The sequence below is a fragment of the Marinobacter sp. S6332 genome, assembly GCF_023016045.1.
GTDB lineage: Bacteria > Pseudomonadota > Gammaproteobacteria > Pseudomonadales > Oleiphilaceae > Marinobacter.
Map to the genome: position 1 here is coordinate 115,344 of NZ_JALKAP010000009.1, position 47,544 is coordinate 162,887.

A 47,544-nucleotide genomic window follows, 5' to 3' on the forward strand; every position below is an offset into this window, starting at 1 on the left:
CAGGACCCGGTGCGTCGCAGATTGTTGTTTGCTCTGAACATGGACAACGTGGTTACCCATGTAAACCGCTTCGTGAGCAAGCAGAACGTCGAGCGCCTGGAGGCATTGTTTGACGAGCACCAACCGATTGGCGCGACCTCACAAATGCGTCCATGGCTGACTACCAAACCCTGCCGGCCGACCGAGCGTTCACAGATCAGCCATGTAGTGTATGACAGTACCTGGGAAAAACCGGTAGCGGACATCTGTGAGAAGGATGAGTCGATTCAAACTTGGGCTAAAAATGACCATCTTGGCTTTAAAGTTCGATATCTCTGGAATGGCTCGTCCCGTAACTTTGTGCCCGACTATCTGATTCGACTTAAGAACGGACAGACTCTGGTTCTTGAAGTAAAGGGCCAGGATTCAGAGCAGAACCGGGCCAAGCGTGCAGCGATGGATACATGGATCAAGGCGGTTAACGAGCAGGGAGGGTTCGGTTCCTGGTGCTTTGATACCGTGTTCGATCCTAGCCAGATTCGGGATGTTATTGGTGCGCATGCGAGAAAGGGGGCGAAAAGTATTATGGCATCTAAGTAGATGGAAACGGGCACTCAATTTTGCCTGTATGAAAATAACAAAGGATAAGGAATCTTGTGTTGTGGCTGTAGTCTATCCTGATTTTGAAAATATCCAAAGATTGAAAGTTAAGCCGACTGATGGGGAATTAGCGCTCGTTAGTTTTTTAAAAGATAACCTAGACGATACTTATGAAGTGTTTTTTAACCCCTACCTAGATGGGGATCGTCCAGATGTAATTATCCTTAAAAAGGGTGTTGCTGTCTTTGTTGTAGAGATTAAGGATTGGGATCTTGATTCTTACAGTATCGATAAAAGTAACTCTTGGAAAGTTTTTGATGGAAAAAAATACAATAGGATAGGATCTCCGCATGCGCAAGCATTTAGGTACAAGAAAAACTTATATGATTTGCACATTCCCGTGGTTGGGCTCGCTTCTTTGAGGAATAAGAATTTTTTCAATCTAGTTGATTGTTTTGTATATTTTCATAAATCTAAAAATATTGATGTTGACCTGATTTACGATAAGGCGGAATCGGAAATAAACGAAGAAAAAGATATAAAAAACAGAGAGTTTTTAGAAAAAATAATAAGCTTTGAAGTTTATAGCAAGTCAAGAGATTTTCTCGATAGAAAGTCAAAGCAAATAAAGAGGGATAGGTTTATTTCTATAGGGTGTGACCAGTTGGAATCCCTCATCAAAAAGATAAAAAGTAAATCAACACATGTTCTTTTTGATGACGATGTCTACTTTGACTTTAAGAGAAGGCTTGCTCCGCCCAAGCACACCCTGAGTCAGGGTTTGAAAATAGATTTTGATAAAAATCAATATCCAATTACTCTTAGTGGACCTAGGATGGAGAAGGTTAAGGGCGTCGCAGGTTGTGGGAAAACAACTGTTATGGCTCAACGAGCGATAAATGCAGCTGAGCGGCATATTTCACCAGTGCTTCTTCTAACCTTTAATATAACTCTCAAAAATTACATAAAGGATAAAATAAGCGATTTAAAGGGGTGTCGGGATTTTGAATTTCTTGAAATTACAAACTACCATCAGTTCTTTAATTCTCAGATAAACAACACTGGCCAAGATATGGCGATGTTAATTGATGAGCATGGTTTAGCTGGTTTGTATTCTCAGGATGTTTTTTCGGGACTTTTAACCATTAAATATAAAACTATTGTCCTGGATGAGGTTCAGGACTACATGCCCGAGTGGGTTAAAATTATCAGGGACAATTTTCTGGAAGAAGACGGCGAAATGGTTCTTTTTGGGGATGAGGCCCAAGACATATATCATCGCCACTCTGACCGGGCTCGGGTTATTGCTCAGGGTTTTGGGAAATGGATTAAGTTGAATAGATCATACAGAATTGATTCCAATTCACCCCTGAATAGTTTGTTTAGAGATTTTCAATCTAAATTTTTAATAGAAAAATACGCTGACTCTGAGTTATACGACTCTGAAATGTCTCAAGTTGGGTTAAGTTACGGCCTTTTGAAATACGTTCCCATATCTAAGGAAGGTTGGTACGATGACGTGTTTGAGTCGGTTCAAAACTATATGTCTGAATATGATCTACACCCAAATGATGTTGTAATTTTGAGCTCCCATGTCCACGTCATTCGAGATCTTAATGATTACTGGGAGCGGCGTGAAAGAACGCATTGTATGTTTGAGGACTATGAAGAGCTTGAGTCAGCTGTAGATGTTCCGAAACAAAGGTTGAAGTCTATGGCAGAGTCTGATTTGGAAAAAATTATAAACGATAACAAGTCTAAAATTGAGCGGATAAGGCGTGTTAAGAAAAACTTTTTTTATTCTAACAGTGGTCTTATAAAGTTTTCTACTATTCATAGCTTTAAAGGACTGGAGTCGAAAGCTGTTTTTTACGTTATGTTGAAAGATGATGATCCGGAGGTTGTTTATACTTCGATAACTCGTTCCGCAGAAGATCTAGTTGTTTATGATGTTGGAAGAATGAATGCTTGTTCTGATTTCTTAGAGAAGGCTATGCTGTAAGGAGAGGGGTCAACTATAGAGTGATTCAGTCTAAATGGCCTTAGTATTCTAGTGGAGGAGCACTTCGGCCATGTAAGCTTATCTTTCTGAATCTATATTGAACCATGGCTGCCAGGTGCCAATTAAAAGGTCCTCTTGGAAAAAACGTTCTGCAACGTCGTTCTCTCCGAAATCAGTGCGGTAAGAGAATCCAACGGAATTCTCAATAATCTCTAGTGGCTCGTCCGTTTCTGGAAATATATGTTCGATGCCCCAGCGGACTTGGCAGGATGTTGTCTTGGGAGGTGTTTTGTGGTTCTCAGGATAGTAATCGTGCAGCCGCCCGCTACAGCCTCGTTTTAGGTGGAGTAAGAATCTTTTTCAGATGTTGGTGGTTTTTCCCACGTACAGGCAAGGATAGGCTAGCTCAGCCGGCCACCAGTCTCCGTAACTGACATTGACCAAACGTCCTCCTGGTCCTTTGAGTATGATGGATCGGTTTGAGCTCAGTAGCGTGTCGCGCTCCCCAATCCACCAAAAGGCATAGAGGCCAGCCTTATGTGGTAGGTCTATCTTGCGGCCAGAGCAAATGTCTTTGATCGACGGGATTTCAGTAATTGCCTTCATCGGGGAATATATGTGGGTGGGGTGTCTAACATGGCTTTCTAATTCTATCGTGCAGGGTACTTTGGGGCCCTGACAGGCAGCATCTCGCATTGAGAAGATGACTGCCAGGATGGGGGTAGCGCTGTTTAGCCGTCCCATCCACCATCGCTGGTTGTTGGGGGCAGAGGTGCCGTGTCACCTGGGCCGCCATCACTTGATGTTGGTCCTGGGAGCTCGCCGGGTTCAAGAGCATACACCGAAGGTGAAATAAGAAGTAGAGCAGCCATTATCAGTTTGATCATCGGGAGATCCTTTTTACACATTGTTATCATGCTCAATGCTAGCATGTGTGGCCCTGTCCGAGAAGAAATGACTTTAAATCAAAAAGATCAGGCGCACCGGGGCTGGGTTCTTGAGCCAGTGCTCACTCCTTGCGATTCAGAAATTGTGCCCATCCTCACATGATTCAGTTCTGAAGAGGATGGGCTTGAGAGTTAGTGAACGGTTCTGCCCACACCGCCCAGGAACTGCTGACTGCAAGAGTAGTCAACGGTTGCGTAGAACCTATTCGGCTCTTCAGAATTCTGGAAGAGATCGAGCGTAATCCAATCTTCTCCCCGTCGCATCTGGACGTTGAGATTGATCTCTTCGCAATTGAACTCTTTGGTGAGCGTGGCGGCCAGGTTCTGGGTCTTTTTCATGAAATCCATGTTGAATCCCTCCGCTCAGAACCATACGTTCTTTTTGATAGTGCCCAGCTGGTTCGCCGCCCTGGCGGTCGCTGGAGTCAGCTTTGACAGAGAGCTGTCACCGGTAGTGCCATCGCTGTAGTTCTGGAGATTGTCGCCGATCACAAGGCTGGTGCCGTCCGTGCACGACACCCGCACTTCTGCTTTGCTCAGCTCGAAGTTTTCGAGAGTCTCCGCCAGAGCGTTGGCCTGTTTGAGCAGGTCGGTAATCTGTTCAATCAAGTGTTTCATCATTTTGGAGTATCCTCTGCTTGCTCATTGAATTGGTCACGACATTCGAGACCTATTTCGACGTTACCCCATTTCGTCGTTCTAGCAAGCAAATAGATTTTTGCCGGACCGTGTGCTTGAATATCTGCCAAAACAGAGAGATATCGCCCCTATTGAAAAACGGCGGTCGCCAAGTCATAAAATTTATGTGGCTGGGGGTGAAAGGTTTTGGCTAAAAATTGATCGTTTTTGGGTTGAGGGGTAGGTTGGTGGGCTTGCTGTGTTTTTATCTTTAACTATTTGATTTTAATGATGTGGTGGTACCCCCGGCAGGACTCGAACCTGCTACCTTCCCCTTAGGAGGGGGACGCTCTATCCAGATGAGCTACGGAGGCGCTTCTTTTAGAAGGTCGGTATGATAACGGCCTGAAGCTTGTGGCTCAAGGTGTTGCCGTGTTTTCTGTTAGTTTGGGAGTGGCGTTTGTCTGAACTCTTTTCGTTAAGCGTCATAGTACCTGTCTGGATGGAGTCAGCCAGCATTGTGGCAACGCTTGAAGCGCTGCAGCCGTTACGTGCTGCTGGCCATGAGCTTATTGTTGTGGATGCTGGCAGCACCGATGGCACGGCCAAACTGGCCCAGCCTCTTGCGGATAGGGTGGTTCAATCGGAGAAAGGTAGGGCCGTTCAGATGAATGCTGGCGCGTCTGTTGTGAAGCCAGATGCGAAAAATAACGTGTTGTTGTTTTTGCACGCGGATACCCGGCTTCCCTCAAGTGCATTGAGCGAGCTGAGTAAGTTTGTTCACAGCGACAAAGCATGGGGGCGCTTTGATGTGCGCCTGAGCGGCCGGGGTGTGATGTTCCGTGTGATTGCCTGGTTTATGAACCAGCGTTCGCGGTTAACGGGCATTTGCACGGGCGATCAAGCGCTGTTTGTGCGCATAGAAGTGTTTGAGGCTTTGGGCGGGTTTGAGCCTTTGCCTATTATGGAAGATATTGAATTTACTCGTAAGCTCGGGTTGGTGTCCCGCCCCTTTTGCAGTCGAGAACCGGTTACAACGGATAGCCGCCGTTGGGAGCAGGGCGGCGTTTGGCGCACCATCTTTTTAATGTGGCGTTTGCGCTGGCGCTATTGGCGCGGTGAATCACCAGAAAAACTCGCCCACGCTTACCGTTCGGATATTCGCAATGGCAAAGATTAAAGCTGCTAATGCAGTGGTGATGCAATTCGCCAAATGGCCGGAAGCTGGTCGAGTAAAAACCCGCCTTATCCCTGCGCTTGGTGTTTCAGGCGCTCTGAATGCGCACGTGGCGCTCACGCTTGCAGTGCTGGAAAACTTGAACGATTCTGGTCTTACTGTGCAATTCTGGTGGGACAGAGAGTTGGAGCCCGTTCCGGAAGTTGCACAAGAGGTTGTGCAGGCCATTGAACAGCGAGACATAGAGCAACGAACTCAGGAAGGTGTGAATTTGGGTGATCGCATGCTCAATGCCCTTGCAGCTGGGTTGGAGTCACACCGTTTGGCACTGATTGTAGGCAGTGATTGCCCCTCCGTTGATCCGGGCTATGTTCTGCAGGCCGTGGTTTGTCTGGAAGACTATGATGTGGTGTTGGGCCCGTCAGACGACGGCGGTTATGTGCTCATCGGCGCTCGCCGGGTGGTTCCGCACATGCTCGATGGTGTTGCATGGGGTACCGATAGCGCTCTGGAACAAACCTGCGAGCAAATCAAAAAAATGGGGCTCAGCGTTGGTTTGCTGGAGCCCCGTTGGGATGTGGATGAGCCGCAGGATTGGGCGCGTTTTCAGCTTACCTTGCAGTAACGGGGGGCTGCTGGAGGATTAGGGCGCGAGCTTCATCAGCACTCAACCCATCGCCTCCGGTTACTACGCGCAGTGCTCTATCTCTGTTTAATACAGCGCCTTCAAAGGTGGTTTTTAGTTCTTCCAAACTGACGGCTTTAACAGCTTTTGCGAGTTGCTCGCGGGAATCAAAGTTATCAGAGCCACGGTCGATCTCGCGCCAGTAGCGCCCTGATATCTCGCCCAACTGGCGGTCTTGCTCCAAAATTTTGCTGATTACGGCCTGTTTTTCACGATTTAACCGTTTTTCGCCTAGGGTACTGAGGGTTTTATCGAAACCCTCTGAGAACTCGCGAACTGCTTGGTCAATGTCGCTCTGGCTTGCGGTCGGTGATTGAACTACAAAGCCCAATGCCGGAGTCTCCAGTACTTCAAACGGTGTGGCGTAAACAATGTAGCCAAGCTGGCGGGTGGTTCTGATTTCCTCGTAAAACGGGCTACTTATTATTTGGGCCAGTAGGCGGAAGCGGGCGCGCTCTTCAAAGCCGGTGTCTTTACCCTGAGTGTAAAGCGTGTAACCGGTATCCGGGTGCTCTACATCCAAGGATACCAGCGTCTCGTTGGCTGGTAGCTTCCGCATGCGGCTGCGTTCAACCTCTACAAGCTCACTCTTACCCAATACGATTGCGTCAACTTGTTGGGCAAGATTGAGGGCGTAAGCTTCTGTAATATTGCCGTGGGCCAACAGCACCGGGTCTACTTCTGAAAGCAGCGCATCCGCAAAAGACATAAGCTCATCGAAGGTCACTTCTTTGGCTGCTTGAAGCTTTTCTTCGGTACTCCAGGTGTCTTCCAACAAGGCCGACTGAATGAATTCCGAGGTCTGAGCCACTGGGCGATCTTTTGCTTTGTTTTGCAGGCTGTCTATAAGATTCTGCCGAGCAATATCAAACCGCTGCCGGGTAACCTCCGGCGTTGCTACCTGCATAAGAATACGGTTCATCAGTGTGTGGAGTTTGTCGCTGTATCCGCCTACACGCACGGTAATGCCACGCAGGTGTGGATAAATGCTGTAATCCAACCCCGCAAGGCGGGCGGAATAAGCCCATGCATTCAGGTTGTTGTTGATGTTATCCACCAGTAGACGTGTGAGCACGTGGCTGCGGGCAGAAACGCGGACGGCTGGGGTGCGCAGGCTGAAAAATACGTTGGCCTTGGGCGTGTTAAAGCGGGTATCCCGGGCAAACCAAATCGCAATGCCGTCTTGGTTGCCCAAGCGCTCGGGTTTGCTCATGGTTTTGCCTGAAACCATGGCAAGGTTTTCAGGTACAAACGGGTTTGGCAAGGGAAGCCGAAGCGCTTCACTCAATGCGCTGGGTGCATTGTTTTGGAGTAGCTCGGCGTTCAAGGGTTCAAGTTGCCAGGGCGTTTCATACCATTGAGTATATTCTGGATTTGTCAGTTCAGGCTGAGGCGCCAGCAAGTAGGCCATTAAATTATCCGGCGTTAACCGGGAAAGAATGGCCTTGTACTGTTCTGGCGCATAGCGCTCCATCAACCAAGGCGCGCTGAGAATATCGTCAGCAGGATAATCCTGAAGCTGGCTCGATAGTCGCATGGCCTCGTGCATGGGTTCACTTTGCTCACGAAAACGAAAGTCAATTTGCGCCAACTGCTGCATTTCTTTAAAGCGCTGTTGGCTGATGCCCTGTTCACGGATAATGTCGATGTATTGGAACACCAGAGGCAGGATCTCCTCATGCCTGTCGAGGCCCTCTGGGGTGAGCGCAATGCTGATGTCCAATGTGGCGTTTTCGCCGGTATCCATTCCAAGGCCTGCAGAGAGGCTATCAGCCAAACCGTTTCTTTTGAGCACATCGAATAGGCTTCCCGGCCCTTCATGACCAAGCAGGTTGGCAAGGTAGCTGGCAGGTTTCGTGCGGTAGTTTTCCTTTTGGGATGGAATGGGAAATGACAGTGACAAACTGCGAACATCTTTGATGGCTTCAGCCGTTACCTTTGCGGGCAGTTTATGGTCTTCAAGTAGGCTCGCGCTGTGAACCCTGGGTTTTAGGTTACGGTTCTCTATGGCCTCAAAGCGCGCGCGTACCATCGATTCAAGTGTGTTCAGCGGCTGGGGGCCATAAACGGCTAGCGTCATCAGGTTGGCGGAATAATGGGTTTTCCAGAACTCGATCAGGTCGGGCCGAAGTGGGTTCGCTTCGGTATTTTCCAGTGTCGTGAGGTTGCCTACAGCAAACTGATGAAATGCGTGTTCAGGGTTGCTGGTGGCTTTTTTGACTGAATAAAAACGACGGCCATCCTCTTTTTGTTTAGCACTGAACTCTGAATGAACAGCATTACGTTCCCGGTCTACCAGTTCGGCGGTAAACAGTGGTGCGGCAAACTGCTGGGCAAAGCGGTCCAGCGCTGCTTCGAGATAGTTAGCCTGAATATCAAAGAAGTAGTTAGTGTTTCGAAACGCTGTGAAGGCATTGTGGCTGCCGCCGTGGCTTTTGATGAACTGTTGGTACTCGCCGGGTTCAGGATACTTTTCAGTGCCCAAAAACAACATGTGTTCCAGAAAGTGCGAGATGCCTTCTCGCTCTTTCGGGTCATCACCACTGCCAACGGCCACATTCATGGAAGCCGCAGCTTTGTCCGCGCTTTTATCTGATACCAGAATAGCTCGCAAGCCATTGTCCAGTTCTATGAACCTGTATTCGTTGTTGTCGTTCGGGCTCTTGTCTGGTGTTTGTGCCGCCATGGAAAGAGTGCTGGCGAGGAACAATACCAGCAGCGCGAGCGCTTTTGCGGCTAGCGAATGCGTAAAAAGGTTCTTGGGCGAACTTATGGACATAGGGCCTCTCGTATCCGTTTGGGAGCCTGAAAAGTTAATGTGCGATACAGATTAATGCTCAGTGCATCTTTGAGTCGCGCGTGCTTTTCGGCTGTTGATCAAGGGTTTTACGGGCGAGATCTGACGCTTTTTCAGCATCCAGTTCGCCAGAGGCAATGCGCTCAAGTACAGACGCCATAATAGCGACAGACTGGCGGTAATCCGCAAACTCAGCCTGAAAGGCACTGTCTATGGCTTGATAAACCGCTTGAATTTTTTGCTCCCTGCTTCCGGAATCTGATGCTGTGTCGTTGATAGCTTTCAGGCAGGCGCGGGCAATGGTGATATAGCGATCAGTGTTCGGGTTATCTTTTTGCATTCTAGTTTTTCCGGGTATTGTTTGGTCTTGATGAAGTGTTGACGCCTGAATGGGCTACAAGTTCCGGATTATCGCATTGCTCGCAGGTTGTTTCATTGCTTTGCCGTAATTCACCGTTGGGGTGAGGCACGGGCGAATTACTGTGCTAGTCTAAATTGCGTTGTGTCGGGTAAAAATACAGTCGTCCAAAATAGTTTTAGAGTAATAGCTCTAACAAAAACAAAGGGTTGCAGAGTAAAAGCTCTAAATAATTCCGATACATGAAAGTTGCAATTAAGTACAATGCCGTCCTTTATGGGTTGCCGTAAGACTTTGGTCTAAGATGGTCGGCATGGATAGACAACAATAGAGCAACAAGCAGGGTGGATTATCAATGAATTATTTCCTGACCGGTGGTACTGGTTTTATTGGTCGTTTTCTAGTGGAAAAACTGTTGGCGCGTGGCGGTACCGTGCATCTGCTCGTAAGAGAGCAGTCTCAAGGTAAGCTTGATGCGCTAAGAGAAAGTTGGGGTGTCGATGAGTCTCGTGTAAAGGCTGTTGTTGGTGATCTCACGAGTAAGAATCTGGGTATTGATGCCAAAACGCTAAAAGCCTTGGCAGGAAAGGTAGATCACTTTTTCCATCTCGCGGCTGTCTACGACATGGGCGCCGATGAAGAAGCACAGCAGGCCACGAACATCGAAGGCACCCGGTCAGCAGTAAATGCTGCTGCAGCCATGAAGGCAAAGCACTTTCACCATGTTTCTTCTATCGCTGCAGCTGGCCTGTTCAAGGGTATTTTCCGCGAAGATATGTTTGAAGAAGCGGAGAAACTGGATCACCCCTACCTGATGACCAAGCATGAATCCGAGAAGGTCGTGCGTGAAGAATGCAAGGTGCCCTTCCGCATTTATCGGCCGGGGATGGTGATTGGCCATTCAGAAACCGGAGAAATGGACAAGATTGATGGTCCTTACTATTTCTTCAAAATGATCCAGAAGATTCGTCGTACTCTGCCTCAGTGGGTGCCAACAATTGGTGTTGAAGGCGGTCGGCTGAACGTTGTTCCTGTCGACTTTGTGGTGAATGCAATGGATCACATTGCCCACCTTGAAGGCGAGGACGGAAATTGCTTCCACCTTGTGGATACCGACCCCTATAAAGTGGGTGAGATTCTCAATATTTTCTGCGAGGCGGGTCACGCTCCCAAGATGGGTATGCGTATTGATTCCCGCATGTTCGGGTTTATTCCGCCATTCATCCGCCAGAGCCTGAAGAACCTCCCTCCGGTTAAGCAGATCACAAGCGCAGTGCTGGATGATTTGGGAATTCCTCGCTCTGTGCTGTCTTTCATTAATTACCCCACACGCTTTGATGCCCGTGAAACCGAGAGAGCACTCAAGGGAACGGGGATTGAAGTGCCCCGTCTTGAGGACTATGCGCCGGTAATCTGGGATTTCTGGGAGCGCAACCTCGACCCCGACCTGTTCAAAGATCGCACGTTGAAGGGCACGGTTAGTGGCAAGGTGTGTGTAATAACCGGCGCGACCTCCGGTATTGGCTTGGCTACGGCTGAAAAGCTTGCAGACGCTGGCGCTATTTTGGTGATTGGCGCCCGCACAAAAGAAACGTTGGATGAGGTGAGTGCATCTTTGGAAGCAAGAGGCGGTAATGTGCACGCCTATCAGTGTGACTTTTCCGATATGGAAGATTGTGACCGGTTTGTGAAAACCGTTCTGGATAATCACGGTCATGTAGACGTGTTGGTGAATAATGCAGGCCGCTCCATCCGCCGTTCACTGTCGTTGTCTTTTGATCGCTTCCACGATTTTGAGCGCACCATGCAGCTCAACTACTTCGGTTCAGTGCGCCTGATTATGGGCTTTGCGCCTTCCATGTTGGAGCGCCGCCGTGGGCATGTGGTGAATATTTCGTCCATTGGTGTACTGACCAACGCACCCCGGTTCTCGGCCTATGTGGCGTCTAAATCGGCGTTGGATGCGTTTAGCCGGTGTGCTGCGTCTGAATGGTCGGATCGTAACGTAACCTTTACCACCATCAACATGCCGTTGGTGAAAACTCCGATGATTGCCCCTACCAAGATCTACGACTCCGTGCCGACGCTTTCGCCGGAAGAGGCCGCCGACTTGGTGACTAACTCAATCATTGATCGCCCCAAGCGAGTCGCTACACGCCTTGGTATTACTGCTCAGGTACTGCACGCACTGGCACCGAAGGTGGGTGAGATCGTTATGAACACGGGCTACCGCATGTTCCCGGACTCGGCTCAGGCTGCTGGTGGCAAGCCTACTGATAAGCCCAAGGTGTCTACAGAACAGGTGGCATTCGCCGCAGTGATGCGAGGCATCCACTGGTAAGCGAAGTACTTACTAAAGCAATGAAACAAAAAAACCCGCTCTGCGGGTTTTTTTGTGTGTGTTAGGCGAGATTATTGCTCGCTTTCGTCCATCATAAAAGGCGGCGGAAACCCGCCCAAGTCCAGCCAGCGATTAACGATGCCGCAAAACAAATCGGCTGTTTTTTCCGCATCATAAGCGGCTGAATGGGCTTCTTTGTTGCTGAACGGAATGCCAGCCAACTTGCAGGCTTGTGCGAGCACTGTATGGCCGTAGGCCAGGCCCGCTAGGGTAGCTGTATCGAAGGTAGAGAAGGGATGAAACGGGTTGCGGTTAATCTCTGCTCGCTGTGCAGCTGCAAATACAAAGTTGTGGTCGAAAGTTGCGTTGTGTCCCACCAGCACGGCACGTTTGCAATCGTGCGCTTTCACCGCTTTGCGGATTGGGCGAAAGATCTCGCTAAGGCCTTCTCGCTCGGGAACAGCCTCCCGATCCGGGTTCCACGGGTCTATGCCAGTGAAGTCCAGCGCGGATTGCTCAAGATTGGCGCCTTCGAACGGGTCAATCTGTTGCAAATGCGTTTCGGCACGGTGTAAGCGACCGTCCTCGTCCATGGTGAGCATCACCGCAGCTATTTCCAGCAGAGCATCACGTTCCGGATTAAACCCGCCTGTTTCTACATCAACAACAACGGGTAAAAAGCCGCGAAATCTGCGGGACATGGGGTGCGATTGTCGGTTTTCTTCAGTCACTAAAGCTCCGGTCTTGGCCGTTTTCAGTAAGTTGGGGTGAGTTACGCTTGGCGCCAGTTAATGGTTTCGCCAGCTTTCAGTGGAACAATGGTACCACCGGCCAGTGGTAATTCGTCTGGCATGGTCCATGGGGCTCTCACCAAAGTAATGGTGTCGGTATTTCGTGGAAGGCCATAGAAGTCCGCACCGTTAAAGCTGGCAAAGGCTTCCAGTTGGTTAAGAATGCCTAATTCTTCAAATATATCCGCGTACAAGCCAATCGCGCCGTATGCGGAATAGCATCCTGCACAGCCGCATGCCGCCTCTTTTTTGTCTTTCGAGTGAGGTGCGGAGTCCGTCCCTAGAAAGAACCTCTTATCGCCGCTTGCAATCGCATCCCTCAAGGCTTGTTGATGTCGATTACGTTTGAGGATTGGAAGGCAATACAGGTGCGGGCGTATGCCACCGACTAACATGTGGTTGCGGTTATACATCAGGTGTTGGGGCGTAAGCGTTGCAGCAAGGTTGTTGCCTTGATAGTGCCGCACAAACTCTGCGGAATCTGCCGTTGTTATATGCTCAAGAACAACCTTAAGGCTAGGGAAGGCTTCCAGCGTGGGGGAGAGCACTCGTTCGAGGAAGACTTTCTCCCGGTCAAAAATATCGATATCCGCATCGGTAACCTCGCCATGAACAAGCAGCAGCATGCCGCACTCGGCCATGGCTTCAAGTACAGGAAAGATATTGCGAATGTCTTGCACACCCGATGCAGAGTTAGTGGTAGCGCCTGCCGGGTAAAGCTTGGCCGCCACAACACCCTCGGCGCTTGCTTCAAGAATGTCCTGACGGGTTGTAGATTCTGTGAGATAGAGTGTCATCAAGGGCCGGAACCCCGTGCCTTTGGCCGCTGCCAGTATTCGATCCCGGTACGCCGAGGCTTCAGAGGCGTTAGTTACGGGTGGGACAAGATTAGGCATGATTATCGCGCGGCCAAAACAGGCCGCCGTTGCGGGCACGACGTCTTTTAACACATCGCCGTCGCGAACGTGGAGATGCCAGTCGTCGGGGCGCACAAGGGTAAGTTGTTCGGTCATGGGCTGGTTTCCGAAATACTTTCAAATAGCTGGGATAAGAGGCGTTGAAGGCGCCTTCACTTTGGAAGGTACTTTGGCCCTTAAAAATTTGGCAGATTATAGCAGAAGGCGCGGGTGATTGTTTTTCCTGTGTTTGATTAAAGAACACCGGGGCTGTGCCGTTAAACATGGAAACCACGAAACATCCGTGAAGCAACGGTATGACTGTTATGGCACAGGTTTTCACTAAGCAAATGCGGTACCGGCTGGGGGCGCTGGCATTTGGCTTCCTTTTGCCCAGTGCAAGTTGGGCGGGAAGCTATGGCGCCGGAATTACGAATAGCCAGTGGTATCTTGCTGAATCTGTTTTCGAGTGCTCATTGGTGCATGAGGTTCCGGGCTTCGGGCGAGCCGTGTTCCGGCACCGGGCAGGTGAGGATTTGTCATTTTTTTTGGAATCCGAATTCCATCTAATGCGCCCTGGACAAGGTTCCCTAGTTGTTGAGGCACCGGCATGGCGGCCAGGCGTGGCTCCACGCCCTGTGGGTATGGTTGATGTATCGGATGGGCGCAGGCAGGTATCTCTGGAGGCCCGACAGTCTGTGATTCTTGCGCAAAGTCTTTTGGAGGGCATGCGCCCTACTGTTACCCGTGCCTCTTGGTACGACGGCAGCCCCGTTCGGGTGCAGGTGTCTAACGTTAATTTCAACGGCCAGTACCAGCTCTATCGCGCGTGCGCTGCGAATTTATTGCCGGTGAATATTGATCAGATAGGTCGTTCGAGAGTGGCGTTTGCCAGTGGCAGCAAGCGCTTGTCTGCAGCCGATATGGAGTTGCTCGACAACATTGTGGCCTACCTGATGGCGGATTCCACGGTGGAGCGGGTGTTTGTTGATGGGCATAGCGACAGAATTGGAAGTCGCATTGATAACCGGGCTTTGTCTGAAGAGCGCGCCAACGTGGTGGCTGACTATTTGAAAAGCCGTGGGATAGATCCAGATCTAATCACCGTAAGGGCTCACGGTGATCAGTACCCTGTATCCAGACGTCCTGCCGACAACCGGCGTACTACTATCCGTTTACAACGCGAGGGTGATCGCCCCGGAATGCAGCAGGCTAATGGCTACGGTGGCTTTACTTCAGGTTAAGTTATCGCGCGCGAATGTTTTAAATCTAAAAATCAGTATATCGAGCTCAGCACTTCCAGATGCGCATTCACGCTTTCAGCGAGCGCTTTTAAATGATAGCCGCCTTCCAGTGTTGAAATGATTCGATCGTTACTGTGTTCATTCGCCACGCCCGCCAAAATCTCCGTTAGCCAACGGTAATCCTCTGTTTCCAAATTCAGTTCGGCCATTGGATCCAAGCGGTGGGCGTCAAATCCGGCGGATATCAAAATTACTTGAGGCTTAAAAGCGTTCAGGCGTTTTATCCAGCCGGCTTCTACTTGCTTGCGATATTCTGCGGAAGAGCATTCCGCTTCAATGGGAATGTTTACGATATTGTCGGCTTGCCGGTGCACGTGGGAGTATGGAAATAAAGGGTGCTGAAAGCTTGAGCACATCAAGATGCGTTCATCTCCGCTAACAATATCCACAGTGCCATTCCCTTGATGCACATCAAAATCAATTATGGCTACTCGGTCAAGATGATGAAAATTGAGCGCGCGCATGGCCGCCAGAGCTACGTTGTTATAAAAACAAAAGCCCATCGACTTGGTGCGCTCGGCATGATGGCCTGGAGGTCGTGCGCAGATGAAGGCATTGGTAACCTGACTGCTCATGACCATATCCACCGCTTGGATGTTGGCACCGGCAGCCAATTTTGCCGCGCGTAGGGTGTCGGGCATCATGGCAGTATCCGGGTCGGTGAATACCCGCCCTCTGGTGGGCTGCATCATGTCGAGCTGTTGCAGGTAGTTTTCGGGGTGCACGCTTAGTAGTTGGTCGCGGGTAATTTCTTCCGGGCGCACCCAGTCTAGTTTTTCTGCAATACCGGTGTCGGCTATGTAACTGATGATGGCCGCCAGACGACCGGGACTTTCGGGGTGTTCTGGCCCCATGTCGTGTTTCATGCAGTCATCGTGGGAAAAAAATGCTGTGGTCATAAATTTCGAGACGTCCCGACTATACTTGTATTTTCTTCAATCTTATCAGGGATAATCTGATGGCGCCGAGTTTCTTTGGTCGTATAGTGGTAATCGGCATTTCACATCGGTTATTCAATGCATAAGATAGCTAAAACAACGTACCAAGGAGAGTCAGCTTGAGCACCCGGTATCTGGAAAGTCTGTTTAATCCTGATTCCATTGCATTGGTTGGGGCATCGGAACGGGCGGGCAACCTTGGTGGTATGGTGTTGCGAAACCTGATGGGTGGCGGCTATCCGGGCAAGCTTCTGGTGGTTAACCAGAGGGATTACGAAAATGTTCATGGCGTACCCTGTGTCAAAAATATTGCCAAAATGGAGTTTACGCCAGACCTCGCCATTGTCTGTACGCCACCGGATACGGTCGCCAAGACCATCAGACGCTTAGGTGAGGCGGGCGTTCGCACAGCGATCGTGATGACCGGTGGCATGTCCCGTACCCACAGTAAAACCGGCCAGCCTCTGATGTACTCGGTGCGAGATGCGGCGAAGGAAACAGGCATCAGAGTTTTGGGTCCCAATACCATCGGTTTGATAGTCCCGGCCAGAAGTTTGAATGCCACCTATGCGCATATGGGAGTGCTTCCCGGCCGCGTGGCGTTCGTGGGTCAGTCTGGCACCATTGCCAGTTCAGTTATCGATTGGGCCTTTGCTCGGGGGGTTGGTTTTTCCTATTTTCTCACCCTCGGCGACGGCATGGACATAGACCATGACGATCTGATTGACTATCTCGCCCAAGACTCCCAAACCCGAGCCATCCTTCTGCACATTGAACACATTCCAAATGCACGACGCTTTATGTCCGCCGTGCGAGTGGCCTCGAGAACTAAGCCGGTCATTGCCGTTAAATCTGGCCGGGTGCCAGAATCCGAGTGGCTAACCCATGAGCTACCGGACGGCATTAGGCGCAGTGATCCGATATACGACGCAATGCTCCAGCGTGCTGGTGTGCTGCGGGTTGATGGTCTGGGGCAGATGTTCGACGCTCTGGAAACGCTTACCCGCATGCGGCCTTTGCGCAGGGAAACCCTTGCTATTTTAGCCAATGGTGTGGGGCCGGGCGTTCTTGCAGTGGATCGGCTGGCGGATTTGGGAGGTGAGCTAGCGGACTTGTCCGAGTCTAGCATTGCGTCTCTTGCGGAACTTCTACCGCCATATTGGACACGCAAAAACCCCATCGACCTTAACTATGATGCTTCTCCGGAGCTATATGGCAATGCCATCAAGATTCTGGCTAAGGATCCGGAAGTGGCCAACGTGCTGGTAATGTACGCGCCTAGTTTGACCGAAGACAGCTTGCAAATTGCTGATGCTGTCGTGCAGGCGGCAAAGGGCACGCGGCTTAATATTTTCACCTGCTGGCTGGGGCAGAGTACGGTCATGGAAGCCCGTGATGAATTTTATCGCGCCGGGTTGCCTTCGTTTTTTAATCCGGAAAAAGCGGTTGTGGCCTTTATGCAGCATGTTCGGCACCACCGTATCCAACGCTTGCTGACGGAAACCCCCGAGTCGTTTACGGATCATTTCTCGGATTACGCAAAACCACGCCGATTGGTAATGAATGCGTTACGCTCAGGCCGCAAGCACCTGTCGAGCCGCGAGGCCCGGGAAGTGATTCGCGACTATGGCATCAATACCATCGAGACGATTTACTGCGAAGACGTAGAAGAAGTACTTGAAGCCTTTTCCATAGAGCGGCGCCCCGTGGACGTAACCCTTGTGCATGAGGAAGCCTGTCACCCGTTTGTTACCTTGACAGTTGCCCAGCGCCGCTATAAGGGCAAGGTGCAGAAGCTGAGCAGTGAGGCTGCCATTATTGATGCATGCCAGTTTCTGATGGAGGAGTATCAGGAGCACTTCCCGAACAGTGGTTTTCTCGGGTTTGCCATGCAGCACTCCTATCAGCACATTGGCGGTATTGAATTCAGTGTAGGGATTACCAGAGATGCCCAGTTTGGGCCTTTGGTGGTTTGCGGTGCGTCTGGCGCCCATATCAATGTAATGACAGACCGCCAGATAGCGCTGCCACCGTTAAACATGGTCCTCGCAAGAGAGCTGCTGCGCCGGACCTATATGTTTAAATTGCTTCGTGAGCACAGCTTGAAGCCAGAGGCAGATATTCGGGCGGTGTCTGAAACCTTGGTTACCCTGTCCCAGATTGTTATTGATATACCCGAAATTCAGGGGCTGGAGATTTCCCCCTTGTTGTTTAATGAGCAAGGCGCTGTAGCGGTTAACGTAGCTATTAATCTATCGGAATCACGAGGCCAGCCGATTATCCAGCCTTATCCCAGAGAGCTTGAGGAATGGTTGGTGTTACCAAAATCCGGTCGAAGGGTGATTATCCGCCCGGTTCTGGCAGAGGATGAGCCCTCCCACCGGGCCTTCCATGAGCTTCAGTCGCCCGAATCCATTCGCTATCGGTTTTTTCAATATCGTAAACACTTCACCCGGGAAGATGTCGCTCAGATGGTACAGATCGACTACGACCGGGAAATGGTTTTTATCGCCAACGCACCACGAGAAGACGGAGAAGGGGATGAAACTCTGGGCACTGTGCGAACCTGGACGGATGCAGACAATCTTCAGTGTGAGTTTGCCGTAATGGTTCACGATAAAATGAAGGGTGAGGGGCTTGGTGTTGCCCTAATGCAGAAGATGATTGATTACTGCCGTGCCCGTGGCACGGTGGAAATGGTGGGGAATGTGCTAGCGGACAACCGGCCGATGCTGCAGTTGGCTGAGCACATGGGTTTTGAAGTGAAGTATAACGTTGAAGAAGAGGTTATGGACTTGCGGCTGGTGCTGAACGAGCCGGAAAATGACTGGCAGAAAGAGCGGTTAGGTAAGGGCGCCCACTGAGACCTTTTTTAGAAAGGCCCCAGTGCTGCCCATAGGCTAAAATTGTTACTCTTCAACAATGGCCGAACGGTCTTCGCCGCCCATGGCTTCTAGCAAGCCCGGAATCAGTTTGGACAGTTCCAGCGTCATGAGCGTGAAGGCTGCGTCAAACTTTGCAACAGCGTCATCCACATCCACGTCGTCGAGCTGTTCTTGAAGTGTTTCACCAAATTTCAGTCGGCGAATGCCCATTTCCTCGTCAAGAACGAAGGACACGTTGTCATCCCAGGTTACGGCAAGCTTGGTTACTTCCATCCCGGCTTCCAAGTGATTGCGGATTTCGTCCGCTTTCAAATCTAGCCCTTTGCAGCGAACTACGCCGCCATCTTCCGATGGATCTTTTAGCTCACATTCATCCCCAAGGACTACACTACTTGGTAGGTCAATGGATTCGTTCAACCAGCCGGTAAAGGTGAATATAGGCGATTGTTCCAGTACAGGTGGGCGCACCGGTAGGGACCCGAGACTTTTGCGCAGCGTTGAAGCCATGTCTTCCGCCTGCTTTGCGGAGCCTGCATCAACCACCAAAACGCCGTCTTTCGGCGCCAGATACGCAAAGCTGCGACGGTTGCGAGAAAATGCTTGAGGCAGCATTTCAAGCATTACCTGCTCTTTTATTTCTTCCTTTTCTTTGCGGCGAACTTTACGACCTTGTTCATGCTCAATGGCTTCGGCTTTTTCTTCAACCGCATCTTTTATTACTGGGCCGGGCAGAATTTTCTCTTCTTTACGCAAAGCAATCAGATGATAGCCATTAGCACTATGAACCAGTAGTTCGCCGTGTTTCCCCAGTGGCGGAACCCATCCTTGACGAGCGGTTTCTTGTGGGCCACAGGGTTTGAACGCATCGGCGCTGAGCTTTTCTTCCAGCTCTTCAGAAGAAATATCAAACGGCTTGGTAAAACGGAAAACGCGGGCGTTGCGAAACCACATCAGGCTTGATCCTTGTCTTTCATATTTGGATAACTTCTACGAGCACTGTTTTAACGATAAAGCCGAAAACACCCGCCCCCAGCACTGTAAACAGGGCGATGGTACCAAACTTTCCGGCCTGTGATTTTTTAGCCAAATCCCAAACGATAAAGCCCATCCAACCAATAAGGGCTGTCAGAAGCACCATCATGGCGATCTGGGAAAATACTGCTTCATTCATGATTAACTCCGATTTAACTCTGGGTTGGGTGTCTCTTCTGTTTAATGCTCATCCCTTAGGAAAACCCAGTTATTTTTATCGGATTGGTCTTCGCTGAAATAGTAACCATCAAGGTCGAATCCCTTGAGGTCGTTTGCATTGGTAATACGATTCAGGATGGCGTAGCGGCACATGAGGCCGCGGGCTTTTTTAGCGTAAAAGCTGATTATCTTGTACTGGCCATTTTTCCAATCCTTGAATTGGGGGGTAATTAGCTGCCCTTCAAGGTCTTTCTTTTTAATACTTTTGAAGTATTCGTTCGAAGCCAGATTAACTAGCACCTCGTCGTCGCTTTTCAGCAAACGATTTATTTCTTGCGTAAGGCGTTCACCCCAAAATGCGTAGAGATCATTGCCCCGCTTGTTCTCGAATTTGGTGCCCATTTCCAAACGGTATGGCTGCATCAGGTCGAGAGGTTTGAGAATGCCATAAAGCCCAGACAGCATGCGCAGGTGCTTTTGGGCAAAGTTGAAGTCTTGTTCACTGAAGCTTTCCGCGTCTAGCCCGGTGTAAACATCGCCTTTAAACGCCAGAACGGCCTGGCGGGAGTTTTCGGGCGAGAAAGGCGTGTGCCAGTTTTGAAAGCGCTCGGCATTCAATTGGCCTAGCTTGTCGCTGACGCTCATCAGATTGCTGACCTGATGGGGCTCAAGCTCTTTGAGTTGGTCAATCAGTTCGCAGGCGTCATCCAGAAAGTCTGGCTGAGTATAGGTTTCCGTTGCCAATGGGCTCTCGTAATCGAGAGTTTTAGCAGGTGAGATAACCATCAACATGTTAGATAATTCCTCATTGCAGAAACGTAAGTAGCTGTTCCCGGGTAAATGGCCAGTTTAGTTCTTCCCCGGTGTCGTTGCGGCGAAGAACGGGAATTCGTGTACCGTAGTGCTCTACCAGCTCTTCAGATTGTGCGATGTCCACTACGTCCACTGGTATCGGTACTGGCATAGGTGTGCTCACTAGCAGGGCTTCTGCCAGTTCACACAGGTGGCATTGGGATGTCGTGTAAAAAAGTAGTTCCATTACTTTGGCTGGGCATCCAATTTCTGGCCGTTCACACCTTCACTGTCTTTACCCATCAGGTACAGATAAATGGGCATCAACTCTTCCGGCGCCGGGTTTTGCTGCGGGTTTTCTGCCGGGTAGGCGTGGGCTCGCATGTTGGTTCTTGTGGCGCCAGGATTCAGGCTGTTCACACGCACTTTCTGGCGCTCATCACCCAGTTCGTCGGCCAGCAGCTGGCTGAGGCCTTCAACTGCAAATTTGGAGACGGCATAGGCGCCCCAGTAAGCTCTGGCTTGTCGACCAACACCGGACGATGTGAAGATAACTGACGCTGCTTCGGATTTACGCAGTAGAGGAACCATCGCTCTACATAGCAGGAACGGCGCCGTGGCATTCACGTGCATGACTTTGTTCCAGATTTCCGGGTCATACATTTCCACCGGACTGCGGTCGCCGAGAATACCGGCGTTGTGCAAAAGACCATCGAGTTTCCCGAAGTTGTCTTCCAGAGTCATGGCCAGTTCTTCATAGTCCTTTACCGCAGCGCCTTCAAAATTCATCGGCACTATGGCCGGTTTCGGGTGCCCGGCAGCTTCGATTTCGTCATAAACCGTTTCCAGCTTGCCCACAGTTCTGCCTACAAGAATCACTGTGGCGCCGTGGGCGGCATAGGTTTTTGCGGCGGTACGGCCGATGCCGCTGCCCGCACCGGTCACCATGATGATGCGGTCTTTCAGCAGATCAGCGGGTGCCTTGTAATCTTGCATAACCTGTCTCCGTAGCAGACTGGAGTTTATCGGAGTCTGTCAAAATGGACCGTTTTAGAAGCGCGCTATTGTAACAGCTTTGCGAGATGGTTCACGGTGTCTGCAATAAAGTCCGCTTGCCATAGATCAACGGTTTCTGGTTCTTCTATATAGCCGTAACGTACGGCAATGGTTTGCATGCGCGCATTTCGGCCAGCTTCGATGTCACGTTCGTGGTCGCCCACATACACTGCATGCTCTGGATCTGCGCCGATTTGTTTGCAAGCGAGAAATAGGGCTTCCGGGTGCGGTTTACGGTCAGTGACATGGTCTGGGCACACCAGCGCTGCGCAACGCTCTGCCAAGCCCAGAGCTTGAACCAGCGGCTCAGCAAAGCGTACTGGTTTGTTAGTAACAATGCCCCAGGGAATCTCCCGTTGCTCTAGCGATTGGAGCAGCGCGTCCATACCTTCAAAAAGCCGGGTCTCAACGGCAACACCCGCTTCATATAAATCTAGAAACGCTGTGTGCTTGTTAAGATAATCCGGATGGTCTGGCTCTAGCCCAAACCCCACACGCACCATCGCCCGAGCGCCATTGGAAACAGACCTGCGTATGTGGTCCGCCGGAAGCGCCGGAAGCCCGTGCTGCTGGCGCATCTCGTTTAGGCAGCGGATAAAGTCTGGCGCTGTATCAATCAGGGTGCCATCCAGATCGAACAGAACAGCGGAAGGGTGGTTAGTCTTCACGGATATCCCGGGCGTGCATCAGGTAGTTAACGTCTACATCACGGCCAAGTTTGTAGGTGCGGGTAATGGGGTTATAGGTCATGCCTGTGAGTTCGCGCACCTCCAGTCCTGCATGGCGCAGGTGATCTGACATCTCCGATGGCCGGATGAACTTCTTCCATTCGTGGGTGCCTTTGGGGAGCATGTTCAGGACGTACTCGGCACCCACAATCGCAAACAGAAAAGATTTTGGATTGCGATTGATGGTTGATACAAACATGTGTCCGCCCGGTTTGAGTAGAGTAGAGCAGGCTTTGATAACCGAGGCAGGATCGGGCACGTGCTCTAGCATTTCCAGACAGGTAACGGCATCGTACTGGCCGGCGTGCTCGGGGTTCCGTGCCAACTCTTCAACGGTGATTTGCCGGTAGTCTACCTTGATTCCGCTTTCCAGACCGTGCAACCGCGCCACTGCCAAAGGCGCCTCCCCCATATCTATTCCGGTTACATGGGCGCCGCGCAGGGCCATGCCTTCGGAAAGCAGTCCACCACCACAGCCAATGTCTGCTACTCGTTTGCCAGCAAGGGATACGCGCTCATCAATGTAGTTAAGGCGCAAGGGATTAATGTCGTGCAGCGGCTTGAACTCGCTGGTGGGGTCCCACCACCGGCTAGCAAGGGCTTCAAACTTCGCAATTTCGTTACGGTCAACGTTCTGATTTGTCATCTTGTCTTCTGCCTGGTCAATCTGTCGAAATTTGGTTAGTCGGCCTGTTGCTTGCGAATGTTATCCGCCCAGTCTGCAACACGAAGCATTAAATCCGGTACGTCTATACGCGTTAGCTTGCCATCTTGTACTTGAGGTACGCCGTTGATCCAGCTATGGGTTACTGCGCGCCCATGGTTGCTATAGACAAGATGGGAGGCTGGGTCATAAACCGGCTGAATAAATGGATCACTTAGGTCAATGGCAATGATGTCGGCGAGTTTCCCCGCTAGTAGCGACCCCAACTCATGTTCCCGTCCCAAAGCTTTGGCACCATTAAGGGTGGCCATATGCAAAGCCTGATGGGCTGAAAGCGCGGCGGCGTTATTGGCAACCACTTTCGCGACCATGGCGGCCGTGCGGGTTTCACCAAACAGATCCAGGTCATTGTTGCTGGCTGCACCGTCTGTCCCAATGGTCATGTTAACACCGCTTTCCATTAACTTATGGGCAGGGCATAAGCCGCTGGCGAGCTTTAGGTTGGACTCGGGGCAGTGAATGATGTGCGCGCCTGCGCCTGCAACAAGTGCAATGTCAGAATCGGTAAGTTGAGTCATGTGAACGCATTGGGTTCGGTCACTAAGGGCGCCAAGCTCCGCAAGCCTTTCGATAGGGCGTTTACCTTCCTTCTCTATAGCCTCTGCTACTTCGAATGCGGTTTCATGCAAATGGATCTGAATACGTGCGCCGGTTTTCTCGGAAAGCGCTATAGCCTTACTTAGCGGTCCATCCGACACAGTGTAAGGTGCATGCGGGCCAATCGCGGGCATAATGTAATCATCGCCTCGCCACTCATCAATCATCGCCTCGCCCTTGCTCAAGTATTCGTCAGGCCCTGAACCCCACACCGTGGGGAAATCCAGCAAAGGAAAGCAAACTTGCGCACGCATGCCCGTGTCGTGGGCCATTTGGGCGACAATTTCCGGGAAGAAATACATGTCTGAGAAAGTAGTCGTACCGGTTCTCAGCATTTCTGCCATGGCTAGTTGCGTGCCGTCTGCAATGAATTGCTCGCTAACAAAACGGCCTTCGGCAGGCCAAATATGGTCGTTTAACCAGGTCATTAGCGGTAAGTCGTCTGCCATGCCGCGAAACAGCGACATAGCCGCGTGGCCATGCATGTTGATCAACCCGGGCATAACCACATGGTGGAGCAGGTTAATAGTCTCCCGGGTACGGATCTCGCGATCTGCTTGCGCCACAGGTATAACCGCTGCAATCTTGGTGCCCTGTACGATCACGGCTTGATGCTCAAGCACCACTCCGTATGGTTCAATCGGGATCAGCCAGCGAGCGTTGATGCGAATATCGGCTGCAGTGATAGTATCTGCCGTCATTAACCCTGCCTTGCAGTGCCGGCGACGAATGCCATAGAGCATACAAACAGAGCACGAGGCCGCCGGACGATAAAATGTAGCCCGGAAGTATAACCGTTATACTGGCCGTTTTCAGCGTTATGAAAGCGGAGCCAGACGATGAATAATTCCAAAGAATCCCAGTTTTCACCCACGCCTTCTTCTGGCTCACAATCTATTGGCACCGTAGCCCTGCGTTGGCTTGGTGCTAGCTTAGAGTTACTGGATCAACGTTTGCTTCCCGTTCAGGAGGAGTGGCTAACTCTGACGACCGCATCCGGCGTTTCGCAGTGCATTCAAGATATGGTTGTTCGCGGTGCCCCCGCTATTGGTATCAGCGCGGCTTATGGTGTCGTTCTTGCTGCGCGGCAGGCAACAGCAGACGATTGGCGCGCTCAAATACAAGAGGCTATGGGTGATTTGGCTGCGTCGAGGCCGACAGCCGTAAACTTGTTCTGGGCCTTGCAGCGCATGGAGCGCGTATTTGACGATTGCAGCACGCTCAGTGAAGCGCTGGCGCGATTAGAGAATGAAGCGGTTGCCATTCACCAGGAAGATCTTGCGGCAAACCTAACCATGGCAGATTACGCTGTTGAAGCGATGGGGTTTTCCGCTGCCGGGGGAGCTGTTAAAAAAATTGCGGTTCTGACTCATTGCAACACCGGCGCACTCGCAACCGGAGGCTATGGTACAGCGCTGGGTGTTATTCGTCGGCTGCATGAGAAAGACCTGCTGAAGCAAGTGTATGCAGATGAGACCCGGCCCTGGCTTCAGGGTAGCCGACTTACTGCTTGGGAGTTGGTGCGTGATGGTATTCCGGTAACCCTGAACGCCGATGGCGCGGCAGCAGCCATTCTTGCCGCGGGCGAGGTTCGATGGATTGTTGTGGGTGCTGACCGAATTACCGCCAACGGTGATGTGGCCAACAAAATTGGCACTTATAGTCTTGCGGTGCTGGCAAGGCACCACAAAGTCGGGTTTATGGTCGTTGCGCCTTCCACCACCGTGGATATGGCTTTGCAGTCTGGTGCAGATATTCCAATTGAAGAGCGAGATGGTACTGAGGTTCGTGAGATAAGAGGCATACCGCTGGCGCCGGAGGGGGTGTCGGTGTTCAACCCAGTATTTGATGTGACGCCAGCGAGCTTGATTGACCTGATCGTTACCGAAAAAGGTGTAGTGCGGGACCCGGATATAACCGGGATGCGCAACCTATTTGGATGATGGCTTTTTGCCAGTAGCGTTGCTTTTCTCTGTAGGCGCACCCTCCTGGTTTGCGAAGCTTTCGCGGAGCTCAGCAACTTGCTTTTCTTGATCCTCTGCAAAGTGCAGCGACATTTCGAAGCTTTGCCGCGTAAACTCCAGAACCTTACGAAAGCCTTCATCCGATAGGGTTCTTGCCGAGTCATGGCGACGGAAAATGTTGATGAACTCCCTCTCTCGCTCAAACTGTAACGGAACTCTAGCCACACCCCAATCGCTGAGAATCTGCCAAACCTCCGGGTTATAGTTCCGGGTAGTGCGCATAATAAACGGGATAGGGTCATTTCTTGCAATCAGGGCGGTTAGGCGAAGGATCAACTCAAACGATAGTGTGGCTGTGCCGTTTTCGATGGCCTCAAGTACAGATTTATCTCGGAGATCGAGGGCTTCGCTCATTTCTGACAGAGTAAGCCCGGCCACTTCACGGATATCTTTCAGCGACTGGCCAGCTGCAAGCATGGCGCGGAGCTGGTCTTGCGAGTTGATCAGAGCCCGACCTACGCGCAAAGACTTATCGGTAGCGCGAGCTCCAAAGCGGAATGCTGAACCTGTAATGCTGGCAAGGCGGTCTATAATGCCGTCTGGCGCTTTTTCCGATGCTGTCGGTTTGCGCAGTACGTCTACTTCTTCTTGCGAGCGCATGGCGTGCAAGGCATCCAACAGCATGTCCTGTAAAGCTCGGGCTTTATTCTGATGCTCCTGCTCGTTGGCTACAGGCTTGTCTGGCTTTTGGTTCATTACAGCGCGTCCGCCTGAGCCGCGAATTGTTGCGGGGTAAGGATGGAGGCCATGCGTTTATCCAACTCGAGCATGTCCGCCATAATGTCACCACCTTCGCGAATAACAAAATCCAGCTCTTCATTTCCAGACCCGAGATCGGCAGCTTGCTGATCTTGCCAGTCTTCGAGTTCATCGAGGGACTCAAAAGGCTCTTCACCCCGCAGTTCCCTGCGAGCATTTGCAATGGTCAGTCTTGTGCGTTCGATCTGTTCCTGCTGGATAGTGCGCTCGTCCAGATTAAGGCTTACCGTATCCCTTTGGCGCTGCTCTTTCAGGAAATCGATTTCCTTTTGAAGGAGTCTGAAATCCGGGCTCTTGGCAAAGCGATCATCATGGCGTTTACGGAGTTCCTCAATAATTCCACTGAAATCAAAATACCGGGTATGAGGAACCGCATCAATTTGATCCCAGGGCAGAGCGTGATCCAGAGCGTCTTCGCCGATTCGGGTCTTATCAATACGGGTAGGGATCTCGATATCCGGAATCACACCCTTATGCTGTGTTGAACCACCAGATACCCGGTAGAACTTGGATTGGGTAATCTTGAGTTGACCATGATTGAGGGGGCGAACGGCCTGTACGGTACCTTTGCCAAAGGTTTGCGAGCCGACTACCAAGCCGCGACCGTAATCCTGAATGGCACCTGCAAATATCTCGGATGCCGATGCGCTCATACGGTTGGTGAGCACCACTAAAGGCCCGTCGTAGGCAACTGAAGCATCGTCGTCGTTGAGCACCTGAACTTCGTTGTTCGAGTTGCGAATTTGCACGGTGGGGCCGGTGTCGATAAATAAGCCGACTAGGTCATTGGCCTCGTGCAGAGCGCCACCGCCGTTATTGCGTAAATCCATAACCAAGCCGTCTACGCCATCTTGTTGCAAATCTTCAATCAGTTTTCGCACGTCACGGGTTGTGCTCTTGTAGTTGGGGTCGCCAGCCTGCATAGCCCGGAAGTCAGCATAGAAGGTTGGAATGGTGATAACCCCAACAGTGTATTTCTCGCCATTGCGGTCAAACTCAATCGTGTCTTTGCTGGCGCTTTGTTCTTCCAGTTTCACTTCATCGCGGTTGATGGAAATGGACTTGGTTAGGGTTTCGTCGGTTGCACTAGCTGGCACAACTTCAAGTGTAACTACAGAGTTGCGGGGGCCGCGGATAAGGTCCACTACTTCATCCAGACGCCAGCCAATCACGTTAACCGGTTTTTCGTCTTCCTGTGCAACAGAGACAATTCTGTCGGCGGGTTTAAGCTGGCCTTGCTTCGAAGCTGGTCCCCCGGGCACCAGACGGACAACTTTTGTATATTCGTTGTCCGCTTGCAGAACCGCGCCTATGCCCTCAAGAGAGAGGCTCATATTAATGTTGAAGTTTTCAGAGGTTCGCGGTGAAAAATATGAAGTATGCGGGTCCCACATGCCAGCGAATGCATTCATGTAGGCCTGAAACGCATCTTCGCTGCGAGCTTGGTAAGCGCGCTTGAGTTGGCCCTCGTACCGTCGTTCAAGAGTATCTTTAATCGCTTCGTCATCGCTGCCGTTGAGGCGTTGAGCCAGTACAGCATTTTTGATGCGTTTCACCCACAAGGCATCTAGCGCTTTTTTGTCTGGCTCCCACTCAGCGTCAGAGCGATCAAGTAAAATGCTTTCATTAGAGGTGAAATCTAGATTTTCTATGCCCTTTTCGAGAGTGCTCAGCGCGAATTGTAGGCGCTCTATAATGCGCTGCTGAACCAGATTGTAGATATCAAACCCCGGCTGCAGTTGGCCGGTTTTAAGGGCTGATCCTAGGCGGTTTCTGACTTTGGATAATGCCTCAACATCGCTTACAGTAAGATAGATCCGCTGCCCGTCTAGGTAATCCAGATAAGCGTCAAACACGTCACCGGAAAGTTTGTCACTGATACCCAAGTCGCGAAAATGAGTGAACTGCAGTTGCCGCGCAATAAGTATGTTGGCGCGTGCCTGATCAATCGTTGGTGCAACCGGCGTGTAGACCTCGGGTTCTACTGCTTTTGCTTGGGCTCCGAAAGGTGCTGATAGAAGCAGGGCGATGGTAAGCGCTTTACATACACCCATCCCGCCAGTCTTATACGGCACGGGACGAACAGATGATTTTTTCGCGATGGTCATAAAAACATACCTGACGATGCTGGGTACCCGCCAGACAAATCTGGAGCCGGTTAACCCGTGGGCTGATAGATTTATTGTAGGCAAGGGCTACACCCGTTGCTATAGGCATGACGTATCGGTTCGTGACAATCTGTCCATAACTTGCCGTTTTCTCGTTAAAAAGAAAACGGGTCCCGGCGGGTTAGCAACCGAAATGGACTAAGAGTTTAATGGGGACTATATGGGAGAGAGAGAAAGAATGACCGGCGGGGGAGCTTGGCCCCCGCCGGTCAGGCACTTCAGGTAAAGGGCTTTTCTTGTTCCGCATGCTCAAGCAGCAGTGCGGGTGGGGTAAAGCGTTCGCCGTAAATGTTTGCTAGTTCCTGAGCTCTTTCAGTAAAGGCTCTCACCCCATACTGGTTAACAAACTGTATTGCTCCGCCCGTCCAGGGCGCGTATCCAATACCAAAGATGCTGCCGATGTTGGCGTCTTCAACAGTGCGCAATACGCCTTCCTCTAAGCAACGGACAGTCTCAATGGCTTGAATAAACAGAATCCGATCTTTCAGATCCTGCAGCTTTACATTGCGGGCTTTCTCATTGTCCACAAAGAGAGTTTCAAGCTCAGGCCATAGGTACTTCTTGCCTTTGGCAGGGTATTCATAGAAACCGGCACCTGCAGCTTTGCCTTTGCGCCCGTGCTCATTGACCATTTGGTCGATGATTGCCTCGGCTGGGTGCGGGTTCCATGTTCCTCCCGCTGCTTCCACATCTTTTTTACTCTGGCTACGAACGAGCTGCATCAGCGTCATGCTGACTTCATCGGAGATGGTCAGAGGACCGACGGGCATGCCTGCCAGCAAGCCTGCGTTCTCGATGCTGGCAGGATGAATACCCTCGCCCAGCATGCAGATGCCTTCGTTCACAAAGGTGCCGAAAACGCGGGAGGTGAAGAAGCCGCGGCTATCGTTCACAACCACCGGGGTCTTGCCGATTTGCTGAACGTAGTCGAATGCGCGCGCCAAGGTCTCATCGGACGTTTTCTCGCCGACAATGATTTCTACAAGCTGCATCTTGTCCACAGGTGAGAAAAAGTGAAGGCCGATAAAGTTTTCCGGCTTGGCAGACGCATTTGCCAGCTGTGTGATAGGAATAGTCGAGGTGTTGGACGCGAAGATACCGTTGTCCACCAGCTTGGGTTCGGCTTCTGCGGTTACCTTGGCTTTCAAATCACTGTCTTCGAATACTGCCTCGATAACCAGATCGCAACCTTCCAGATCGGCGGCGGAGTCAGTGGCTTTGATACGACCCAGAATTTCCGCTTTTTTCTCCTCGGTCATATGGCCACGGCTGACCTTTTTCGCCAGCAGGTTTTCCGAGTAGCTTTTGCCTTTTTCGGCGCTTTCAACAGAAACGTCTTTCAGCACCACGTCCATGCCCCGGATAGCGGTGGAGTAGGCAATGCCCGCGCCCATCATGCCTGCGCCGAGGACACCTACCTTCTTGAAGGTCTCTTTTTCCACACCGGAAGGACGGCTGCCGCCCGCATTGATGTCATTCAACTGGAACCAGAAAGTGCCCGTCATGTTCTTGGAAACCTGACCAGTCACCAGTTCGGCAAAGTAGCGGGTTTCGATCAGGCTGCCGTTATCAAAGTCTACCTGAGCACCTTCAACGGCTGCTGCCAGGATGCGCTCGGGCGCTGGATAGCAGCCTTTGGTTTTCTGCTTCAGCATGGCCGGTACAATAGGTAGCTTTTGCGCCATGGCCGGGTGGTGCGGTGCGCCACCAGGTAGCTTGAAGCCTTTCTTGTCCCAGGGCTGTTGGCATTGCGGGTTAGCATCAATAAATGCCCGTGCCTTGGCCATCATGTCTTCTGGGGAGTCTGCCAGTTCATCAATAATTCCAGCTTTCAGGGCAGCAGAAGGGCGAAGTTTTTTGCCTTCCATCAGAAGCGGGAACGCGCCTTCCAGACCAATCATTCGAGGCAGGCGCTGAGTGCCGCCGCCGCCGGGCAGGAGGCCCAGAGATACTTCCGGAAGGCCCAGTTGGATGCTGTTGTTGTTCAGCACTACGCGGTGATGGCAAGCTAGGGCAATTTCAAATCCGCCCCCCAGTGCTGCGCCGTTGATGGCGGCGACCACGGGTTTGCCGCAGGTCTCCAGCGCCCGCATCTGGGCTTTCATGGCGTTGACCATGTCTTCAAAGGCCTGAGCGTCGTCGCGGGTAACTTTGAAAATTTCGTTCAGGTCGCCGCCGGCAAAAAAGGTTTTCTTGGCAGAGGTAACAATGATGCCGCGAATGTTCTCCAGATCGCCCAAAACTTTGGGTACGGTTTCATCGAGGGCTTCTCGGAACGCCTTGTTCATGGTGTTCGCGGACTGGCCCGGCATGTCGATGGTGAGGGTCAGAACCTTGTCTGAACCCAGTTCATAACGTATAGCACTCATAATCGGTTCTCCTTACAGAAAAAGTGTGGGGGTTCAGACCCGCTCAATGATGGTGGCAATGCCCATGCCGCCGCCAACGCAAAGCGTCGCCAGCCCGTAGCGCAACTCACGGCGCTCCAGTTCGTCCAGCAGGGTGCCGATAATCATTGCGCCGGTGGCGCCGAGAGGATGGCCCATGGCAATTGAACCGCCGTTCACGTTCACTTTCTCATCGGGAACCGAGAGCTCCTTCTGGAAGCGCATTACCACGGAGGCAAAGGCTTCGTTCACTTCAAACAGATCAATCTGATCCACCGTCATGCCTGCTTTTTCCAGAGCTTTGAGCGAGGCCGGAGCTGGGCCGGTGAGCATGATGGTCGGGTCAGTACTGGTGACTGCCGTTGCAACAATGCGGGCGCGGGGTTTGAGACCCAGAGCCTTACCCTTCGCTTCGCTGCCAATCAGAATGCCGGTCGCGCCGTCTACCATTCCGGAGGAGTTACCTGCGTGGTGTACGTGATTGATTGTTTCAACATAGTGATACTTTTCCCGGGCCACGCTGTTAAAGCCCATTTCCCCCATCATCTGGAAAGAGGGTTTGAGGCCCGCAAGGGAGTCAATCGTAGTGTCGCCGCGCACATGCTCATCACGGTCGAGAATGACAACGCCACTCTGATCGGTAACAGGAACAATAGACTTGGCGAAGTAACCGTTCTTCCAGGCGTTAGCGGCTTTTTGCTGGGATTTTACAGCGAATCCGTCAACATCTTCCCGGCTGAACCCTTCAAGCGTGGCAATAAGGTCAGCGCCAATACCCTGAGGCATGAAACCGGTATGCATGTTGGTATGGGGGTCCATAGCCCAGGCGCCACCATCCGAGCCCATAGGCACGCGGGACATAGACTCAACGCCACCGGCAACAACCAAATCTTCCCAGCCAGAGCGAACTTTCATGGCTGCCAGATTAACGGCCTCAAGGCCGGAAGCACAGAATCGGTTGAGGGTAACGCCAGCTACTTTTTCATCCCAATCTGCAGCAAGTGCCGCTGTTTTAGCAATGTCGGCGCCTTGATCGCCAACGGCGGAGACGCAACCAAGCACTATATCGTCTACCTGAGAAGTGTCCAGGTTATTTCTCTGCTGCAGCGCATTGAGCACAGTCGTCAGTAATGTAATGGGTTTGACACTGTGAAGTGAGCCGTCTTTTTTACCGCGCCCTCTGGGAGTGCGGACCGCGTCGAAGATATACGCCTCGGTGGTCATTGCTTTTCCTTTGGTGATTATTGCTTTGTGTTTTATTTATCGAGCTTGTCACCATAGCCCCTTAGCAGCCTTGTGTGTAATGACGCCGCCTGCCAATCGGATTGGCAAAATTGCTCAGCTGGCATGACAGGCAGGGTTTCAGCTTCTATTGTTTACAGACAAAGGCGCCGACTTTTGAAGTGCGCCACTTGGATTGCGGAGGCACAGCTACATGTCTTTTAGAGATGCGGTCGAGAATTTTTACGAACGTTTGGTGATAGAAGCAATAGAGGCAACAAGAAAGCCGGAGGATACGCCAGACTATCTGGCTGACATTATGTGTGTGGCTCTTAACAGGCTGCCGCCCCGATACTACAGGCACACCGTTGACATGATGTTTTATCTGGCCGACGAGGAACTCAAGGGCATGAGAGACAAATCCCTGATCGCCGTAAAAAACGCCAGGGATTTTGTCATAGAGCATCAGCGCGAGTAGAGCGCTGAATGTTTAGCTGGTCATTGCATCCAGCGCCTTGTTCAAGCGCTCTGCCAGCGCAGGGTCTGCAGCCATGTCGGGCGCTTTGAGACACCAGCTAGCGACTAGGCTTTCCATACTCTTTAAAGCGCTGTCGGCTTTTTCGGAGGAGCCCATGCCTTCGGCTAGGCGCTGAACCTGTATTTCCATACGCCTTTTCTGCTCAACCTCTGGCGATGGCATGCCTGCAAGAATTTCTGCACGGATGACGATTCCTTGATCATCCAGTTCGGGCAAACTTTCGGCGAGCTGAGGCCATTTGTCTGGTAGGGCGCCTGAAGCTACCTCCCCCCCGGCGCGTACAAGCACAAACTTTTGCCACTCTGCAATACCTGCCTTGAGTTTCTGTGCTGCAATCGCCTGATTCAAACGTTGCTTTTCTTTTTGAATTTTCTCAGTAACTGTCGCAGAGGTTTGTGCGGCGTCAAGGCTGCGCAATGAGGTTACCGCTTGTTCCAGCGCCTGTTCATCCTGACTGGAATCCACGCCCATAGCCTGCTTGAGTATTGCCTCTGCAGCGGAATCGGCTTCCTGTGTCGCGCGTTGTTGTTCAGAGCGCTCTGTATCCCGGCGCGCAAAAATATCATCACAGGCTTTGCGGAATGCTTGCCACAATTTTCGGTCTTCCCTGTGTCGCGTAATGCCGATTGCTTTCCAGTCCGTTTGCAGGGCTTTTGCGTTGCTCATAGCCTCTTGAAGGGGTTCGTGGGAAATTAGCGCTTGCGCCTGTTCAACGATTGCCAGCTTAAGTGCTTCATTTTTGCGGCGCTCATCATCAATGGGTGATTCTAGCTTTTTAAGCAGTTCGTCAAATTGCTTCTGTACCTGCCGATTATCCCTGAACTCTACAGGCCATGCAGATTTCCACTCCTGACGGGCTGTTTGCAGAATATGCTCAACGGCTTTCCAGTCGATGGTGCTCCAGTCAACGCTGTTCACAAAATGTTCCAGCTCGGCACAAATTGTTTTGCGCTTTTCCAGATTTGCCTGTTTTAAGCCCGACTTGGCCTTAAAGTAGGTTTTGCAGGGCTCGTAGGCCTTATCCGACGCCTGCTTGAAACGTGCCCACATAGTGCGGTCTGACGAGCCACCAAGTTCTCGCCATTCTTTTTGGAGATCCTTTATGCGCTCGGATTTTGCTTCCGGCTCCATGGACTGTTCTGCCAGATATTCCATCTGTTCACAAAGAGCGATTTGCTTGGGTTCGGTGGCAAATCCCTGCCAGTCCGTCAGCTCTCGCAGTTGGCCTGTGAGAAGCTGAATTCGTGCCTGAAAAGTCTTGCCGTTGCGGTGGTCAAGGGTCTTTAGACACTGTTGGGCAGTTTTTAGTAGGTGGCGGGATTCCTTGAGCTGTTTGGCTTCCAGAGCCTCTTCAAGCTGGTTAAGCGTTATTTTTAAGCTCTCTGTTGCAGCTTGTTGCTGCTTTTGATCATCATTCTTCTTGACCTGTGCTTTCGGTTTTTTGGCCAGTTTGTATAGGGGTACCAGTAGATCCGGAGCAGGGAAACCCTCCGGCCAATTGATCTCTTTGATCAGCGTAGAAGCTTGCTCGCGGTCCCCCGGGTTTGCGTCTTCATCAGCAATAGCCGAGAGCGCGTGAAGTGTCTCTTTTGACTGACTAATGTGGCGTACGGCACTCATATAATTACGCAACGCCATCATCGACATTTCATAAGTTTTTTGCTGCTGTTTTTCTACATGGGTGTCCCGAGTTGCTTCCAGCCATCTGTTTTCTTGGGTTTTCTGAAGTGCATCCAGAGAGGCCAAAGATGCAAGAGCTTCTGTGGGTTGGCTTCGCAAGTCGTCCAATGTTCGGGCAATCAACTCTAAGGTTTCTTCTCGTTGAAGTTGCTGTTCTCGCTGCTGCTCTTCTGCCGCCTGAGCTGCTTTCAAGTCAGACAAGCGTTCGCGGCAGAGGTGGACCGACTCAAGGAACTCGCTCATTTGGTCTGGTGTTGCCTCAGGCTCCACTTTTGCCCATTGGCTTAGAAGTGTCTCCAGACGCGCCTCATAAAGCTTGGTGTCGTCACTCTTAGCTTGATCCTTGGCGTTGCGGATCAGCGTGGAAATGGTGGCAGAAATGGCTTCCTTATGAGTCTGCTCATCCCGGATCACCTGCAATTTCTGCCGAACTACCTGATACACGCTCTTGTCTCGGTTTTTCGCCTGTTTTTGTACCTGCTGCAACAGCTCAGCGTCTTGCAGCAAACCGGCGGCCTTGAGCCGTGTGTCTGCCGTTAAGCCTTCAATGGCGAGGCTAGCGGCAACCTTTTGAGTCGGGCCAGCGTGTAACACCTGCAGCTGCTCTTCCCTTAATTGGGCGCGCTTATCTTCCACCGGCTCTGCCGGTGGCTGATCGCGAGCTTGTGCCTTGCGATCCGGGGCGGAGGGTTTGCGGGATTTGAACAGTTTCTGGAGAAATGCAGCCATGAAGATATCCTTAGGGATTGAAACCAGTCTGCGGTGTCGGGCAAAGTAAGCCGACACCGGTCATCAGCTCTCTGCAGTACAAGCACAGAGCGCCGGACACTATTGTCACTACTGTTAAAAATGAGTGTGTCGGCCTTCGGAACCTGCGCCGACAGAATTAAATCGGGGCTAGTCTAGCGCTTTGTGAGCGTTTGCGGGAAGGGCTGAATGGCAAAACAGGAAAATAGCGAGAACCAAGAATACAAAGCACGCTCGGTGGCCCTGAGACTGCTGGCTCGCCGCGAACATAGCCGCCAAGAGCTAACGCTGAAGTTGCGACAGCGTCAGCTTGAAAGCTCAGTTATTTCTAGAGTTCTCGATGATTACGAAAACGAGGACTGGTTGAACGACAATCGTTTTGCCGATGTTTACTCACGACAACGAATTGATTTGGGCTACGGCCCCCTTAAAGTTATGGCAGAGTTACAGCAGCGTGGTATTCATTTTTTGCCGGACTGCCTTGAGGAATTGGCTGATGCCGATTGGGTCCGGAATGCACTTTTGTTGAGGGAAAAGCGTTTCGGCTTAACGGATTTGAGTAATGAGTGGGACGAAAAGGCGCGTCAGGCCCGCTTTTTTTCTCGCAGGGGCTTCACCAGCAACCAAGTGGAACGGGTGCTTGAGGTAAGCAGGCCGGACGATCCTGTCGTCTAACTTGGGTTCTAAAGCGTCGGAGGGACCATCCCGAGCTCCGGTGGCAAGTTGGCACGGTGATCCGCACCTTCCTCTGGGCTTTCCATGTTGGAAAGTCCCTCTGTGCTCTGTTCCAATCCAACGAACGGCGATGGAGCAGCAGCTACGCGCTCCGCGGGGGTCATTATTCTTGCGAGCACATCATAGTAGCGGCGGATATTCTGAACATAGAGAACTGGCTCGTGGCCACGGGCATAGCCGTAGCGTGTTTTTTTATACCATTCTTTTTGCGCGAGCAGAGGCAAAAACTCTTTTACATCCATCCAGCGGTCAGGGTTTTTCCCTGCACCTTCGGTAAGTCTGCGGGCATCTTCCAAGTGACCAAAGCCTACGTTATAAGACGCCAAAGCGAACCATGTACGGTCAGGCTCTGAAATGCGATCGGGAATCCTTTCGTGCACCATACGGAAGTATTTTGCGCCACCTTGGATACTTTCTTTAGCGTCCAGCCTATTATTGATTCCAATGTAGTTTGCTGTGTTCCGGGTCAGCATCATTAGCCCACGAACCCCTGTCGGAGAAACCGCATTGGGTCGCCAGTGCGACTCTTGATAGCCAATGGCAGCCAGCAAGCGCCAGTCCATGTTGAAAACCGAAGCATTTTCTCTGAACAGCCCCTCATATTTTGGCAAGCGGTTTTCTACGTGGTGCATGAACGTGCGCGCACCCACGTAGTTCAGATGATCCAAATGCCCATAAAAACGTTCAGCAAGCTGCGCCATGGTGCCGTTTGCCTGCATTTTTTCCATAAATGCCTTTGCTGCGTTCACCAATGAGTCGTCTTGATTTATGGGAAACAGCCATGCCAGTTGCATGGCGTCGCCAAGTGCAAAGGCCTGTTTAACCTGAGGGAAAAAAACGTGGTTAAGCTCAAGTTCATTCGAAGAAACAACAGCGTAGGGGAGTTCGCCAGTTTCTACGCGTGCCAAAATGCCTGCAGCATCCAATCCGGGATGCACTTGCCACGAAACACCGGAGGCCATGTTCGTAATTGCTTGCAGTTGATACTCATGATTGCTGTCGGACACCAAGTGGAGGCGCTCGTTGGCAAGATCCGACAAAGACTCGGGGCGTTCGACATCCCTGTTGTATACAACGATTGACTGGGCTTCAATGCCGGTAGGAAGCGATTTGTATTGGTTGTCGAACAAGGGTTGTGCAGACAAACCCGCCATACCGATGTGCGCGAAGTCTCGGGATATTACGGAAAGCACTTTAGTGTTGTCTTCGGCAACTCTGAGGCGAAGTTCTACACCAAGCTCTTCGGCAAAGAGCTTGGCCAACTCATAGTCGTAACCTGTTGGCCCACCGCGCCCTTCATAATAAATAGAAGGTGCAATTCGGGTGATGACGTGCAGAACGCCCTCATTGCGAATCTCCTGCAGAGTGCTGGGCTGGCTACACCCATTTAAGCTGAGCAGGATCATTGTTAGCGTGCAGGCGAGGAATGATCTATTTGCCGCCGCTGCAATTCGTGCAGTTAGGTTTCTTGCCAAGTCCCTGTTCTCCGTTACCGCTGGGTCATCGGGATGCGCGCAAACAATTTGGCGCATCCGGTGTCTTTTAGCGTGTGGTCTCCATGTCCACACTCTAATGATCCCTGCTGTGGGAAGAACGGTCAATGAAGTTGATCAAAAACCGTGCAAAATAATGTTAAATGCCCATTAGAGGAATAACTTTTCAGGCGCTGTATCCTGGCAAAGCTTTCAAGTATCATATGCGCCTTCTCAGAATGCACCCGGACTTCCCCGTTTCGCGCGATACAGGTTGATATCATGCTTGAACTTCGCGGCGCTCCCGCGCTTTCGCCATTCCGCTCCCATAAACTGTTCGCCAGAATTCAGGCCATCGTGCCAGAAGTCGAGAATGTTTATGCTGAATTCATGCACTTCGTAGATCTGGAGGGCACGCTTTCTGAATCCGAGCAGGCCATCCTTGATAGGCTGCTTACCTACGGCCCCAGCGTACCGGTTGAAGAGCCGGACGGCGTGCTGTTTCTCGTTGTGCCTCGCCCGGGAACTTTGTCCCCCTGGTCCAGTAAGGCAACCGATATTGCTCGTAACTGTGGCTTGCGCCAGATTCAGCGTATCGAACGCGGCGCGGCTTTTTATATTAAATCGAGCAAAAAACTGGGCTTAGACCAGCGCGAGAAGGTTGCAGCCCTGCTGCACGATCGCATGACTCAAAAAGTCTTCCATGAAATGGGCGGCGCTCAACTGTTGTTCAGTCATGAAGAACCTCGCCCGTTGGAACGTATTTCAGTGTTGGCCGGAGGTCGATCGGCACTGGTGGAAGCAAATAAGCGCCTCGGGCTTGCGCTTGCAGATGACGAAATTGATTATTTGGTGAAGTCATTTATTGGTCTTGAGCGAGACCCAACTGACGTTGAGCTTATGATGTTTGCGCAGGCAAACTCCGAGCATTGTCGCCATAAGATATTTAATGCTTCTTGGGATATCGACGGAGAGGGGCAGGAAAAATCCCTCTTTGCCATGATCCGAAATACCTTCGAAATGAATAGCGAAGGCGTACTTTCTGCCTATAAAGATAATGCTTCGGTTATTCAGGGTAGCCGGGGTGGGCGTTTCTACCCCGATCCGGTAACGGGTGTTTACAGTTATAACCAAGAAGAAATCCACATTCTTATGAAGGTGGAAACCCATAACCATCCGACAGCTATAGCCCCGGCAGCAGGCTCGGCAACCGGCTCCGGTGGCGAGATCCGTGATGAAGGCGCAACGGGCCGTGGCTCCAAACCGAAAGCCGGGCTTACAGGGTTTACCGTCTCCAATCTTAATTTGCCGGATGACCCCCAGCCTTGGGAAATCAATTACGGCAAGCCAGACCGAATTGCATCGGCTCTGGATATCATGATTGAAGGCCCTATTGGCGGAGCTGCATTCAATAACGAGTTTGGCCGTCCTAACATAGCGGGCTACTTCCGGACATTCGAAGAGAAAGTTGCAGGTCCGGCAGGCGATGAGGTGCGAGGCTACCATAAACCTATCATGATCGCTGGCGGACTAGGTAACATCCGCGCAGAGCATGTGGAGAAAGGCGAGATACCAGTAGGCGCCAAGCTTATAGTGTTAGGTGGTCCGTCCATGCTTATCGGTCTTGGTGGTAGCGCAGCATCCTCCATGGATTCCGGCTCCAGTAATGAGAACCTCGACTTTGCCTCCGTACAGCGAGATAACCCTGAAATGGAGCGCCGCTGTCAGGAAGTAATTGACCGTTGCTGGCAGATGGGCGAGAAAAACCCCTTGTGCTTTATCCATGATGTTGGCGCTGGTGGCCTGTCTAACGCTATGCCGGAATTGGTCAAGGACGGCGGTCGCGGTGGAAAGTTCGAACTGCGGGATATTCCCAGCGACGAGCCGGGTATGTCTCCATTGGAAATTTGGTGTAACGAGTCTCAGGAACGCTATGTTATGGCGGTGGCTCCTGAGAATCTGGAGCTTTTCGACGCGCTGTGCCGTCGGGAGCGCTGCCCATACGCAGTAATTGGTGAGGCAACTGAAGCTCATCATCTAGAACTGAGCGACTCCTATTTTAACGACAAGCCGGTTGATCTGCCGATGGATGTGCTGTTCGGCAAGCCGCCTCGCATGCATCGCAGCATTAAGCGAACATCTTTCAGCAAACCGATATTTGACTCTACACAAGTCGACCTGAACGATGCGATACGCAGAGTGTTGAGGTTGCCCTCAGTAGGTTCTAAGAATTTCCTGATAACCATTGGTGACCGCACGATTACCGGGCTGGTTGCCCGAGATCAAATGGTTGGCCCCTGGCAGGTGCCCGTTAGCGATGTTGCGGTTACTGCAAGCTCCTTCGATGTGTTGACTGGCGAAGCTATGGCTATGGGTGAGCGCACGCCGATAGCAACCATTGATGCCCCTGCCTCTGGCCGCATGGCTGTAGGTGAGGCTATTACTAATATGGCGGCCGCTGCTATTAGTAAGCTTTCGGATATTCGTCTGTCGGCGAACTGGATGTCAGCCGCCGGCCACCCCGGAGAGGACGAAAACCTTTACGAGACAGTTCGTGCCGTTGGTATGGAATTGTGTCCGGAGCTGGGAATCACCATTCCCGTCGGTAAAGACTCCATGTCCATGAAGACGGTTTGGGGAGAGGATAACGGCGAACATAAAAGCGTTACTGCGCCCCTATCTTTGATAGTCAGTGGTTTTGCGCCGGTCACCGATGTTTCGCGCACTTTGACGCCACAATTGATAAAAGATGTGGGTGAAACCGATCTGATTCTTATTGATCTAGCAGCAGGGCAAAATCGATTGGGTGGGTCGGCATTGGCTCAAGTCTATCGTCATGTTGGGGCGGTGGCGCCAGATCTCGACGACCCAGAAGATATTAAAGCTTTTTTTGCTGTTATTCAGGGCTTGAACACAGACAGCAAGCTTCTGGCCTATCATGACCGCTCTGACGGCGGCTTGTTTGTGACACTTGCTGAGATGTGTTTTGCTGGCCGCACCGGTGTAGACGTAAAGCTGGATGGGTTAGCAGATGACCCCAGCCAGTTTGCTCGCGAGCTGTTCAATGAAGAACTAGGTGCCGTTATTCAGGTGCGCAGGGAAGACACTGACTTCGTTTTACAACAGTTTTCTGCAGCCGGTCTGGGCGATCACATTAATGTCATTGGCACGTTAAATGATGAAGATTGTTTGCGCCTGACGTTTGAAGGCACAGCGGTTGTCAATAACCCGCGAATAGAACTACAACGTCTATGGTCTGAGACAAGCTACCGAATTCAGTCGATGCGGGATAATGCGGACTGCGCTCTGGAAGAGTTTGATAATCTTCTGGATGCAGATGATCCGGGGCTACATGTTGAGCTCACATACAATTTAAACGAAAATATAGCTGCGCCATACATCAACAAAGGCGCTCGACCCAAAGTGGCGGTTTTGCGAGAGCAAGGCGTAAACGGTCAGGTTGAGATGGCTGCAGCATTTGATCGGGCTGGCTTTGAGTCTGTCGATGTTCACATGAGCGACCTTCTCTCGGGGCGTTCGAACTTGGAGGCTTTTAACAGTCTCGTCGCTTGTGGCGGGTTCTCGTATGGAGACGTATTGGGGGCTGGCGAAGGCTGGGCAAAGTCCATCCTGTTCAACGATCGCGTCCGTGATCAGTTTGCTGCCTTCTTTAATCGGCAGGATACCCTCGCGCTCGGTGTGTGCAACGGCTGCCAGATGCTTTCCAATTTGCACGAGTTGATCCCGGGCAGTGAAGCTTGGCCTCGCTTTGTTCGTAACCAGTCCGAACAGTTTGAGGCGCGGCTGGCTATGGTTGAAGTGATGCAGTCACCTTCTGCCTTTCTGGAAGGGATGGCTGGTTCACGCATGCCAATCGCGGTTGCACATGGCGAGGGTAGAGTAGAGTTTTCAGGAAGTGCATCTGCTGCAGATCTTGCGGAAAGTGAGCGAGTAGCGCTGCGCTTCGTGGATAATCGGGGGCAGGCAACAATGCGCTACCCATACAACCCCAATGGTTCACAAGATGGCATCGCAGGTGCTACTACCCGGGACGGCCGTATCACAATTATGATGCCCCATCCTGAGCGTGTATTCCGTGCGGTTCAACACTCGTGGAGGCCCACGGACTGGCAGGAAGATGGCTCCTGGATTCGCATGTTCCGGAACGCGAGGCGCTGGTTCGGCTAAATAGAGAACGAAGCTTCAAAAAACCGACTTTAGTGAGCCCCGTTAGGGTGACTTTCTGGAGTCGGTTTTTTTGTGTCTGGAATTCGGTAGTTTTATCGTTTTTCAAGCTTAAAAAGTCACTATATTGGAAAAATACCCCTTGACTCAGTATCTTTATGCACATCGCGGGCGACGCTCTGTATATTCTGTGCGCAATGCGGCGGATAGAGCGTCATTTTTAATTGAAATCTTGTAACTAATTGAAATATATGACTTAAATTAATCGGGTGAAATTGTCACCAATTTAACCTAAGTGCAGTAAATACGGGGTTTATAGCGGTGTTCCCCAAATCTTTCCCCAGAGTTATCCACAGAATCTGTGGGTAAGTGGCTAAGCTATTAATCTGTACAAAAAATATCCTCAGACGGGCCGGTATCATGTATAAAATTTGCTATTTCGTACCCGAAACACATCTGGAGAAAACCAAGCAGGCGCTCTTTGAAGCAGGAGCTGGGCGTATAGGGGATTACGATTCTTGTGCGTGGCAATGCTACGGGCAGGGCCAGTTCCGCCCTCTTCAGGGAAGCAATCCGTTTTTAGGATCAGAGGGGGCACTGGAGACTGTTGGGGAGTTCAAGGTTGAGCTTGTTTGCCGCGATGAATTGATCCAACAAGCGCTTGCTGCCCTCAAGCAGGCTCATCCTTATGAAGAGCCTGCTTATGAGGTCTATCGTCTGGAAGGGTTATAGATCGTCTTTGGTTCGGGTGGCAGTCATTGGATGCCGAATATCACTGATATGAACGTCAAAGGAATCCTTTTTTAGATCCTCCAGAAAAAGTTCCAGCGTCTTGCGAACGGTAGGGAATGAAATGTCTTCCCATGGGATTTCATCAACAGCAAACAGTTGGCTTTCCAAAGACTCTTCGCCCGCCCCGAAATGCCCGTTTTTGAGGGTCGCCCGATAAAACATGTGAACCTGATTTATATGGGGAACATCAATAATGGAATAGAGTCCATCAATATGGACCTCGGCAAGGGCTTCCTCTAATGTTTCACGCTCCGCTGCTTCTACTGTAGTTTCGGCATTCTCCATATAGCCAGCGGGCAGCGTCCAGTAACCATAGCGAGGTTCGATTGCCCGGCGGCAAAGCAGAATTTTTCCCTCCCAAACGGGCACGGTGCCTGCGACAATTTTGGGGTTCTGATAGTGAATGGTGCTGCAGTTGACGCACACATAGCGGTATCGGTTGTCGCCCTCAGGGATACTTTGTTTAACCAGATGGCCGCATGTGCTGCAGTACTTCATGTTTTTCCCCGTATACTTAAATTGGTAGAGCGTTCAGTTTAATGATCTTGATCGCCGCTGTCTCACCCAACACCAGATTTGCGCAGGAGTTCCGATTTGCGTGATTTACTTGTTCAGCGCTTAACAGACTATGCACCCCGGAAGCTCGACCTGGATTACCCGGAGGCAGGTATACTCGTTCCGGTTACAGATGACCCTGATAACCCTGAAATGATATTTACGTTACGCTCTGAAAATTTGAGCACTCATCGAGGCCAGGTTGCTTACCCGGGCGGGAAACGTGATCCGGAAGATTCATCCCTAGCTGCCACAGCGTTGCGCGAGACTCATGAAGAGATTGGACTGCCGCCTGACCAAGTAGAAATTATTGCACCCTTGAGCCAGGTGATGTCACGTTATGGAATTCTCGTTTCTCCTTATGTTGGTGTTGTTCCCAAGAGCCACCCTTTGGATCCAAACCCGGACGAGATTGAAAGTGTTTTTCGTGTGCCGCTTTCCTTTTTTCTCGAAGACCGGCGCGAGCGCACGGATGCGTTGCACTTTCAAAACCACACCATTCACGTGCCTTGTTACCGTTGGGAGCGTTATCAGATATGGGGGTTGTCCGCCGTGGTTCTGGTCGACTTTTTGAATGCTGTGTACGATACAGGCATAGATTTACTTGAACCCCGAACCTAATGAGGAAAACCTAATGCTATATGAGCTCGAAGGCCGTGGGCCGGAACTTCACGGCGATGGCCAATTTATTGCCAGCAATGCAACTGTAATCGGCAATGTTGCTCTTCACGAAAAGAGCAGTGTTTGGTTCAACGTAGTGATTCGGGGAGACAATGAGCTCATTACGATTGGTCCGGAGACGAATGTTCAGGATGCCTCTGTTTTGCACACCGATCCTGGCATCCCGTTGACGTTAGGCAAAGGTGTGACGGTTGGGCATAAGGCCATGCTCCATGGGTGTGAAGTTGGGGATTATTCATTAATCGGTATTAATGCCGTTGTTTTGAATGGTGCAAAAATTGGCAAACACTGCCTCATTGGCGCAAACACGCTTATTCCTGAAGGCATGGTGGTTCCTGACGGCTCACTAGTAATTGGTGCGCCGGGCAAGGTTAAGCGGGAGCTCACTGACCAGCAAAAGAAGATGCTTGAACTTAGCGCTGCCCATTACGTACACAATGCAAGCCGCTATGTGAGTGGCTTAAAGCCCAAGAGCGATTGAGTTAAAACTTTATGGAACGGCAAGAGAAGGTCCGCTCGCCTTGTGTGAGCATATGTGCTCTTGATGAGCGAGATATCTGTATAGGGTGTCAGCGCACAGGTGATGAAATTTTGCGTTGGAGCTCAATGACCAACTGCGAGCGTAAAGCAGTGCTTTTGAAAGTCGCTGAACGGGAGCGGGAAATTAGTCTTTAACTGAACACGAAGATACCTAAGCGGATTCAGGTGTTCTCTGGAGGGTTGGCTTTGAACCATGTTAGTAAGGTAACGCTGGGCACGCCGCTAAAAACAAACGCTTATAGAGTGTTGTTATGTGGCTCCGGGGAGCTTGGGAAAGAGGTTGCAATCGAGTTGCAAAGGTTTGGGGTGGAAGTAATAGCCGTAGACCGGTATCCGAATGCACCCGCGATGCAGGTGGCTCATCGAAGCCATGTAATCGACATGTTGGATGGCCAGGCGCTACGTAATGTTGTTGATGTAGAAAAGCCGGACCTGATTGTTCCAGAAATCGAAGCGATTGCGACTGCTGAACTGCTCAAGCTTGAGCAGGAGGGCTATAGCGTTATTCCATCGGCAAGAGCGGCTCATCTTACAATGAATAGGGAAGGTATCCGTCGTCTTGCGGCAGAAGAGTTGGAGCTGAGTACATCCCCATATCGATTCGTTGATACAAAGGAAGACTTTATAGAAGCAGTATCTGCCATAGGTCTTCCGGTTGTTGTTAAGCCCGTCATGAGCTCATCTGGCAAGGGGCAGAGTACTGTAACTGAAAATAGCCAAGTTGATGCCGCTTGGGAGTATGCACAGACAGGCGGGCGTACAGGCAAGGGTCGCGTTATCGTTGAAGGCTTTGTGACATTCGATTATGAGATAACCCTGCTTACTGTAAGGCACTCGGGTGGGGTGAGTTTTTGCAACCCCATAGGGCACCGACAGGAGGACGGCGACTATAGGGAATCTTGGCAGCCGCAACCCATGAGCGCTAAGGCACTGGAGCGATCTCAAGAAATGGCTTTGAAAGTCACCGAAAACCTTGGTGGTTATGGGGTTTATGGGGTGGAGCTATTTATTCACGGGGATGATGTTTACTTTTCAGAGGTCTCGCCTAGGCCTCACGACACAGGGCTCGTGACATTAGTGTCACAGGACTTATCCGAATTTGTTCTCCATGCGCGAGCGATACTTGGCTTGCCAGTTCCGGTGATTCGCCAGCAAGGGCCTTCTGCTTCAGCCGTTATTCTACCGGAAGGGGATTCCAAAGAGGTCGCCTACTCGGGATTAGATGTAGCCCTTTCCGAAAAAGATGTGCAACTAAGGTTGTTTGGTAAGCCTGAGCTTTCAGGTCGCCGTAGAATGGGAGTTGCGCTAGCCAAGGGAGATTCTATCGGCGACGCGAAAGCTAAGGCGCTGGCAGCTGCAAAAGCGATAGAGGTTATGTTGTAAAAGGCTTGCTTCAGCCGGTGATTACTGCTGTTATGAGAAGGTGGCGCATTAGCTATGGAGAGGTGCACGAAAAGTATTTGAAAATATTTTCGTGACACAGTTGACACCTTCGGCCAGCTCTGTAGAATGCGCATCTCGCTTGAGGGACACACCGGAACAGCGGGGTGTTTTAAGAGAGTTAACTGTTTGAAAGTGTTGAAGAAAAAGCTTTTAAGATTCTTTGAAATAACAGTTGACTGGGTTGGGATTCGATGTAGAATACGCCCCTCGAAATCAAGCATGAAGCAGCCGGTAAGTATCGGTGGTTTTGGAAGTGAAGCTTCTGAAATGACTTGAAAAAAACGGTTGACAAGGCGGCGAGACGATGTAGAATACGCCACCTTGATTGAGCAACGGCTCAAACGCTCTTTAACAAATTGACCAAGTAATTCGTGTGGGCGCTGACTGGAGTATTTCGACAAGAAATACCAAGACAGCGACTCGTCGAAAATTGAGTTTTGTCTTGAGCAAGAATTAAGAATCTTCGGATTCTTGTATGATTTAAACTGAAGAGTTTGATCATGGCTCAGATTGAACGCTGGCGGCAGGCTTAACACATGCAAGTCGAGCGGAAACGAAGATAGCTTGCTATCAGGCGTCGAGCGGCGGACGGGTGAGTAATGCTTAGGAATCTGCCCAGTAGTGGGGGATAGCCCGGGGAAACTCGGATTAATACCGCATACGCCCTTTTGGGGAAAGCAGGGGATCTTCGGACCTTGCGCTATTGGATGAGCCTAAGTCGGATTAGCTAGTTGGTGGGGTAATGGCTCACCAAGGCAACGATCCGTAGCTGGTCTGAGAGGATGATCAGCCACATCGGGACTGAGACACGGCCCGAACTCCTACGGGAGGCAGCAGTGGGGAATATTGGACAATGGGCGCAAGCCTGATCCAGCCATGCCGCGTGTGTGAAGAAGGCTTTCGGGTTGTAAAGCACTTTCAGTGAGGAGGAAGGCTTTCAGATTAATACTCTGGAAGATTGACGTCACTCACAGAAGAAGCACCGGCTAACTCCGTGCCAGCAGCCGCGGTAATACGGAGGGTGCAAGCGTTAATCGGAATTACTGGGCGTAAAGCGCGCGTAGGTGGTTGAGTAAGCGAGATGTGAAAGCCCCGGGCTTAACCTGGGAACGGCATTTCGAACTGCTTGGCTAGAGTGTGGTAGAGGGTAGTGGAATTTCCTGTGTAGCGGTGAAATGCGTAGATATAGGAAGGAACACCAGTGGCGAAGGCGGCTACCTGGACCAACACTGACACTGAGGTGCGAAAGCGTGGGGAGCAAACAGGATTAGATACCCTGGTAGTCCACGCCGTAAACGATGTCAACTAGCCGTTGGGGATCTTGAATCCTTAGTGGCGCAGCTAACGCACTAAGTTGACCGCCTGGGGAGTACGGCCGCAAGGTTAAAACTCAAATGAATTGACGGGGGCCCGCACAAGCGGTGGAGCATGTGGTTTAATTCGACGCAACGCGAAGAACCTTACCTGGCCTTGACATGCAGAGAACTTTCCAGAGATGGATTGGTGCCTTCGGGAACTCTGACACAGGTGCTGCATGGCCGTCGTCAGCTCGTGTCGTGAGATGTTGGGTTAAGTCCCGTAACGAGCGCAACCCCTATCCCTAGTTGCTAGCAGGTTATGCTGAGAACTCTAGGGAGACTGCCGGTGACAAACCGGAGGAAGGTGGGGATGACGTCAGGTCATCATGGCCCTTACGGCCAGGGCTACACACGTGCTACAATGGTACGTACAGAGGGTTGCAAACCCGCGAGGGGGAGCTAATCTCACAAAACGTATCGTAGTCCGGATCGGAGTCTGCAACTCGACTCCGTGAAGTCGGAATCGCTAGTAATCGTGAATCAGAATGTCACGGTGAATACGTTCCCGGGCCTTGTACACACCGCCCGTCACACCATGGGAGTGGATTGCACCAGAAGTAGTTAGTCTAACCTTCGGGAGGACGATTACCACGGTGTGGTTCATGACTGGGGTGAAGTCGTAACAAGGTAGCCCTAGGGGAACCTGGGGCTGGATCACCTCCTTAAACGAAGTCGACGCTTCGGTCAGAGTCCACACGAATTACTTGGTTGATTGATAAAGAGAGCAAGGGTCTTTCAGGCCCGACTTGGCTTGTCTATGGCAAGCAAAACCGGGTCTGTAGCTCAGGTGGTTAGAGCGCACCCCTGATAAGGGTGAGGTCGGTGGTTCAAGTCCACCCAGACCCACCAAAAT

At 51.3% G+C, this 47,544-nt stretch carries 39 protein-coding genes, 2 tRNA genes and 1 rRNA gene (1 of these 42 cut by a window edge); 18 read left to right on the forward strand and 24 right to left on the reverse strand.

Annotation, left to right across the window (positions count from 1 at the left end; all coding sequences use genetic code 11):
• A protein-coding gene (locus tag MWU62_RS13785) for a DEAD/DEAH box helicase family protein (RefSeq protein ID WP_247115451.1) crosses the window boundary here: on the forward strand, positions 1-579 show its end. The gene continues 2,283 nt to the left of window position 1, outside the view; the window shows 579 of its 2,862 coding nt (coding positions 2,284-2,862); its start codon lies beyond the left edge, outside the window; it ends in the stop codon at positions 577-579.
• A gap of 61 nt (positions 580-640) precedes the next feature.
• Positions 641-2,581, forward strand: coding sequence for an NERD domain-containing protein/DEAD/DEAH box helicase (locus tag MWU62_RS13790; protein WP_247115452.1), 1,941 nt, complete (start codon positions 641-643; stop codon positions 2,579-2,581).
• Between the two features lie 731 nt (positions 2,582-3,312).
• Here the strand turns inward: MWU62_RS13790 and MWU62_RS13795 are convergent.
• The 4 genes from MWU62_RS13795 to MWU62_RS13810 all read right to left on the reverse strand — a co-directional run bounded on the left by MWU62_RS13795 (position 3,313) and on the right by MWU62_RS13810 (position 4,520).
• Positions 3,313-3,468, reverse strand: coding sequence for a hypothetical protein (locus MWU62_RS13795; RefSeq protein WP_247115453.1), 156 nt, complete (start codon positions 3,466-3,468; stop codon positions 3,313-3,315).
• A gap of 192 nt (positions 3,469-3,660) precedes the next feature.
• A complete protein-coding gene (locus tag MWU62_RS13800) occupies positions 3,661-3,876 on the reverse strand; it encodes a hypothetical protein (RefSeq protein WP_247115454.1) in 216 nt (71 codons plus the stop codon).
• A 15-nt stretch (positions 3,877-3,891) separates the two neighbouring features.
• Positions 3,892-4,149 (reverse strand): hypothetical protein, encoded by a 258-nt coding sequence (locus MWU62_RS13805; protein WP_247115455.1) that lies wholly within the window; start codon positions 4,147-4,149, stop codon positions 3,892-3,894.
• Positions 4,150-4,443: 294 nt separating this feature from the next.
• Positions 4,444-4,520: transfer RNA gene (locus MWU62_RS13810), tRNA-Arg, on the reverse strand.
• 86 nt (positions 4,521-4,606) lie between these two features.
• On the opposite strand from MWU62_RS13810, the gene MWU62_RS13815 reads away from it, so the two are divergent.
• Together MWU62_RS13815 and MWU62_RS13820 are read left to right on the forward strand one after the other, a co-directional pair.
• The gene (locus MWU62_RS13815; RefSeq protein ID WP_247115456.1) at positions 4,607-5,326 is read left to right on the forward strand and encodes a TIGR04283 family arsenosugar biosynthesis glycosyltransferase; all 720 of its coding nucleotides are present in this window, start codon (positions 4,607-4,609) and stop codon (positions 5,324-5,326) included.
• Complete coding sequence (locus tag MWU62_RS13820; RefSeq protein ID WP_247115457.1) at positions 5,313-5,948, forward strand: TIGR04282 family arsenosugar biosynthesis glycosyltransferase; 636 nt, start codon at positions 5,313-5,315, stop codon at positions 5,946-5,948. Before MWU62_RS13815 ends, MWU62_RS13820 begins: the two co-directional genes overlap by 14 nt.
• On the opposite strand, the gene MWU62_RS13825 is transcribed toward MWU62_RS13820, so the two are convergent.
• The gene (locus tag MWU62_RS13825; RefSeq protein WP_247115458.1) at positions 5,935-8,787 is read right to left on the reverse strand and encodes an insulinase family protein; all 2,853 of its coding nucleotides are present in this window, start codon (positions 8,785-8,787) and stop codon (positions 5,935-5,937) included. The two genes, MWU62_RS13820 and MWU62_RS13825, sit on opposite strands and share 14 nt — an antisense overlap.
• 58 nt (positions 8,788-8,845) lie before the next feature.
• Entirely contained in the window at positions 8,846-9,145 is a 300-nt protein-coding gene (locus MWU62_RS13830) for a hypothetical protein (protein ID WP_247115459.1), read from the reverse strand.
• 373 nt (positions 9,146-9,518) lie between these two features.
• On the opposite strand from MWU62_RS13830, the gene MWU62_RS13835 reads away from it, so the two are divergent.
• On the forward strand, positions 9,519-11,504 hold the full coding sequence (locus tag MWU62_RS13835) for an SDR family oxidoreductase (protein WP_247115460.1): 1,986 nt from the start codon (positions 9,519-9,521) through the stop codon (positions 11,502-11,504).
• Positions 11,505-11,575: 71 nt separating this feature from the next.
• Here the strand turns inward: MWU62_RS13835 and rnt are convergent, their stop codons facing one another.
• Together rnt and pyrC are read right to left on the reverse strand one after the other, a co-directional pair.
• Positions 11,576-12,235 (reverse strand): ribonuclease T, encoded by a 660-nt coding sequence (gene rnt / locus MWU62_RS13840; protein WP_200365532.1) that lies wholly within the window; start codon positions 12,233-12,235, stop codon positions 11,576-11,578.
• Positions 12,236-12,276: 41 nt separating this feature from the next.
• Positions 12,277-13,308 (reverse strand): dihydroorotase, encoded by a 1,032-nt coding sequence (gene pyrC, locus MWU62_RS13845; protein WP_247115461.1) that lies wholly within the window; start codon positions 13,306-13,308, stop codon positions 12,277-12,279.
• Positions 13,309-13,517: 209 nt separating this feature from the next.
• Here pyrC and MWU62_RS13850 point away from each other — a divergent pair, with 209 nt between their 5' ends.
• Positions 13,518-14,435, forward strand: a complete 918-nt coding sequence (locus tag MWU62_RS13850; RefSeq protein WP_247115462.1) for an OmpA family protein — start codon at positions 13,518-13,520, stop codon at positions 14,433-14,435.
• Positions 14,436-14,467: 32 nt separating this feature from the next.
• Here MWU62_RS13850 and MWU62_RS13855 read toward each other — a convergent pair whose 3' ends face one another.
• On the reverse strand, positions 14,468-15,394 hold the full coding sequence (locus MWU62_RS13855) for a histone deacetylase family protein (protein WP_247115463.1): 927 nt from the start codon (positions 15,392-15,394) through the stop codon (positions 14,468-14,470).
• Between the two features lie 158 nt (positions 15,395-15,552).
• On the opposite strand from MWU62_RS13855, the gene MWU62_RS13860 reads away from it, so the two are divergent.
• The gene (locus MWU62_RS13860) at positions 15,553-18,297 is read left to right on the forward strand and encodes a GNAT family N-acetyltransferase (RefSeq protein WP_247115464.1); all 2,745 of its coding nucleotides are present in this window, start codon (positions 15,553-15,555) and stop codon (positions 18,295-18,297) included.
• 45 nt (positions 18,298-18,342) lie between these two features.
• Here the strand turns inward: MWU62_RS13860 and rdgC are convergent, their stop codons facing one another.
• The 8 genes from rdgC to MWU62_RS13900 all read right to left on the reverse strand — a co-directional run bounded on the left by rdgC (position 18,343) and on the right by MWU62_RS13900 (position 24,107).
• Positions 18,343-19,269 (reverse strand): recombination-associated protein RdgC, encoded by a 927-nt coding sequence (gene rdgC, locus MWU62_RS13865; protein ID WP_247115465.1) that lies wholly within the window; start codon positions 19,267-19,269, stop codon positions 18,343-18,345.
• Between the two features lie 19 nt (positions 19,270-19,288).
• On the reverse strand, positions 19,289-19,489 hold the full coding sequence (locus tag MWU62_RS13870) for a DUF2788 domain-containing protein (RefSeq protein ID WP_247115466.1): 201 nt from the start codon (positions 19,487-19,489) through the stop codon (positions 19,289-19,291).
• A gap of 41 nt (positions 19,490-19,530) precedes the next feature.
• Entirely contained in the window at positions 19,531-20,301 is a 771-nt protein-coding gene (yaaA, locus tag MWU62_RS13875; protein ID WP_247115467.1) for a peroxide stress protein YaaA, read from the reverse strand.
• 13 nt (positions 20,302-20,314) lie between these two features.
• Positions 20,315-20,548 (reverse strand): glutaredoxin family protein, encoded by a 234-nt coding sequence (locus MWU62_RS13880; protein WP_247115468.1) that lies wholly within the window; start codon positions 20,546-20,548, stop codon positions 20,315-20,317.
• Positions 20,548-21,297 (reverse strand): YciK family oxidoreductase, encoded by a 750-nt coding sequence (locus MWU62_RS13885; protein ID WP_247115469.1) that lies wholly within the window; start codon positions 21,295-21,297, stop codon positions 20,548-20,550. The genes MWU62_RS13880 and MWU62_RS13885 overlap by 1 nt, the downstream gene beginning before the upstream one ends.
• Positions 21,298-21,362: 65 nt before the next feature.
• Positions 21,363-22,025 (reverse strand): HAD family hydrolase, encoded by a 663-nt coding sequence (locus tag MWU62_RS13890; protein WP_247115470.1) that lies wholly within the window; start codon positions 22,023-22,025, stop codon positions 21,363-21,365.
• The gene (gene ubiG / locus MWU62_RS13895; protein ID WP_247115471.1) at positions 22,015-22,731 is read right to left on the reverse strand and encodes a bifunctional 2-polyprenyl-6-hydroxyphenol methylase/3-demethylubiquinol 3-O-methyltransferase UbiG; all 717 of its coding nucleotides are present in this window, start codon (positions 22,729-22,731) and stop codon (positions 22,015-22,017) included. Before ubiG ends, MWU62_RS13890 begins: the two co-directional genes overlap by 11 nt.
• 35 nt (positions 22,732-22,766) lie before the next feature.
• Positions 22,767-24,107 (reverse strand): TRZ/ATZ family hydrolase, encoded by a 1,341-nt coding sequence (locus MWU62_RS13900; protein ID WP_247115472.1) that lies wholly within the window; start codon positions 24,105-24,107, stop codon positions 22,767-22,769.
• Between the two features lie 138 nt (positions 24,108-24,245).
• Here MWU62_RS13900 and mtnA point away from each other — a divergent pair, with 138 nt between their 5' ends.
• A complete protein-coding gene (mtnA, locus tag MWU62_RS13905; RefSeq protein WP_247115473.1) occupies positions 24,246-25,349 on the forward strand; it encodes an S-methyl-5-thioribose-1-phosphate isomerase in 1,104 nt (367 codons plus the stop codon).
• On the opposite strand, the gene MWU62_RS13910 is transcribed toward mtnA, so the two are convergent.
• The 4 genes from MWU62_RS13910 to MWU62_RS13925 form a co-directional block, all read right to left on the reverse strand.
• Positions 25,338-26,126 carry a helix-turn-helix transcriptional regulator gene (locus MWU62_RS13910; protein ID WP_247115474.1) on the reverse strand — a complete coding sequence of 263 codons (789 nt, stop codon included), beginning with the start codon at positions 26,124-26,126 and terminating at the stop codon, positions 25,338-25,340. The genes mtnA and MWU62_RS13910 overlap by 12 nt on opposite strands.
• Entirely contained in the window at positions 26,126-28,297 is a 2,172-nt protein-coding gene (locus tag MWU62_RS13915; RefSeq protein ID WP_247115475.1) for a carboxy terminal-processing peptidase, read from the reverse strand. Before MWU62_RS13915 ends, MWU62_RS13910 begins: the two co-directional genes overlap by 1 nt.
• Before the next feature lie 278 nt (positions 28,298-28,575).
• Positions 28,576-30,726 (reverse strand): 3-hydroxyacyl-CoA dehydrogenase NAD-binding domain-containing protein, encoded by a 2,151-nt coding sequence (locus tag MWU62_RS13920; RefSeq protein ID WP_247115476.1) that lies wholly within the window; start codon positions 30,724-30,726, stop codon positions 28,576-28,578.
• Positions 30,727-30,759: 33 nt separating this feature from the next.
• Complete coding sequence (locus tag MWU62_RS13925; RefSeq protein ID WP_247115477.1) at positions 30,760-31,968, reverse strand: acetyl-CoA C-acetyltransferase; 1,209 nt, start codon at positions 31,966-31,968, stop codon at positions 30,760-30,762.
• 211 nt (positions 31,969-32,179) lie between these two features.
• Between MWU62_RS13925 and MWU62_RS13930 the strand changes: the two genes are divergently transcribed.
• The gene (locus MWU62_RS13930) at positions 32,180-32,443 is read left to right on the forward strand and encodes a late competence development ComFB family protein (protein ID WP_247115478.1); all 264 of its coding nucleotides are present in this window, start codon (positions 32,180-32,182) and stop codon (positions 32,441-32,443) included.
• A gap of 12 nt (positions 32,444-32,455) precedes the next feature.
• Here the strand turns inward: MWU62_RS13930 and MWU62_RS13935 are convergent, their stop codons facing one another.
• Positions 32,456-34,912: a DUF349 domain-containing protein gene (locus tag MWU62_RS13935; RefSeq protein WP_247115479.1), complete on the reverse strand. Its 2,457-nt coding sequence runs from the start codon at positions 34,910-34,912 to the stop codon at positions 32,456-32,458.
• Between the two features lie 207 nt (positions 34,913-35,119).
• Between MWU62_RS13935 and MWU62_RS13940 the strand changes: the two genes are divergently transcribed.
• Positions 35,120-35,605, forward strand: a complete 486-nt coding sequence (locus MWU62_RS13940; RefSeq protein ID WP_247115480.1) for a regulatory protein RecX — start codon at positions 35,120-35,122, stop codon at positions 35,603-35,605.
• Positions 35,606-35,613: 8 nt separating this feature from the next.
• Here the strand turns inward: MWU62_RS13940 and mltF are convergent, their stop codons facing one another.
• Positions 35,614-37,071 (reverse strand): membrane-bound lytic murein transglycosylase MltF, encoded by a 1,458-nt coding sequence (mltF, locus tag MWU62_RS13945; RefSeq protein WP_247115493.1) that lies wholly within the window; start codon positions 37,069-37,071, stop codon positions 35,614-35,616.
• A 348-nt stretch (positions 37,072-37,419) separates the two neighbouring features.
• On the opposite strand from mltF, the gene purL reads away from it, so the two are divergent.
• Both purL and MWU62_RS13955 read left to right on the forward strand, forming a co-directional pair.
• Entirely contained in the window at positions 37,420-41,325 is a 3,906-nt protein-coding gene (gene purL / locus MWU62_RS13950; protein ID WP_247115481.1) for a phosphoribosylformylglycinamidine synthase, read from the forward strand.
• Between the two features lie 417 nt (positions 41,326-41,742).
• Positions 41,743-42,054: a YqfO family protein gene (locus tag MWU62_RS13955; protein WP_247115482.1), complete on the forward strand. Its 312-nt coding sequence runs from the start codon at positions 41,743-41,745 to the stop codon at positions 42,052-42,054.
• Here the strand turns inward: MWU62_RS13955 and MWU62_RS13960 are convergent.
• Positions 42,049-42,612: an NUDIX hydrolase gene (locus tag MWU62_RS13960; protein ID WP_247115483.1), complete on the reverse strand. Its 564-nt coding sequence runs from the start codon at positions 42,610-42,612 to the stop codon at positions 42,049-42,051. The genes MWU62_RS13955 and MWU62_RS13960 overlap by 6 nt on opposite strands.
• Before the next feature lie 96 nt (positions 42,613-42,708).
• Here MWU62_RS13960 and MWU62_RS13965 point away from each other — a divergent pair, with 96 nt between their 5' ends.
• The 6 genes from MWU62_RS13965 to MWU62_RS13990 all read left to right on the forward strand — a co-directional run bounded on the left by MWU62_RS13965 (position 42,709) and on the right by MWU62_RS13990 (position 47,540).
• Positions 42,709-43,290: a CoA pyrophosphatase gene (locus MWU62_RS13965; RefSeq protein ID WP_247115484.1), complete on the forward strand. Its 582-nt coding sequence runs from the start codon at positions 42,709-42,711 to the stop codon at positions 43,288-43,290.
• 13 nt (positions 43,291-43,303) lie between these two features.
• Positions 43,304-43,831: a gamma carbonic anhydrase family protein gene (locus tag MWU62_RS13970; RefSeq protein ID WP_247115485.1), complete on the forward strand. Its 528-nt coding sequence runs from the start codon at positions 43,304-43,306 to the stop codon at positions 43,829-43,831.
• 11 nt (positions 43,832-43,842) lie between these two features.
• Positions 43,843-44,025, forward strand: coding sequence for a DUF1289 domain-containing protein (locus tag MWU62_RS13975; RefSeq protein ID WP_247115486.1), 183 nt, complete (start codon positions 43,843-43,845; stop codon positions 44,023-44,025).
• A 51-nt stretch (positions 44,026-44,076) separates the two neighbouring features.
• Entirely contained in the window at positions 44,077-45,273 is a 1,197-nt protein-coding gene (purT, locus tag MWU62_RS13980; RefSeq protein WP_247115487.1) for a formate-dependent phosphoribosylglycinamide formyltransferase, read from the forward strand.
• A gap of 542 nt (positions 45,274-45,815) precedes the next feature.
• Positions 45,816-47,356 (forward strand): 16S ribosomal RNA (locus tag MWU62_RS13985).
• Positions 47,357-47,463: 107 nt separating this feature from the next.
• A tRNA-Ile gene (locus MWU62_RS13990) sits at positions 47,464-47,540 on the forward strand.
• Positions 47,541-47,544: the final 4 nt, after the last annotated feature.

What these genes read in the sequence shown, in the direction of transcription:
- MWU62_RS13795 (WP_247115453.1), bottom strand. Translation starts at nt 3,468, where the DNA reads ATGATCAAACTGATAATGGCTGCTCTACTTCTTATTTCACCTTCGGTG.
- MWU62_RS13800 (WP_247115454.1), bottom strand. Translation starts at nt 3,876, where the DNA reads ATGGATTTCATGAAAAAGACCCAGAACCTGGCCGCCACGCTCACCAAA.
- MWU62_RS13805 (WP_247115455.1), bottom strand. Translation starts at nt 4,149, where the DNA reads ATGATGAAACACTTGATTGAACAGATTACCGACCTGCTCAAACAGGCC.
- MWU62_RS13820 (WP_247115457.1), top strand. Translation starts at nt 5,313, where the DNA reads ATGGCAAAGATTAAAGCTGCTAATGCAGTGGTGATGCAATTCGCCAAA.
- MWU62_RS13825 (WP_247115458.1), bottom strand. Translation starts at nt 8,787, where the DNA reads ATGTCCATAAGTTCGCCCAAGAACCTTTTTACGCATTCGCTAGCCGCA.
- MWU62_RS13830 (WP_247115459.1), bottom strand. Translation starts at nt 9,145, where the DNA reads ATGCAAAAAGATAACCCGAACACTGATCGCTATATCACCATTGCCCGC.
- MWU62_RS13835 (WP_247115460.1), top strand. Translation starts at nt 9,519, where the DNA reads ATGAATTATTTCCTGACCGGTGGTACTGGTTTTATTGGTCGTTTTCTA.
- pyrC (WP_247115461.1), bottom strand. Translation starts at nt 13,308, where the DNA reads ATGACCGAACAACTTACCCTTGTGCGCCCCGACGACTGGCATCTCCAC.
- MWU62_RS13850 (WP_247115462.1), top strand. Translation starts at nt 13,518, where the DNA reads ATGGCACAGGTTTTCACTAAGCAAATGCGGTACCGGCTGGGGGCGCTG.
- MWU62_RS13855 (WP_247115463.1), bottom strand. Translation starts at nt 15,394, where the DNA reads ATGACCACAGCATTTTTTTCCCACGATGACTGCATGAAACACGACATG.
- rdgC (WP_247115465.1), bottom strand. Translation starts at nt 19,269, where the DNA reads ATGTGGTTTCGCAACGCCCGCGTTTTCCGTTTTACCAAGCCGTTTGAT.
- MWU62_RS13870 (WP_247115466.1), bottom strand. Translation starts at nt 19,489, where the DNA reads ATGAATGAAGCAGTATTTTCCCAGATCGCCATGATGGTGCTTCTGACA.
- yaaA (WP_247115467.1), bottom strand. Translation starts at nt 20,301, where the DNA reads ATGTTGATGGTTATCTCACCTGCTAAAACTCTCGATTACGAGAGCCCA.
- MWU62_RS13880 (WP_247115468.1), bottom strand. Translation starts at nt 20,548, where the DNA reads ATGGAACTACTTTTTTACACGACATCCCAATGCCACCTGTGTGAACTG.
- MWU62_RS13885 (WP_247115469.1), bottom strand. Translation starts at nt 21,297, where the DNA reads ATGCAAGATTACAAGGCACCCGCTGATCTGCTGAAAGACCGCATCATC.
- ubiG (WP_247115471.1), bottom strand. Translation starts at nt 22,731, where the DNA reads ATGACAAATCAGAACGTTGACCGTAACGAAATTGCGAAGTTTGAAGCC.
- MWU62_RS13900 (WP_247115472.1), bottom strand. Translation starts at nt 24,107, where the DNA reads ATGACGGCAGATACTATCACTGCAGCCGATATTCGCATCAACGCTCGC.
- mtnA (WP_247115473.1), top strand. Translation starts at nt 24,246, where the DNA reads ATGAATAATTCCAAAGAATCCCAGTTTTCACCCACGCCTTCTTCTGGC.
- MWU62_RS13910 (WP_247115474.1), bottom strand. Translation starts at nt 26,126, where the DNA reads ATGAACCAAAAGCCAGACAAGCCTGTAGCCAACGAGCAGGAGCATCAG.
- MWU62_RS13915 (WP_247115475.1), bottom strand. Translation starts at nt 28,297, where the DNA reads ATGACCATCGCGAAAAAATCATCTGTTCGTCCCGTGCCGTATAAGACT.
- MWU62_RS13920 (WP_247115476.1), bottom strand. Translation starts at nt 30,726, where the DNA reads ATGAGTGCTATACGTTATGAACTGGGTTCAGACAAGGTTCTGACCCTC.
- MWU62_RS13925 (WP_247115477.1), bottom strand. Translation starts at nt 31,968, where the DNA reads ATGACCACCGAGGCGTATATCTTCGACGCGGTCCGCACTCCCAGAGGG.
- MWU62_RS13930 (WP_247115478.1), top strand. Translation starts at nt 32,180, where the DNA reads ATGTCTTTTAGAGATGCGGTCGAGAATTTTTACGAACGTTTGGTGATA.
- MWU62_RS13935 (WP_247115479.1), bottom strand. Translation starts at nt 34,912, where the DNA reads ATGGCTGCATTTCTCCAGAAACTGTTCAAATCCCGCAAACCCTCCGCC.
- MWU62_RS13940 (WP_247115480.1), top strand. Translation starts at nt 35,120, where the DNA reads ATGGCAAAACAGGAAAATAGCGAGAACCAAGAATACAAAGCACGCTCG.
- mltF (WP_247115493.1), bottom strand. Translation starts at nt 37,071, where the DNA reads ATGATCCTGCTCAGCTTAAATGGGTGTAGCCAGCCCAGCACTCTGCAG.
- purL (WP_247115481.1), top strand. Translation starts at nt 37,420, where the DNA reads ATGCTTGAACTTCGCGGCGCTCCCGCGCTTTCGCCATTCCGCTCCCAT.
- MWU62_RS13955 (WP_247115482.1), top strand. Translation starts at nt 41,743, where the DNA reads ATGTATAAAATTTGCTATTTCGTACCCGAAACACATCTGGAGAAAACC.
- MWU62_RS13960 (WP_247115483.1), bottom strand. Translation starts at nt 42,612, where the DNA reads ATGAAGTACTGCAGCACATGCGGCCATCTGGTTAAACAAAGTATCCCT.
- MWU62_RS13970 (WP_247115485.1), top strand. Translation starts at nt 43,304, where the DNA reads ATGCTATATGAGCTCGAAGGCCGTGGGCCGGAACTTCACGGCGATGGC.
- MWU62_RS13975 (WP_247115486.1), top strand. Translation starts at nt 43,843, where the DNA reads ATGGAACGGCAAGAGAAGGTCCGCTCGCCTTGTGTGAGCATATGTGCT.